Below are 54,975 nucleotides of genomic sequence, written 5' to 3'. Positions count from 1 at the left end.
TCCTTTTGATTGAAGGTCAGGCACGGTGCCATGGCAAGGCTGCTTTTGGTTACACCGTCCCGGAACCATTTATGCATAAAACCTGGGCTGGCCGTTGGAATATACCTGAAATCCCCAAGTGGATGGGCATCGCAGCCAGAGACCGGTTGCCCTCCGGTGGTAAGAGCCGCGCTGACCTCACCGCGGCGCAACCAATCGGCCGAATGGTCCTGATCATCAATTACCAGATCGAACAGCAACTCATCTGTTTGGGCCATCGCAGCGATGAACCATGTGGCCAAACTGTCTGCAGGAATTGCAATGCGCACCTGGGTGGGGCCAGAGGTTCCCTCCAACGCAAGTTCACGGGCCAGCTGTGCCTCAAGCAGCCCGATATCCTCGGCGTATCTGGCAATGCGCAAGCCGGCGGGTGTCGCTGTGCAGGGCGCACCACGAGTGATCAGAGCGGCGCCTATCCGATCCTCTAATGACTTGATCCGCTGCGATATCGCCGAAGGCGTCACCGACAGCTCTGTGGCGGCGGCGTCAAAGCTTCCGTGGCGTAGAATGGCCGAAAGTGCGGCAAGGTGATTGGGATCCAGCAACATTAGCAGAGCTTAACCAGGTGTAACTTCTTTAATTTGATAAATCGACTGACTGGCTCTAGTCAATCAAATCGAACACAGGAGGTTTCATGTCCGCATCTCTGATTTCCGGATTCGCTCTAGGCTTTAGTCTGATTTTGGCCATTGGTGCGCAGAACGCCTTTGTCCTGCGTCAAGGGCTGCGCCGCGAACATGTTTTTGCCCTATGCCTGACCTGCGCCGTATCGGATGCCATTCTGATTGCGGCAGGGGTTGCCGGGTTCGGAACGCTTGCTCAGACTGCTCCTTGGTTCGAGCCGGTCATGCGCTATGGCGGGGCTGTGTTTCTGACCTGGTACGGGTTGCGCAGCCTGCTATCGGCCTGGCACGGCGGGTCTTCCATGGATGTCAGTGAAGGGACACGTTCAAGTCTGAGGTCTGTCCTGCTGACCGTGCTGGCATTCACCTGGTTGAATCCGCATGTCTATCTGGACACGGTGGTTCTGATCGGGTCGATATCTGCACAATATGATGACCGGTTGGCCTTTGCTATTGGAGCGATGCTGTCCAGCTTTGTCTTCTTCTTCTCGTTGGGCTACGGGGCAAGGATTCTGTCGCCGGTCTTTGCCCGCCCAAGGGCATGGCAGGTGCTGGATGTTGTTATCGGTTTTGTCATGCTGGCGATTGCGGCCAAGCTGGTGGCGATCTGAGGTCTTGTTCCCACCTGTGTTTCGGTGTTGAACCGTTAACATGACAACTCAACCTAACACCTATCGGCCATTGGCGGGAATGTTCTGGATGTTTTCCGCCGGTCTGTCCTTTGTTGTCATGACTGCGCTCGTCAAATCTCTGGGCACCTCCATGGACCCGATACAGGCCGCATTTCTGCGCTTTGTCTTTGGGTTGGTGTTCCTACTGCCAGCGTTACGGCTGATCGTTAGGACACCTCTGACACGTAGGCATCTGACACTGTTCGGCATCCGCGGGGTGGTTCACGCCATTGCCGTGATGCTGTGGTTCTTTTCCATGACCCGAATTCCGTTGGCCGAAGTCACGGCCATGAACTACATGACGCCGGTCTATGTCACATTGGGTGCTGTGCTGTTTCTAGGCGAGAAGCTAGCCTTCCGCCGGATTGCCGCCATTGGTGTCGCATTGATCGGTGTAGCAATTATTCTCCGACCTGGGTTTCGGGATATCTCGGTTGGTCACGTGACCATGTTGGGGACTTCGTTGACGCTTGGTGCGTCCTACCTGCTGGCCAAGATGCTGGTGCGAGATCTGCCGCCCTCGGTCGTGGTTGCACATATGTCCATATGGGTGACGATGGCGCTGATACCTTTCGCCATTGCCGTGTGGTCCCCTCCAAGTCTCCATGATTTGGGTGTGCTGTTTCTGGTTGCCTGTTTTGCCACACTTGGACACTATCTGATGACCTTGGCCCTGCAGGCCGCCCCCGTAGCAGTGACGCAGCCCGTCACATTCTTACAGCTGATCTGGGCCACGCTGGTTGGGGCGTTGGTTTTCCACGAAAGCGTAGATTTGTGGGTGGTCGCCGGGGGCACGCTGATTCTGTTGGCAGTCAGTTTTATTGCCTGGCGCGAGGCTGTGTTGAACCGCAGCAGCCTGACGACCCCCAGTATTGCACCTAAACTTTAGCCGATTTCTGCCGGAAAAACGTTATTAATTGACGAGTCAATAAAAATCTCCTAGCGTTTTTCTATCAAAAGCAGTTGAGGGGTACGGATGCCGAAACTCGGAATGGAGCCAATCCGCCGTGATGCGATCGTTAAGGCAACGATTGCTGAGCTCGGGTCGAAAAAATCCCTCGATGTAACCGTCAGCCAGATCGCTAAGCGGGCTGGCATGTCCAGCGCGCTGGCACATCACTATTTCGGCGGTAAAGATCAGATTTTTCTGGCAGCGATGCGCCGCATCCTGTCGGATTTCGGGGCAGAGGTCCGGTCAGAACTGAAAGCAGCCACGCCAAGTGGACGCGCACAGGCGATCATCCGGGCATGCTTTGCCCCATCCTGTTTCACGCCGGATGTGACGGCAGCGTGGATGACATTCTACGTTCTTGCGCAGACCAATGACGACGCCCTGCGATTGTGGCAGATTTATCAGGCCCGTATCCGGTCGAACCTAGTTTATGCGCTGCGCCCGCATTTGGCCGATCCGGTTGAGGCGGCCGGGAACATGATCGCCTTGATCGACGGACTTTATATCCACGCCGCGCTGAGCGCCCCGGAAGAACCGCAACTGGCTGTAAACCACGCGATGCGCGTGCTCAGCACCTTGCTCGAGGCCGAGAAATGACAAAACCTAATATTCTGATCCTGATGGTGGATCAGTTGAACGGGACCCTTTTTCCTGACGGTCCTGTCGACTGGCTGCATGCGCCAAACCTGAAAAAGCTGGCCGAACGATCCACGCGATTTGCGAATGCCTATACGGCGTCGCCCCTGTGTGCGCCGGGTCGGGCCAGTTTTATGTCCGGTCAGTTGCCGTCGCGCACTGGTGTCTATGACAATGCCGCCGAGTTTGGCAGTGATATTCCGACATATGCCCACCATCTGCGCCGTGCAGGGTACTATACCTGTCTGTCGGGCAAGATGCATTTCGTCGGGCCTGATCAGTTGCACGGGTTTGAAGATCGCCTAACCACCGACATCTACCCCGCCGATTTCGGCTGGACCCCGGACTACCGTAAACCAGGCGAGCGGATTGACTGGTGGTATCACAATATGGGTTCGGTCACGGGCGCAGGTGTAGCCGAGATTTCCAACCAAATGGAATATGACGACGAGGTGGCCTATAACGCCAAGTCCAAGCTATACGATCTGGCCCGTGGCAAGGACGACCGTCCATGGTGCCTGACTGTAAGCTTTACCCACCCGCATGATCCCTATGTTGCACGTCGCAAATACTGGGACCTGTACGAAGATTGCGAGCACCTTCTGCCCGAGATTGCCGACCTTGGTTATGATAATCAGGACCCGCATTCGAAACGGATTTTTGACGCCAATGACTGGCGCAGCTTTGACATCACTCAAGAAGATACCCGCAAATCACGCCGCGCCTATTTCGCCAATATCTCTTATCTGGACGACAAGGTCGGAGAAATCCTCGAGGTGTTAGAGACCACGCGGCAAGAGGCGATCATCCTGTTCGTTTCGGATCATGGCGATATGCTTGGTGAACGCGGATTGTGGTTCAAGATGACCTTCTATGAAGGGTCATCCCGCGTCCCGCTGATGATCTGTGCGCCCGATCTGCCAGCGGGCCGGATCGACGCTCCGGTTTCGACCATAGATGTGACGCCGACCTTGGGTGCTCTTGCCGGTGTCGATATGGCAGAGATCGCGCCGTGGACAGATGGCGAAAACCTTGTGCCGCTGGCCATGGGGCACGAGCGCAGTGCGCCGGTCGCGATGGAATATGCAGCCGAGGCCTCTTATGCGCCACTGGTGTCCTTGCGCTATGGCAAATGGAAATACAACCGATGTGCGCTAGACCCTGATCAACTGTTCGACCTCGAGGCGGACCCTTCCGAGTTGGAGAACCTTGCAGACAGGCCAGAGCATGCAGGAACGTTACAGACCTTGCGTGCCAAGTCCGATGCTCGCTGGGATCTGGATCGGTTCGACGCCGAAGTTCGCGCCAGCCAGGCGCGTCGCTGGGTCGTGTACGAGGCGTTGCGCCAGGGCGGGTATTATCCTTGGGACTACCAGCCCCTGCAGAAAGCATCTGAGCGGTACATGCGTAACCACATGGATCTGAATATCGTCGAGGAAAGCCAACGCTTTCCACGCGGAGAGTAACAACCCGAATTAACAAGACCCTCTCCGGTCAGGCAGAGATTTTTCGATGAAAAATCTTGGCTCCGGTTGAGAATGGAGACCCGAAAATGGAAGCAGATTTCGTCATCGTCGGCGCAGGTTCCGCAGGCTGCGCGATGGCTTATCGTTTGAGTGAGGCCGGTGCCTCGGTTCTGGTGATCGAGCATGGCGGTACCGACATGGGCCCGTTTATCCAGATGCCCGCCGCGCTAAGCTATCCGATGAACATGTCGCGCTATGACTGGGGCTATCAATCCGAGCCTGAGCCGCATCTGAATAACCGTCGTCTGGCCTGCCCGCGAGGGAAGGTGATTGGTGGGTCCTCTTCGATCAACGGAATGGTTTATGTGCGCGGCCACGCCCGGGACTTCGATACCTGGGCCGAGATGGGCGCGGATGGCTGGTCTTATGCGGATGTGCTGCCGTATTACAAACGGATGGAGACCTGGCATGACGGCGGTCATGGTGGTGATTCCGCGTGGCGGGGCACTGACGGGCCGCTGCATGTGTCGCGGGGCCCGCGTGCGAACCCGCTGTTCCAGGCCTTTGTCGATGCGGGCCAGCAAGCCGGGTATGAAGTCACGGGCGACTATAACGGTGAAAAGCAAGAAGGCTTCGGCCCGATGGAGCAGACCGTCTGGAAAGGGCGGCGCTGGTCGGCGGCAAATGCCTATCTGCGGCCTGCGCTCAAGCGCGAGAACTGTGATATCGTGCGCGGTCTGGCGACCCGGATTGTTCTGGAAAACGGAAGTGCTGTTGGTGTTGAACTGATCCGTGGCGGCAAGACAGAGGTCATCCGCGCCCGCCGCGAAGTGGTCATCGCAGCCTCGTCCATCAATTCGCCGAAACTTTTGATGCTGTCTGGAATCGGCCCGGCTGCGCATTTGGCTGAGCAGGGGATCGGAGTTGTTGCAGACCGTCCGGGAGTTGGCGCAAATCTACAGGACCATTTGGAGCTGTATATCCAGCAGGCCTCGCTTCAGCCGATCACACTCTACAAACACTGGAACCTGGTCAGCAAAGGCCTGATCGGGGCGCAATGGCTGTTCACCAAGACCGGCCTTGGTGCCTCGAACCAGTTCGAAAGCGCGGCCTTTATCCGATCAAGGCCGGGTGTCGAATACCCCGACATCCAGTACCACTTCCTGCCGATGGCGGTGCGCTATGACGGGCAGGCTGCGGCCGAGGGGCACGGGTTCCAAGCACATGTGGGTCCGATGCGATCGGAATCACGGGGTGCTGTGACATTGCGCTCGGATCGACCCGAGGACGCACCTGTCATCCGGTTCAATTACATGAGCCAGGAAAAAGATTGGGAGGAGTTCCGCACCTGTATCCGCCTGACGCGAGAGATTTTCGGGCAAGAGGCGTTCAGACCCTTTGCCGGGAAAGAGATTCAGCCCGGTGCTGCGGTACAAACAGATGAAGAGTTGAACGCCTTTATCGCTGAGCATGCCGAAAGTGCCTATCATCCCTGCGGCACCTGCAGGATGGGACGGGCGGATGACCAGAACGCGGTTGTCGACTCCGAAGGCCGGGTGATCGGCGTGGATCGGCTGCGTGTGGCGGACAGTTCGATCTTTCCGCAAATCACCAACGGCAACCTTAATGCGCCGTCGATCATGGTGGGCGAGAAAGTCTCGGATCATCTGCTGGGCAAAGATCCGTTGCCCAAAGCCAATGATCAGCCTTGGATTCATCCGCAATGGGCCTCGGCGCAGCGCTGATTTGATCCGCGTCAAAGCGGGGGGAGTGGGACCAATATAGACCTGAATCGCAACGCATTTTCTAAGGAGCGAACAGGAATGTCCCACACCCCGCACGAATTGGCCGAAGAGTTTCCCGACAAGGTCGAATTGATCAGTCAGCTTAAACAGTCCGATGCGCATTTTTCTCGGCTGGCCGAAGAGTATCACGAGGTCAATCGTATCGTGCACCGCGCGGAAACTAACGTCGAGCCGATGGAGGACCTTGCCGAAGGCGAGCTGCGCAAGAAACGCGCCGCACTGAAGGATGAGATCTGGGCGATTTTGTCGAACGCTTAAGGGTTGGGTGGGGGCATTGCCCCCGTTTCGGCTGGCCGCGGTTTTAGGCCGGGTAAAGCTCAGGTGACTTCATAGGGTAAGGTTCCGCGGGTATGAGTGTCGATGGACAGGCGACGTTCCAGCGGAGGAACTGACCGTTGGTGGCAGTTCTGGCGTTCGCAGATCCGGCACGAGATACCTATGGGCTCGTAGGCACTGGCGTTTGAGATATCCAGATTGTCGGCATAAACCAACGCTTCGGCGTGGCGGACCTCGCATCCCAGCGCAATCGCATAGCGCCGGACAGGCGCTCCGTACGAACCGCCCGATTTCGAAACATCCCGCGCCAGCGAGATATAGCGGACCCCGTCCGGGGTTTCGGCAAGCTGCCGCAGGAAGTGACCCGGAGTTTCAAAGGCGCGGTGTACATTCCACAACGGGCAGGCACCGCCAAAGCGCGCAAATTGCAGGCGCGTGGCGGAGTGGCGTTTTGTGATCGTTCCGGCCTGATCCACCCGAACAAAGAAGAATGGTATCCCCTTTGCGCCGGGGCGCTGCAGCGTCGAAAGCCTGTGGGCCACCTGTTCGATGGATGCTCCAAAACGATTGCTGAGCAATTCCAAATCATGGCGGTAAAGCTGGGCTGCACTGAGAAATTCGCCATAGGGCATCAGAGAGGCGCCAGCGAAATAATTCGCCAAGCCGATCTTCGCAATCGCGCGCGCCTCATCACTGTGAAATTTGGCGAAATCCAGTGTCGCTTCAAGCAGCTTGTCCTGATTGATTAGGGATACCTGCAAGAGCAGTTGAAACACTTGTGTTTGCGGTGCAATCCGTGATGACAGCAGCAATGTTTTGCTATCCGCATCGTATTTCCGGGTTTCTTCGATATCCGGGAACTGAACGCGAATACCATTTTCACCCAAGCTTTCGATTGCGGCGGCGCGAATTCCGCCTTTGTCCTGAGCGCGGCCAGAAAATCGTTCTGCGGCCCGGTCAACCGCGTCTATGTAGTTGTCGCAATAATGGAAAAAGTCTCGCACTTCTTCCCAGGGGCTGGCCTGAATCTGTGCGTCTTCACGTCCCAGGGCTTCGTCCAGCGAGGCCAGCCTTTCATGCGTCTGGCGATACGTGCGGTGCAGGGCGATAAACGCTCGGGCCATTGCGGGGGCGTTTGAAGCTGTTAGGCGCAGATCAGCGAGCGGTGGCATGGCGTCATCAAACACGGGGTCCGCCAGCGCCTCGCGCAGGTCTGAGACCAGACGTTCGCTGTCGCCAGTGCTAAGTTCGGTCACATCCATGCCGAATTCCTGCGCCAGAGCCAGAACAACCGTGGTCGAGATCGGGCGGTTGTTATTCTCCATCTGGTTCAGATAGGGAAGCGAAACCCCCAGTTTGGCTGCGAATTCCTTTTGTGTCAGCGTCAGGCGCGTGCGCATTTCACGCAGTTTTGCACCAGCATAGAGCTTTTGGGTCGCCATGGCGTGCCTTTGCAACTTTTCTAATCTTGAACGCTAGCTTTGCAAACCGTCCTGCGCAAGGCGTGTTACAGGCCCAAATACCGTTCGCGCCGGATCACGATGGCAATAGCAACGATGGCAAATGTTGCAGAGGCCAACATCAGCCACAGCAGCGGCATCGCGCCTGTTTCATGGGTTAGTATTGCGCCCGTGAGCGCGCTCAGGCCAGCTCCGCCGCCCAGCATGATGGCCCCGCTCAGCCCAGATGCTGTCGCGGCCAGGTGCGGGCGGACGGACAGTGCGCCTGAAGTTGCGTTTGGAATGGTCATACCATTGCCCACACCAACAATGGTCATGAACCCAAAGAAGCTGAGAACCGAGCCGAAGCCCGTAAGGAACACGATAGTCGACAGTGCAACGCCGGTTGCGTTCATCCAGCACCCCCAAAGAACCATCCGGTTCACACCAAAGCGGACAGAGAACCTGCCGCTGAAGAAGTTGCCGAAGAAATAACCCACCGCAGGGGCGCCGAAGTAAATGCCAAGTTCTGACGCTGTTAGGCCGAACAGTTCAGTCCCGACGAAAGGCGCGCCGCCCAGATAAGCGAAGAAAGCGCCCGACGACAGGGCTGAGGCCATGGAATAGCCCCAGAACCGAGGGGATCTGAGCAATTCCGGGTATTCACGAAATTGCTGCAGCAAAGTTAGCCCGCTTTTGCGGGATGTTTCTCCGAAGTCGGAATAGGTCAGCATTAGAGCCAGTAGGCCCAGCCCGAAAGGAAGCCAGAAATTTGCCTTCCAGCCAAAGCTCTCTTCCAGAAAGCCGCCGATGGCAGGGCCGATCATTGGAACAATGGCCATTCCCATGGTGACATAGCCGATCATCGAAGCGGCTTGATCCGCTTCGTAAAGGTCTCGCACCGCTGCGCGGCTAAGGACCATTCCAACAGCTACGACCGCTTGAAACATCCTGAAGGCCAGAAATACTTCGGCGTTCGGGGAGTAGATGCAACCCAGTGTCGCAATCAGAAACAGAACCAATCCCCATAGAATAACCGGCCTGCGGCCAACCTTATCTGCGATGGGGCCGATCAGAATTTGGATTACTGCGCTGATCATCAGATACAGAGCGATCGACAGCTGCATGACTTTGTAGTCTGCGTCAAAATACGCGGCCATATTGGGCAGGCTGGGAAGGAAAAGATTCAAGCTCAGTGCTGACAGCCCGGATAGCATCACAAGTGTGGCAATGGTAGGGGGCGAACGACGCGCTGGCGAAAAAGTAAACTGCATGGTTCACATGTATAGTGACGGTTTTTGGGATTGCCATCCGTGACCGTGTCTCAGTGCGAAACTTTGCATGTTTACAATTACCCGAAACTGTATTTTCAAAGATTTGCAAATTTGCCGAATGAGGCTTTGGTCTGAACGAAACTAAGTATAGTGTCGCGCCAAATTTCAAAGGGGATCATCGTTATGAAAGACATCCTTTCCGAGCTTGAAGGCCGCCGCAACGATGCACGGCTGGGGGGTGGGCAAAAACGTATTGATGCGCAGCATGCGCGGGGAAAGCTGACCGCACGCGAACGCATAGAGCTGTTAGTGGATGAAGGCAGTTTCGAAGAATTCGACATGTTTGTCAGCCATCGCTGCACGGATTTCGGGATGGAAAATCAAAAGCCTGCAGGCGATGGTGTCGTCACCGGATGGGGCACAATCAATGGTCGTATGGTCTATGTCTTCAGCCAGGATTTCACCGTTTTCGGCGGGTCTCTGTCGGAAACCCACGCGCAGAAAATCTGCAAGATCATGGACATGGCAATCCAGAATGGTGCTCCGGTGATCGGCATCAACGATTCGGGTGGTGCGCGAATCCAGGAAGGTGTGGCCTCGCTTGCGGGTTATGCCGAGGTGTTCCAGCGTAACATCATGGCCTCGGGCGTGGTTCCGCAGATCAGTGTGATCATGGGCCCCTGCGCCGGTGGCGCTGTCTACAGTCCGGCGATGACCGACTTTATCTTTATGGTCAAAGACACCTCGTACATGTTTGTGACAGGCCCCGATGTCGTCAAGACCGTCACCAATGAGGTTGTAACCGCCGAAGAGCTGGGTGGTGCATCGACCCATACCAAGAAATCCTCGGTTGCCGACGGTGCATTCGAAAACGATGTCGAAGCACTGGCCGAAGTGCGCCGTCTTGTCGATTTCCTACCGTTGAACAACAAGGAAAAACCGCCCGTTCGTCCCTTCTTTGACGAACCGGGCCGGATTGAGGCTTCGCTGGATACATTGATTCCGGACAACCCGAACACGCCTTATGACATGAAAGAACTCATTGCCAAAGTGGCGGACGAGGGTGATTTTTACGAGATTCAAGAAGATTACGCCAAGAACATCATCACGGGCTTTATCCGTCTGGAAGGTCAGACCGTAGGTGTTGTAGCCAACCAGCCGATGGTGCTGGCCGGCTGTCTGGATATCGACAGCAGCCGCAAAGCCGCGCGCTTCGTCCGGTTCTGTGATTGCTTTGAAATTCCGATTTTGACACTGGTCGACGTGCCGGGCTTTTTGCCGGGAACCTCGCAGGAATATGGCGGTGTGATCAAACATGGCGCAAAACTGCTGTTTGCCTATGGCGAGGCGACCGTTCCGAAGGTCACAGTGATCACCCGAAAGGCCTATGGCGGTGCCTATGACGTGATGGCATCCAAACATCTGCGTGGCGATTTCAACTATGCTTGGCCAACCGCCGAGATCGCGGTGATGGGGGCCAAGGGCGCGACCGAAATCATCCACCGTGCGGATCTGGGCGATGCCGAGAAAATCGCACAGCACGCTCAGGACTATGAGGACCGGTTTGCCAACCCGTTTGTGGCTGCGGAACGTGGATTCATTGATGAGGTGATCATGCCGCATTCGACCCGCCGCCGCGTATCGCGAGCTTTTGCCAGCTTGCGTAACAAGCAACTGAAAAACCCCTGGAAAAAGCACGATAACATTCCGCTGTAAGCTGACGGTCGCGGGGCAGGCGCTCTGGTTTGCCTGCCTCTGGGCACGTTGGTGAAAGACCCCCAAACGGCGAATTTGACTTTGAGAGCAAAGCTGCTAAATGAAATGCCTTATTGGACATAGAAAAGCGCGGGCCAGTAGGCATGCGCGCGCGATCCCGGAGAGAGGAGCTCGCCTTTGGTGGGTCTGGGATCGCGCCTTATGTCTGGCAATTCTCTGTCTTGGTTCGCCTACATTCGCAGAAGCATTGGTGCCGGTGCCCTCTGGGCAGCCTGTACATCTGAACGATGTCCTGCTGGACAACAATCCGGGCGAGTTATGGCTGCGCTTTCGCTTCATCGCGCCAAAGATAGGCTCGGATGTGGGACGCATTGGATATGATGTCGCCACGATCGACATGGAGCACCTGTGTCAGACGCTGGCCGTGGCCTATGTCGCGCACCACAAGCTGGAACCAGCCAGGGTTGTGATTTCCCTTTCGAACAAGCCGATAGATTTTGGCCATACCGCGCCGGATGCCACGCAGTTCTTCGAAGCGTATCTTCTGCAGGATTCCCAATGTATCTGGGACGGAGGGATTTGAGAATGGTTGTCAATTACCACAATTTCTGTGCATTCCCCTTCGCCTCAAAGGACCTTAGCGAAGAGGCGCTGAAATGTTGAAACATCGCGGATTTCCCGGCCGTCTGACCGGGACGGATTATCAATTCACTATCAGACGGGCCAACCCAAAGGGTGTTACCCCACTGACAACGCGTGAACGGTTCCGGGATCGTAAACCTGCTGATCGTCGCGCGGATGCAGCCTTTATCGAGGCCCTGTGGGAGCATTTCGGCGACCAGCCATTCGAACGTGGCAATCTGGATGCCGGTCGCCTGAGCTGGTTTTTCGGGCGTGAGGTCATTCCGGCGGAGGATCCGTTTGACCCCGCCAGCTATGATGCCTTGCTGGTCATTGATCCGAGCGTGGCCAGAGCCTCGTTTCCGGACATTTTCGGCGGGGATAGCTGAAGGTGATCGACGTCGTCGCACATAAACGCCTTGGAAATTCCAACAGGGTTTCTTTGCCCCGGTTGGGTCAAGAAGGATATGTGCGCTGTGCAGATCGGGCGCGTGACAATCGCGCAAAATACCTGAGGGAAAGGGCGCAAACCACTGATACTATGGCCTGTATAACCCGTGGCTTGGTGGCGGGAAAACCATCAAGGCTCGGACAGGAAAAAGGCCGGTCGGCGGGGGTTGGCCGCGGCGACTTAGGATCGAATTCTTCAGGTCATGTGATCTCAGGTAGCGTTGATAAAACAAAGGTTTGCGTGACTGTCGGGGTGCGAATTTCGCCCTGCCCAACCAAAGTTCACGCGAGCGGAATCGGCGCGTTTCTGCGCGATATTTCGCTGAATGGGCAGATTCTGGCCGGAAATTTCACCACTGGCCAATCCCGGTTTGCAGGTGCAACCGGGCCGTGCATGGTGAGCGGGTCGTGCGGCTCTACTTTGCCTGCGCCGCACGCGCACCTACTATTCCGTACCCCTTCCTTCCGCGGGCAGGCTTGTGGTTCTCACAATGTCCTGCCCGCGTTTTTCTTTGTGCAAACTTCAGTCATTGGATGGCATAAAACTGCGCAAATGGGCATTTCGGTAGGCTCGTTATTGAATAACAGTGGCGATTTCCCGCATCTGGCTCTGAAATTGTTAAAAAACCAAAAAGGGCAGACATCATGCGAATCTCGAAAGTCATTCTTGCAATGGCGACCTGTGCAGGGCTCGCGGCGTGCGGAGACTCGACCGGCGAGCAGGCGTTGCTTGGCGGCGGAGCCGGCGCCGTTGGCGCGGCAGTCGTCAGTGCCGACCCGCTGTTGGGTGCCGTGGTCGGCGCGGCAGGCAACGTGCTTTACTGCAAGACCCAGAACAACTGTAGATAACGAAATCTTCGGGGCCCCCGTCGCCCCGACCGTCATCGCGCGACACGCCGTCGTGGGGCCATTGCCCCGCGGCGGCGTTTTGCGTTTCCAGAACTTCAAGACAGAGGACGTTCCATGTTCAACAAGATCCTGATCGCCAACCGGGGCGAGATCGCCTGCCGGGTTATCAAAACCGCCCGCAAGATGGGCATCGGCACGGTCGCCATCTATTCTGACGCGGACAAGAACGCCCTGCATGTATCGATGGCGGATGAGGCGGTGCATATTGGCCCACCGCCTGCAAACCAGTCCTATATCGTCATCGACCGCGTGATGGAGGCAATCCGTCAGAGCGGTGCACAGGCGGTTCACCCGGGGTATGGTTTTCTGTCGGAAAACTCGAGATTCGCCCAAGCGCTGGATGCCGAAGGCGTGGCCTTTATCGGCCCTCCGGTCGGTGCGATTGAAAGCATGGGTGACAAGATCACCTCTAAAAAGATCGCGCAAGAGGCCGGCGTCTCTACGGTTCCGGGCTATATGGGCCTGATCGAAGACGCCGACGAGGCCGTCAAGATTTCGAATGAGATCGGATATCCGGTCATGATCAAGGCCAGTGCTGGTGGCGGTGGTAAGGGTATGCGGATCGCATGGACCGACGACGAGGCGCGCGAAGGGTTCCAGTCCTCCAAGAACGAAGCCGCGAATTCCTTTGGCGATGACCGGATTTTCATTGAGAGGTTCGTGACCCAACCCCGTCACATCGAGATTCAGGTTCTGTGCGACAGCCATGGTAATGGCATCTATCTGGGCGAACGCGAATGCTCGATTCAGCGCCGAAACCAGAAGGTTGTGGAAGAGGCGCCATCGCCTTTCCTGGACGAGGCGACACGCAAGGCGATGGGCGAACAGGCGGTGGCCTTGGCCAAGGCTGTGGATTATGCCAGCGCTGGCACGGTCGAGTTTATCGTTGATGGTGACAAGAACTTCTATTTTCTGGAAATGAACACACGCCTGCAGGTGGAACACCCGGTGACCGAACTGATCACCGGTGTCGATCTGGTTGAACAGATGATCCGCGTCGCAGCCGGTGAGAAACTGTCGATCTCCCAGGACGATGTCACACTGACCGGCTGGGCGATTGAAAACCGTTTGTATGCCGAAGATCCTTATCGTGGCTTCTTGCCGTCCATTGGTCGTTTGACGCGCTACCGCCCGCCTCAGGAAACTGCCGCTGGTCCGCTGTTGGTAAATGACAAATGGCAGGGTGAGGCCCCCAGCGGAGAGGCCGCCGTTCGCAACGATACCGGCGTCTATGAAGGCGGTGAGATCAGTATGTATTACGATCCGATGATCGCCAAATTGTGCACCTGGGCCCCGACCCGTGATCAAGCGATTGAGGCGATGCGAGTGGCGCTGGACAGTTTCGAGGTCGAAGGCATCGGGCACAATCTGCCGTTCCTGTCGGCAGTGATGGATCATCCGATCTTCATCAAGGGCGAGATGACTACCGCGTTCATCGAAGAACAGTACCCCGATGGGTTCCAGGGCGTAGAGCTGCCCGAGGCTGACCTGCGCCAGATCGCAGCCTCCTGCGCCGCCATGCACCGGGTGGCTGAGATTCGCCGCACCCGTGTATCGGGCCGGATGGACAACCATGAACGCAAGGTCGGCAAACGCTGGGTCGTGACCCTGCAGGGCCAGGAATACGCAGTTCAGGTGAATGCCGATAAAGAGGGTGCGACGGTCAAATTCGAAGACGGCGCGACATTGCGCGTGGCCTCGGAGTGGACGCCGGGCGATCAGCTGGCGGTGCTGGACATAGACGGTAGCCCGCTGGTTCTGAAGGCCGACAAAATCTCGGGCGGGTTCCGGATCCGCAACCGGGGCGCGGATATGAAGGTGCATGTGCGCCGTCCGCGACAGGCGGAACTGGCCAAGCTGATGCCCGAGAAACTGCCGCCGGATACGTCGAAACTGCTGCTCTGCCCGATGCCTGGCCTGATCGTAAAGGTCGATGTCGAAGTGGGCCAAGAAGTGCAGGAAGGTCAGGCGCTGTGCACCATCGAGGCGATGAAGATGGAAAACATTCTGCGCGCCGAGAAAAAAGGCACCGTTGCCAAGATCAACGCAGGCCCCGGCGACAGCCTCGCCGTGGATGATGTGATCATCGAGTTTGAATGATCATGACCGTGCGTTTGACATATCCTGCAAGGGAACCGGCGGTCGCCGCCGGGGCCGTCGGGTATGGGAAACGCGTTCAGCCGCCCTCGCGCCGTTCACGGATTTCGCGTTGGCGCAGGGGGGTCTTGTCGATGGAGCGACCGATTTCACGCACGCTCCAAGGGGAAGGTTTGCGCAGTTTGACCACGCCGTCCTTGTCGACAAACACCATCTGGAACCCGCGCGGGCGCAGTTTTGACCGGATGGGCGAGCGGGCGTCAGGGTCAGTGTCGATCAGAACGACCACATCGCGGTCGCGCATGACGTCCTCCCCTTCCAAAAGCATGTCGACCTGCTGCTGGAATCGCGGGTCAGCAGGTGTATCGGCGAAGACAACAATGGGCCGCTTGATCCACAGATATTCGCTGAGCTCGCTATCCCCCACAGGGCGGACAAATTCATCGTCAGCCGGGGCTACCCCGTCAGCTGCAAGCGCCGCCAGTGGAAATAGCGCCGAAAAAACAAAGGCTAGCGTTCGTATCATTGGGCCTCCTGTTGGATTGAATATAGTCCCTGCGCGCACGAATGCGACCAGCGAAATGCACGCAGCCCATAAAATATTGCGTCCCACCCAATTCGAATGGGCGCAACCACGGATGATAACGCGCAGGCCACGCCCTTGCGCGACCCGAATTGAGAAAAGGATATCGCAATGACCAATAGGAAAGACTGGCAGGCGCTGGCCGAGAAAGAGCTGCGCGGTCGCCCGTTGGACGACCTGACTAGAGAGACGCTCGAAGGCATCGCCGTCAAGCCACTCTATACGCAGGAAGATACGGCTGATCTGCCGCATATGGGCTCCATGCCCGGGTTTGGGCCGTTCACGCGCGGGGTAAAGGCGACAATGTATGCCGGTCGTCCCTGGACGATCCGCCAATATGCGGGGTTTTCCACCGCCGAAGAATCGAATGCCTTCTACCGTCGCAATCTGGCGGCGGGTCAGCAGGGGGTCTCGGTGGCTTTCGATCTGGCCACGCACCGCGGATATGACAGCGACCACCCACGCGTTGTCGGCGATGTGGGCAAGGCCGGTGTGGCCATCGACAGCGTAGAGGACATGAAGATTCTGTTCGACGGCATCCCGTTGGACAAGGTCTCGGTCTCGATGACCATGAACGGTGCCGTGGTTCCTATCCTGGCAAGTTTCATTGTAGCGGGTGAGGAACAGGGCCACGACAAATCCGTCCTGTCCGGCACTATTCAGAATGACATTCTGAAAGAATTCATGGTGCGTAACACCTATATCTACCCGCCTGAGCCTTCGATGAAGATCATCTCGGACATCATCGAATATACGTCGAATGATATGCCCAAATTCAACTCGATCTCAATCTCGGGCTATCACATGCAAGAGGCCGGCGCGAACCTGGTGCAGGAGCTGGCCTATACGCTTGCTGACGGGCGCGAATACGTTCGTGCAGCGACGCAGGCCGGAATGGATGTCGACAAATTCGCTGGTCGCTTGTCGTTCTTTTTTGCCATTGGCATGAATTTCTTCATGGAAATTGCCAAGCTGCGTGCGGCCCGTACCCTTTGGCATCGGGTGATGACCGATTTCGGCGCGAAATCCGAGCGCTCTAAGATGCTGCGGACCCATTGCCAGACCTCAGGCGTGTCGCTGCAAGAACAAGACCCCTATAACAACGTGATCCGCACCGCCTATGAGGCGATGAGCGCGGTTCTGGGCGGCACCCAATCGCTGCATACTAACGCCTTGGACGAGGCGATTGCGCTGCCCACCGATTTCTCTGCTCGCATTGCACGGAACACTCAGTTGGTGCTGCAAGAGGAAACCGGGGTGACCGATGTGGTCGATCCGCTGGCCGGGTCTTACTACGTCGAAAGCCTGACTAATGAGTTGGTCGAAAAAGCCTGGGCTCTTATGGAAGAGGTCGAGGAAATGGGCGGCATGACCAAGGCCGTTGCATCCGGCATGCCAAAGCTTCGGATAGAAGAAAGCGCCGCCCGACGGCAGGCGATGATCGACCGGGGTGACGAGGTAATCGTCGGCGTCAACAAGTACCGCAAGGAACGGGAAGACCCGATAGACATTCTGGATGTCGACAACGTGGCTGTCCGCGAGGCGCAGGTGGCACGTCTGGAACGCATCCGTACCACGCGCGATGAGGCTGCCTGCCAAAAGGCGCTGGACACCCTGACGACCACCGCCCGCGATGGCGGCAACCTGCTGGCCGCTGCTGTCGAAGCCGCCCGTGCCCGCGCATCCGTAGGAGAGATCAGCATGGCAATGGAAAAGGAATTTGGTCGCCACCGCGCCGAGGTCAAAACGCTGGCCGGTGTTTATGGGGCCGCCTATGAGGGCGACGAAGGCTTTGCCGCCATCCAGAAGTCCATTGAGGATTTTGCTGAGGCCGAAGGCCGTCGCCCGCGCCTGCTGGTCGTCAAGATGGGGCAGGACGGGCATGACCGGGGAGCCAAGGTGATCGCCACAGCCTTTGCCGATATCGGCTTTGACGTGGACGTTGGCCCGCTGTTCCAAACGCCGGCCGAGGCAGCACAAGACGCGGTGGACAATGACGTCCATGTCGTCGGCATTTCGTCTCAGGCAGCCGGGCACAAGACGCTGGCCCCGCAGCTGGTCGAAGAACTGAAAAAGGCCGGGGCTGAGGATATCATCGTCATCTGCGGAGGTGTCATCCCACAACAGGATTATAAGTTCCTCTATGATCACGGGGTTAAGGCGATCTTTGGTCCGGGTACGAATATTCCCGAGGCGGCACAAGATATCCTGCGTTTGATCGGCGATTCCAAAGATTGAACCGGCGCCAAGTTTTTTCGTCGAAAAATCTTGTGATCCAGCGCCTTTGAGGAAAACATACGGCCAGACCCTTGCGGTCTGGCCGTATGTCATCTGGGGGGCTCATCCGTGTTACTTGATCACTTGGCGGTTGCTGGCGAAACGCTTGAACAGGCTTCGGCTCATGTCGAACAGGCGCTGGGCGTATCCTTGCAGGACGGCGGCAAGCACGAGAAATTCGGAACTCATAACCGGTTGTTGGGCCTGCGGGACGGTTTGTATCTGGAAGCCATCGCGATTGACCCCGATGCACCCAATCCGCAAAGAACCCGCTGGTTCGATCTAGATCGGTTTCAGGGCGCTCCCCGCCTGACCAACTGGATTTGCCAGGTTCCGGATATCGAGGCCTCGCTGACGGTCTTTCCTGACGGAGTCGGTCAACCGATCGACCTAAACCGTGGCGCGCTGCGTTGGCGCATGGCGGTGCCTCCCAATGGGCGCCTGCCGTTTGATAATCTTTTCCCAGCGCTCATCCAGTGGCAGGGTGACCTTCACCCGGCAAACATGCTGAACGACAGTGGCTGCCAGCTGCGCCGCCTAGTCGTCTATCACCCTGATGCGCTGGATCTCGCCAAAGTGGTTGGGCCGTTGGGGCAAGTTGAGTTCGACAGCGGTCCGGCGGCGTTGCGCGCGGAAATTGACACACCGCACGGGGTACGGGTATTGGAATGAACATCCGGCAAGCCCAGCCAGAAGATGCACCCGCTGTTGCGGCAATCTGGAATGCGATAATCCGCGATACGCTGATCACATTCACCACTGAATTGCGCAACGATGACGCCGTTGCATTGGATATCAAATCCAGAGGGGCGGCGTTTCTGGTGGCCGAGCGTGACGGCGTTGTTCTGGGCTTCGCAACCTATGGTGCGTTTCGGTCAGGGCCGGGCTATGCCCATACGCGTGAACACTCGATCCTGTTGGCACCGCAGGCGCGGGGCCAGGGGATAGGCCGCGCATTGTTGCAGGCCTTGGAAGCCCGCGCACAGATGGACAATGTTCATGTTCTGATTGCGGGCATTTCCTCGGCCAATCCTACGGCCATCGCTTTCCATACAGCTGCCGGATTTACACAAGTGGGCCTGATGCCCGAGGTGGGGTTTAAATGCGGTCAGTGGTTGGATCTTGTGCTGATGCAGAAAATTCTTGCCCCGCAGTGATCTGTCGCACCTGACAGTCGCGAAGGAGCGGGTTAGGGTGCACTCATGTCGATTTGGACCCGTATATCCGATGCGCTAAGCGCGCTTGCACAGGGCGAAAGCCTGACGGCCGTGTTCGAGAAACTGCGCACGCCGCCGGAACGCTCGGTCGCCTTTGCGATTGCGGTCATCGCCCTGGGGGCCAAGATGGCCAAGGCCGACGGGCAGGTCACGCGAGACGAGGTTACTGCCTTTCGGGATGTATTTCAGATCGCACGCGAAGATGAGGCCGGTGCAGCTCGAGTCTTTGACATGGCGCGCACCGATGTCGCCGGGTATCAGGAATATGCCAGCAAAATTGCCTATATGTTCGCAGAAGACAGCACCACCTTGTGCGACCTGATGGAGGGGCTGTTCCATATCGCAATGGCCGACGGGTTTTATCATCCTAACGAAAATAAGTTTCTGGAAGATGTCAGCCGGATATTCGGTCAGACCGATGCTCAGTTTCTGGCCTTACGCGCACGGTTTGTACCGGATGCACCAAAGGATCCTTATACGGTGCTGGGTGTGCCGCGGAATATGCCTCTGCCCGACATTCGTAAGGTCTGGCGGCAACTTGTACGCGACACTCATCCCGACGCCATGATGTCACGAGGCGTTCCGGAAGAGGCCATTCGTCTGGCCGAAAAAAAGATGATCGACATCAATCGCGCCTGGGATGAAATCAAAGGCGCGCAGGCCTGAACCGATGCGATTGGCAACCTACAATATTGAATGGTTCGCCAATCTCTTCGACCGGCAAGACCGTTTGATCGTAGATGACAGCTGGTCCGGCAGATACAATGTCACCAAAGCTGAACAGATCGAGGCCATCGCAAAAGTGCTGACGGCAATCGACGCGGATGCCGTACTGATTGTTGAAGCTCCGAATACTGGTAAGACGCAGAACACCGTGCGTGCGCTGCAAGGGTTTGCCGAAGCGTTCGATCTCCGCATAGGAAACGCGATCATGGGGTTTCCGAACGATACCCATCAGGAACTTGCGTTTCTTTTCGATCCTCAGATCCTGTCATTGCGCCATGATCCCAAAGGAAACAAGGAGGGAAAAGGGGCTGCCCCTCGTTTTGATGGCGTGTTCAAGATCGACCTGGATATTGATGCAACCGAGGATCATGTGCGCTTTTCCAAGCCGCCAATGGAGTTGTCAGCGCAGACGTCAGGCGGGGCGACGTTTCGACTGATCGGAGCGCATCTGAAATCCAAAGCCCCGCATGGGGCAGAAAGCCGCGATGAGGCGATCCGGATATCCATCGCCAATCGACGCAAACAGCTTGCACAGGCTGTCTGGTTAGGGCGGCGAGTACAGGCACATATTGCGGCTGACGAGCATGTCATCCTTTTAGGCGATCTCAACGACGGGCCGGGCTTGGATGAGTTTGAAAACCTGTTCGGACGCTCATCTGTCGAAATCCTGTTGCAGACCGGTCTGTTCGATCCGCATGCGGTGATGGCAAACGAGGCTGAACCCGAAATCTTACCCTCGTCCGCGCGCTTTGTTCGCCGCGACAGGGCTGATCATCTTGAGGCGCTGTTGGACTATGTCATGATCAGCGAAGGGCTGCGTGTTAAGCGCCCGAAATGGCGCATATGGCATCCTTTCCAGGACCCTGCATGCTATGCCTCGCGGGACCTGCACGAGGCGCTGCTGACAGCCTCGGATCATTTCCCTGTCACGCTGGATATTGATCTGTGACCTTTCATCACCGGCGTGGGCGACTTATATCTGAAGCATGAAAAAGTTCATTTCAATATGCGTGGTCACAGCGGCCATGGGCGTTCCGGCACAGGCAGAGGACGACACAGGCAAATCCTTGATGGAACAAGGGGCTGAGTTGTTCTTTGAAGGGCTGCGTCAGGAAATGGAGCCCGCGCTTGAAGATTTGTTGGGGCTGGCAGATCAATTCGGCCCCGCGATGCAGTCGTTTTTTGAGGAAATGGGACCGGCCCTGGCGGAACTGGCCGCCGAAGTACAGGACTGGAGTGTTTATGAGGCTCCGGAAATCCTGCCGAACGGGGATATCATTATCCGCAAAAAGCCGCCCGAGCCCGAGCTTGAGCCGGAAAAACCCGAAAATGAACCCGAAGGCGAGATTGATATCTGAGGGTCAGCCTTTGATGATCAAGCGGGGTTCGGATTTCAGCGTGCTTGCCAATGAGTTCAGTCGTGCTTCGGCCACTTCGCTAAAGAGAGGGGCTGCGGCTTCTGGCAAAATCAGCTCTAGCTGACGTTTTTTAGGGTACAGCCGAAGCGTGCCCATCGTGGCTTCGTTCTGCATCCACAGCATTGCACCAAAGCGCATGGCTTTGCCCAGAATCTCGGCCTGTTCCTGATCTTTTTCGCCCAACAAGTCATAGAGAGGGGTAAACCGGTTGCCTTCACGCTTGTTGCGATACCTGTGCTGCAGGGCCAGCCCGATATAAACCCGTTCGGAATGCTTTAAACCGCCCAAGTTGGCGCGAGTTACGTAATCAAAGCAGGTTTCAGCCCGGTAATCCGGATGGGCGCGCCAACTGACATCGTGCAAAAGACACGCAGCCTTGATCAGCCTGACCCGCGCGGGCGGCGCGGATTTGAACAGAGGCATGACGAATTCGAACAGATGTTTGCCAAACCCGGGCAGGCGGGCATCTTTGGCTTCGGAAAAATAGCTGGCTTCGATCAGAGGGTCACGATCGCGCAGGATTTGTGGCATCTGTTCGTAAAGCAGGCCTTCGCGGATGCCATAGCTGGAAACGGCAATGTCCTTGGGTTTGAACGTTCGCACCAGTCGCGCAAGCACATCCATCGCATAAGGGATCAGCGCCATCCGAGAACCCGAGACGCCTGCCAGACTGCGCAGTTTTTCCGGGTCACCCTTTTCGATGAATTTGATGGTCTGATGCACCTGCTTTGTCGTCATCCGATATTCATGCAGCACGTTCAGGGGATATCCCCGGCGCAGCATGTCGAGCCTTGCAAAGGCCCGCCAGCTTCCGCCCACCAGAAACAGACGATCGCGCTGAGGGCCCATCTGGTCGCGCAGGTTTTCCATCGTCTCCTTGATTTGCGCCTTGCGCGCGCGACGACCGCCCTTGATATCCCGCAGCTTCAGCGGACCTAGGGCCGACGACAGGCGACGACCAACGTCTCCGCCACCGATCTCGGCCAGCTCCATCGAGGACCCGCCGATATCACAGATCAGACCATATGCACCGGGCCAGCCCAGTAAAACGCCCTGAGCGGACAGGCGTGCCTCTTCCCCGCCGTCGATGACCGAGACCGTCAACCCGGTTAGCGCGTGAACTTCGGCGCAGAAATCCGGGCCATCCTTGGCCTCTCGCACGGCGGCGGTGGCCACGACGTGCAGCCCCGGCAGACCCAGATCGTCTGACAGCCGGGAAAAACGCTTCAACGCAGCCAGGGCACGTATCCTGCCAAGCGGGTTCAGGCGGCCGGTCTCGGACAGGCCCGCGCCAAGCTCGCACATGACTTTTTCATTGTAGAAATAGGCAGGCGATCGCGCCGCACCATCAAAGATCACCATCCTGACCGAGTTTGACCCTACATCAACAACGCCGACGCGCGACAGGGCGCGGGCCTCGGGGTTGTCAAACAACGGCTTTCCGAAAGGTCCCCAGTCGGGAATGTTGGTATCTACGGCTTGATCCATATCTCGTCCAGATATTCCAGGCTTAAGATGCGAAATCACCGGGGACGGGTCAATCGCTGGTTTCGGCATCTTCCAGTTCCGCACTCAGTACTCGTACGGCCAGAGCCCGCGTGATGTCTCGTTTCTCAGACAGCGCCAGTTGATCCAGCAGCGCCACAGTGCTGGCGGCGGTTTCGAAACGGCGATCCATATGTTTGACGAGGTAAGCGATGACCTCGGGTCCGGGGTTCAGCTGTCGGTCTACGAACAGTTTGGCCAGCACGGCGCCTAGCAGCGCGTCATCGGGCGGGTCCAGCGCAACGTGATGTGCGCCTTCGATCCTGCTTTGCAGGTCAGGCAAGGGCAACTGCCAGAAATTTGGCGCAAGGCGCCCGGTCATCAACAGGGCGTGGCCTTCTGCCAACACAAGATTGTGCAAATGGAATAGGGTTTTCTGCTGGTCGATATCGCCAGCAATCATGGGGACATCTTCCACTGCGATCGGTGTTTGGGCGAGGTCAGGAACCTCGTCGTGCTTAATCTGCGAGGCTTGCACAATGCGACCACCGGTCTCGGCCGCCCACACATGGGCCAGATGTGTCTTGCCCGCGCCTGCAGGACCGCTGAGCACCAGTTTATTCCCCGGCCATGAGGTAGCCGAGATCATGGCCACGGCCAGCGCATTTGCGGGCGAGACGAAAAAATCCTCGCGCCCCAGCGCAGTCTTGGCCGGTAGATCAAAGCTCAGCTGTAGGGCCATTCAATCGTCTTCCTGGTCCAAACCCACAAGGCCAGTATACAGACGGCTATCCAAATAGATCGACGTGGCAAAGCGCGCCAGAACGCCAAGTGCTGCGGCGACCGGGACGGCGATCAGCATCCCGACAAATCCGAACAGGGCGCCAAAGACCGACAATGCCAGCAACAGCCAGACCGGGTGCAACCCGACCGAGCTGCCGACGAGCTTTGGCGTCAGAAAATTGCCCTCGGCCACCTGACCCAATGCAAAGACCGCTGCGACCAGCCCAATTTGCGTCCAGTCTCCCCAGAACTGGAAAAGTGCCAAACCAATGGCCAGTGAGCCCCCGATCAGGGCGCCCAGATAAGGGATAAACGTGACCAAGCCGGCGATGAACCCAACGACCAGCCCGAACTGCAGTCCGACGGCCATCAGCGCGACGGCGTAATAGGTGCCCAGGATCAGGCAGACCGTGCCCATTCCACGTACAAATGAGGCCAGAACGCTGTCAATCTCACCAGCCAGTCGCTTGATGGTGGGGGCGTGGTCGCGGGGCAAAAGCTCTGCGATACGAGCAATCATGCGGTCCCAGTCCAACAGCATGTAGACGGTGACTACTGGGACAATCACCAGCAAAACCACCACGTTGATGGCTGATCCAAGCGACGCAGCGACAGATTGCAGGACATCACCAGTTTTGGACTGAAGCGTCTCACCCAAGGACACCAGAAACTGGTGCGTGTTGGATTCGCGGTCCAAAAGCGATGGGAATTGCTGTTCGATAAACCCTCTTAGCTGCTTGAGAAGGCTGGGCATAACCTCGACCAGGTCGATCAACTGGGTGATCAGCGCCGGAACGACCATCAGGATAAGCAGTACGAAACCCAAAACGCCGACAACCGTGATTACCCCGGTAGCGGCCATGCGGGACAGGCCCAGCTTTTCAAGCCTATCCGCAACAGGATCAAGGAAATAGGCAATCGCGCCACCGATTACAAAGGGCAGCAATACATCGCCAAGTGCCCACAACAGCAGTACAATAACCACTGCGGCGATGCCCCAGTACCTGAGTTGATCTCTTACCGGCAAAGCCATGGCTGTCCCCTTGTTTCGGCACGTCCAAATGTTCTTGGCGTATGCGGCCCTACGATGCAAGCGCTTCATGACCCGCCAGAATCGCGCGGGGCTAGTCGCTTAACGTGCCCAGTTCAGGGGTGGCGTCATGCGCTGTTTCATCGGGCCAGTTGGTGCGCCAGATTTCAGCCGACCAATGGCCGCAATGCACGGATGGCCTGTCAAAGCCGGGCAGGGGCGGTAAAAGCGGTTCGACAACCACATCATGACGCGGCACCGCGAAATACGGGAAGGAATAGCGTTCTTTTCCCGACCGGTTGACCACCCGGTGCGGCGTGGATTTCAAGCGCCCACCTGACCAAAGCTCCAGCATGTCACCGATATTGACGACGAACCCACCCGGCGGGCAGTCGGGGGTTATCCAGCCTCCGTCACGGGTCTGAACCTCAAGCCCGCCGACTGGGTCCGGGGCGATGATGGTCAGCGCATCCGTGTCTTTATGCGGGTGGATGCCGTACCCGGCCTCGTCCGGGGCCTGAGGGGGGTAGTGCAACAAGGTCATATTGGTCATGGGGTCGCGGAACGCAGCGCGCAGCTGGTTCGCAGGTAGCTTCAATCCCATCTCCAGCGCGCCCAGCAGCATATGCGCGACACCGTCCAGCTTTGACCAGTAATCCAGAATCACTGCCTGTGCCCGTGGAACATGGCGGGGCCAGATATTGGGGCCATAGAGGGCACAATCTCGGCGGATGGGCGCATCCAGGTCCACCTGATAATGCAGCTTGTAGCCTTCGTATTTATCCGCTTTGCCCGACCCGTCATTCGGGGTGAAAAACCCCATCGGGATAAAACCGCGATAATTCTCGCGTGTGATCGCCTGATCCCATTTCGCATCATCGTCGATGTCGAAAATCGCCCGGACGCAAGTGCGCATGTTGTTGACGGTGTCCCGCGAAACGCCGGTGCCGGTAATCGACAGGAACCCAATCCGGGTGCAGGCATCCATGACTGCCTGAACGGTTGCGTTGAAATCGGTGTGGCTGGCATCACCCAGCGGAGCAATGTCGATTGTTGGGATGTGGTCCATCAGCGTATCCTCACGCCTTGCCGTGCCAGTTCTTTATGCACCGGGGCAAGGTTCAATTTATCGAGGTCTTGGTTGCTTTTGAGTGAAAGCGCCGCAGCAATCCCCGCGCCCTGACCCATGACCGCACAGCAAGCCATGTTGCGCGTCGCCGCATGGGCAACCCGGTCCGCCCCATGTGACCGGCCCGCGACCAGCAGGCCCTTGATCCCTTTGGGCAGCATCGACCGATAGGGGATATGCATGTACCGACCAGTCGTGGGCAGGATCAAAATGCCATAGCCGTCGATGAATTCGGGGTAGATGCCGATTGTGTCTTCGAACCGGCCCTGATGGCGGGCATCATCCTCGGTCATGTTGTACACCGCGTCGATCTTGCGGGTGTCGCGAATGCCGATGGTCATCCCGAAATTCCGCAGCCGGGCGTTCTCACACCCGGGCATGAACCGGCGCAGCGCCTCGATGGCGAGCATTGACTGACGCCGCCCTTCGATCTCACCGCGGGTCATGCTGTCGGGATCGGTGCCATCGATCTCGGCCAGATGAATAAGGTTCATATAGGTCAGTTCACCGGTGTCATGCATCGCGCCCCAAGTGCCCGCGATGGTGTTCAGATGTGCTGGGATCAGCCCCTGATCAATCGCCTGCTGGAACGGTTTGTGCACAAAGGGCGAGTACATGTCGTCCTCTTTACCGCTGGTCTCAATGTTCCATTCGCCACCACCGCCCCAGTCCTTATAGGTCTGGGGGTCGGCCTTTACGCCTTCGATAAAGGCGCGCTTGTCGACGCCCGCCAGATGGAACATGACCGAGGCCGCCATCATGTCTTCGCGTGCGGTCTTGTGCGTGGGCGCACCGACGCGATGGGCGACATCTGCGTCCCCGGTAGCGTCAATGACAACCTTCGCCAGTATCGCCTCGCGCCCGGCTTTGGATTCGGTGATGATGCCGGTGATCCGGTCGCCGTCCATGATCGGAGCCACGAATTGCCGGTGCAGCATCGGATACACACCGGCCTCTTCGATCAGTTTGTCGGCGACCAATTTGAACCCTTCGCTGTCCAGCTCATAACTCAGCGACTGGCTTTCTGGCACCGCCGCACCCATTTCTTTGGCGCGGGTTTCGAACTCCATGCCGATGCCGCCAGCCTCAACCGTTTGTTCGTGGCGATACCAGGCAAAGCCTTCAACGCCGACAGCGGTGATATTGCCGCCCATGCAGCCGAAGCGGTCGACCAGCGACACTTCGGCTCCGGCCCGTGCGGCCGCCAGCGCTGCGGCCAGACCTGCAGGCCCGGAGCCAACGACCAGAACGTCCGTGGAATGGACAACGGGGATCTGACGGGCGGGTTCTTGAATGGTCTGCATGGGCGCCTCGGTGACTTTACATTGCCGCCACATTTGACGCAGCTAACTGGCGGGTCAATCAAAAAACCGACAGGCCTGTGGTCGTAAAACCCCAATGCGTGATTGCCCCCGGCGGGGCTTTGGCATAATCACCTTTGAAGTCGAATTTTACCTCTAAAGGTCAAGCCATGCGCCTCAGCCGTTACTTTCTGCCCGTTCTCAAGGAAAACCCCTCCGAGGCTCAGATCGTCAGCCACCGGCTGATGCTGCGCGCGGGCATGATCAAGCAGGCCGCTGCTGGGATTTATTCCTGGCTCCCGCTGGGGTTCAAAGTTCTGCGCAAGCTGGAAAACATCGTGCACGAAGAACAGGCGCGGGCGGGTCACATTGCCATTCAGATGCCTGTCATGCAATCGGCAGATCTGTGGCGCGAATCCGGACGCTATGACGACTACGGCCAGGAAATGTTGCGCATGAAAGACCGGCATGACCGGGACATGCTTTTTACCCCGACTGCCGAGGAACTGGTGACCGACATTTTTCGGGGTCATGTCAGTAGTTACAAGGACCTGCCGCTGACGCTCTATCAGATCCAGTGGAAATTCCGCGATGAAATCCGTCCGCGTTTCGGCGTGATGCGGGGCCGCGAGTTCTATATGAAGGACGGTTATAATTTCGACTTGACCAAAGAGGATGCGCTGCACGCCTATAATCGCCACCTGGTTACATATCTGCGCACCTATGAGCGCATGGGTTTGCAGGCGATCCCAATGCGCGCCGATTCAGGCCCAATCGGTGGCGATGATACGCATGAATTCCTGGTTTTGGCTGAAACTGGCGAGTCTGAGGTATTCTATGACAGCGCCGTCACCGACCTGACTTTTGGCGACCGTCAGATTGACTATGACGACCGTGGTCAATGTCAGTCTATTCTGGAAGAGTTCACTTCAAAATACGCCCGCACCGACGAGACGCATGACGAGGCGCTGTTCAATCAGGTGCCGGAAGATCGGCGCCGCGTGGCGCGCGGGATCGAAGTTGGCCAGATCTTTTATTTCGGCACAAAATATTCCGAACCTCTTGGGGCAACCGTACAAGGCCCCGATGGCAAACCGGTCCCGGTCCATATGGGTAGCCACGGCATCGGTGTCAGCCGCTTGGTTGGCGCGATCATTGAAGCCAGCCATGACGACAAGGGCATCATCTGGCCCGAGGGCGTGACCCCGTTCCATTGCGGTATCGTGAACCTGAAGCAAGGCGATGACGAAGCGGACGCAGCCTGTGAAAAACTCTATGCCGCGCTGACCGTGCTGGGGTTGGAGCCACTTTATGATGACCGTAACGAACGGGCAGGCGGTAAATTCGCCACGATGGATTTGATCGGCCTGCCTTGGCGGATCACGGTCGGCCCGCGCGGCCTGAAGAACGGTGTGGTGGAACTGACTTGCCGCCGCACAGGCGAAAGCGAAGAGTTGAACCCCGAAGCCGCCGTCACCAAGATCGCCGAGATCTATGAGCGCATCGCCTGAAACCGACGCGCCGCTGATCTCGGTCATCACGGCGACATATAACCTACTGTCCCAAGGGCGGCAGGACAGTTTCCGCGAAGTCATAGCCTGTATGGCCCGGCAGAGTTGCGACCGGGTCGAACATATCATTCAGGATGGCGCATCGGATGACGGCACGGTGGCGTTTCTGGAAGAGCTGACGGCAGGTGCACCACGAACGCGCGTGATCAGCGCGCCTGATACTGGCCTGTATGATGCCATGAACAAAGGCGCCGAGGCTGCACTGGGTGATTATCTGCTGTTCCTGAACTCGGATGACTCGCTGGCATCGGATGACATTTTGAACACCCTTGCCGACCGGCTTGCGGAATCTCGACCGGATTTCCTGTATGGCTCGACCCTGCGCAAATACGAGGACGGTTCCGAAAGTCGGGAAAAGCGCATGTCGCTCAAAGCGATCCTGCAGCGGATGCCGTTCTGCCATAATTCGGTGTTGCTGCGGCGGGATGTGTTTCAGGCGCTTGGCGGGCATGACACGCAGTTTCGGGTGGCTGCGGATTATGACCTGATGCTGAGGCTTGTCGCTGCCGGATATCAGGGAGAGCGCACGGATGAGCCTGTTTCCATGTTCTGGGGCAGGGGCGTAACCAGCGACATTGTCAAAACCGCCGAGGATTATGCCCGCGTCTGGGTTCAATTCTATTCAGGTTTCAATGCAGCGCGGACCCTGACCCAACAGGATTTCTTCCGGTTCTACCGCCGCGGACATATGCCCGCCAATCTGATGATCGAATTACTGCGGCGCCCAGATACTCCGGTCGGGATCAAACTGGCGGCACGCCATAGCCTATGGAAAACGGCCCGCCGATCCGTGCAGTTTTGGCGGCGCTATTAGTGGCCTGCCGCAGTCGGTCGGACGGATAGCAGATCACCATCAGCCTCGGATCCGCGTGGAACAACGATCGGACGGCCCAAGCGATTGACCAGGTCCTTAAATTCGAACCCCAAAAAGCGTATTCCGCAAACACGGTCGCCAGTCATGCGATCGGTGATACATAACCGCCCCTGTCGAAACGCCAAATGGTACCCTTTATCTTTCAGGATATCCGACAGATTGCCCCAGCTTGCGGCACCGGAAAATATCGGGCGTATCGCCGCGCGCAGCAGTGCTGCGGTCTCGCAATCAATTTCTGTAGATAGTTTCCGGGCCGAAATTGCGCCCGGTTGTTCTGTTTCAGTACGAATATTCATGAGCGACCCCCGCTCTGGAAATGAATTCCCCCACAAAGTAGGGTGACAAAGTTTCCTTAAATAATCAAAAAGCGAAATAATATTGCGCCTAAAATGTTGCATTTTGAGTGCAGTTTCACCCTGAATGCTCACATTGACTTCATAGCTGAAACAATGCGGTGCTGTCTGTGAAGGGCTTCACAACCAAGGGTATAATGCGGCATGTGGAAATCATCCGTATTTTGAAAAACCCCGACCTGATTCGCCGATGGTTGAATTTCTTGCGGAATTGGATCACCTGGAATTTGCTGATACACGGGCCGAAAATCACAAAAGGATCCACGGTTTGCTGAGCTTCACAACCGTCGTCTATTCCAAAGATTTCCCCTTGCTTGAATTGCAGGCATTGTCTTTCGCCCGATTTGTTGACCCTGATCAGGTCGGCTCGATCCGGGTGATCATGAACGATGTGGACGAACCGGCACTGCGCGCGATGGTGGAACCGATTTTGGCTTCTTACGGTCCATTGCGACCCAAAGTTGAAGTCCTGAGCGGCGATGACGTTTTGCTGGCTCCTGGGCAATGCGCGCGCCGGTCGATCTCGGACAGGATATTGGTCGAAAACCGATACCGCATTCCGGGCGCGCGCAAGGGTGGATGGCGTGGCAACAACGGATACCGGACACAGCAAGTTTTGAAATTGGGATCTGCTCGGGCTGCCTCGACAGAAAACATTGTAATACTGGACACCAAGAACCTGTTTCTGCGCCCCTTTCAGGAGGCCGAGTTTTTCTCGGACAGTGGTGCGGCGCGGATTCCGTTTATCGGTGTGAACAGCGATTATCATAGACGCTGGCTGGAACAGAGCTTTGATGCGCTGGGCGCGTCGATCCCGGAAACGGACGGCCTGCAGACAACAAATTTCGCAACGCCGTATCCTGTGCGCCGGTCGCTGATCCTGAATCTGCTGCAAGAGATAAATGCGCGCCACGGATCGGTTCAGTCGCTATTTGCCTCTCGCAGGCGCCCGTCTGAGTTTATGTTGTTGAATGCATTTTGTCTGAAATCCGAAGCCGGTTTTGCGCCTTGGTTCGAACCCTCGGGAAACACCAGCATAGGGCTGTGGCCATCCTTTTCGGCGCAGAAACTGACCGATGAGCTTTCCCGGCTGGACGATCCGGAAACTCTGACCCTAGGCTTGCATAACAGAGCGCTTTACAAGCTGCCCGCCGACATTCGAAACCGGGTGTTTCACGAGCTGGAAAGCCGCGGTATCTGCGATCGTTCCATCGCCGAGGCAGCCTTGAACAGAACCGCTGCTTTGACGGGGCAAGTCGAAGTGGGCGGATAACCGGCTTGACCCCCGGTCGAATTGCCGAGAGGGTCGCCACAAAACAAAACAAGCGGAGCAGACATGGCCAAGACACCACCGCCATTTGCGCTTTTTGAGTGGAAAATCGCTTGGCGATACCTGCGCGCGCGCCGTGCTGAAGGCGGCGTCAGCGTGATGACATGGATTTCGCTGATCGGGATTACCCTGGCAGTGTTTGCGCTGATCGCCACATTGGCCGTCAGGTCCGGTTTCCGGTCCGAATTTGTTGGAACCATTCTGGGGGCTAACGCCCATTTGACCGTGTATTCATCGGGTGAGTTCACTGCGCAGGGGCAGGTCGATCGCACTATTGCGGATTATACGGACATGGCCGACCGGATCGCTCAGGTTCCGGGCGTTCAGCGTGCAGCACCTTTGGTGAAAGGTCAGGTTCTGATCACCAATCGCGACCGCAGCAGCGGGGTTGAGGTATTTGGCATCCAGCCCGAAGATTTGCTGGAACTGCCCGGTGTCGCCGAAAGCGAACAGGCGGTTGGTGATCTGTCGATGTTTCAGAACGGCCAGGACGTCATTGCCATAGGTTCAGGCGTCGCGCGCAGCATCGGGGCGACGGTGGGCGATACCATCAAGCTGACCTCGCCCAATGGGGTGAAGACCGCGTTTGGCACCTCTCCCCGGGTGAATGCCTATCAGGTGGTCTATGTGTTTTCTGCTGGGCGTTATGACATCGACCGGACGCGGGTCTATATGCCCTTCGAACAGGCGCAGGGTTTTTTCAACCGCGAGGGTGTGGCTGATGAGATCGAAGTTATGGTTGACCGCCCCGAAGAACTGACGCCGATCCTGATCCCGATCCTTGAAGCCGCAGGCGAGCGCAGTCAGATCTGGACATGGCAGGATGCCTCGGGCGGGTTCCTCCGCGCGCTTGAAGTGGAAGACAACGTCATGTTCATCATCTTGTCGATCCTGGTTCTGATCGCGGCGATGAACATCGTCTCGGGTCTGATCATGCTGGTGAAAAACAAGGGCCGAGACATCGGCATCCTACGCACCATCGGGCTGAGCGAAGGCTCGATCCTGCGCGTGTTCTTTATCTGCGGCGCGTTTACCGGGATCATCGGCACTGCGTTGGGCGTGGTGCTGGGCTGTCTCTTTGCAATCTATATCGACCCAATCTTCAGTTTTGTGAACTTTGTGATGGGGGGCGGGGTTTGGGATCCGTCCATCCGCGGCATCTATGCGCTGCCTGCCGAGCTGCATCTTTCGGATGTGCTCAAGGCCGTTGGCCTATCTCTGGGCTTGTCCTTCCTGGTCACCTATTTCCCCGCCCGTCGCGCGGCGCGGCTGAACCCTGTTGAGGCGCTGCGCTATGAGTGATGTAATGATGCGATTGGCCGGTCTGACCAAGACTTACCTCAAAGGCACGCCGGGCGAAGTTCAGGTGTTGCGCGGTGTCGATTTGGACCTGCGTGCGGGCGAGGCCGTGGCTCTTGTGGCGCCCTCTGGTGCCGGTAAGTCGACGCTGTTGCATATTGCCGGATTGTTGGACACACCCGACACAGGATCGGTTGAGATTGCAGGCCAGAACGTGACCGGGAAAGGTGATCGCACGCGAACTGCGTTGCGGCGGCAGGATGTCGGCTTTGTCTACCAGTTTCACCATCTGTTGCCAGAATTCACCGCGTTGGAGAATATTACCCTCCCGCAGCTGGCCAATGGCGTGTCCGAGAGAGCGGCCCAGGACCGGGCGATGTCCCTTCTGGATCATGTCGGCGTCGCTGCGCGCGCCGATCACCGGCCGGCCGCCCTGTCTGGTGGTGAGCAGCAACGCGTGGCCTTCTGCCGCGCATTGGCCAACAAACCTCGGGTTCTTCTTGCGGATGAGCCGACCGGCAATTTGGACCCTGAAACCTCGGATCAGGTTTTTGACGCATTGATGGCTTTGGTGCGGGACGAGGGGCTCTCGGCTCTGATCGCCACACATAACATGCAGCTTGCCGCCCGGATGGACCGAACACTGAGGCTGGACGGAGGCGCGCTTAGGCCAGTTGAGTGATTGCAACGCCTGCAGCCATCACTGCGATACCGCTTGCGCGAACCCATGTCAGCGGGGTGACCTGCGCGCCAAACAAGCCGAAGTGGTCGATGGCTGCAGTGCTGACGAGTTGCCCAAGAAGGACAAAGAACACCGCGTTGCCGACCCCGAAATGTGGTGCAACATGGGTGATCGACAGAACATAAAAGGCGACAAGCACACCGGCCAGAAGCAGGTGCCTGGGGGCATCGGCAATTTTTGAAAGGGCGCCAAAGCCGGGAAAAACCACCATCAAGGCTGCACTTGATGCAAAGGCTATCGCAAACAGGACCACAGCCGCTGTTGTTGGCGACCCGATCAATTTGCCCAATGCGGCATTCAACGCGGCAAGGATCGGAACCCCAATTCCAGCCACAAGCATAATAGCAGCATATTGTGTCATGCGGTTTTCCTATTGCCTCGTTGATCTGGATCATTGCGCCAAGCCCAGGCACGGGCAAGCCTGAAAATGTCAAATCTGACAGGAGGATGTGATGATCAGACAGGCAATGGGGGCGCTATCGATAGCGGCGATTGTGACGGCGTCTCAGGTCAGCGCGCAGGATGCAGATACCGGCGCCGAGCTGTACCAGCATTATTGTGCAACCTGCCACGGGATCGACGCGACGGGCTATGGTCCAATGGCAGGCGTCCTTGTTATTCAGCCAACTGACCTGACGCGGCTTGCAAGCAGCGAAGGGGTATTCCCGACCGCTCGTGTTGTGGCGCGCATCGATGGACGAGACCCGCTGGTCAGCCATGGCAGCCCGATGCCAGTCTATGGACCGTATTTCGAAGGGCAGGATACGGCGATGAAAACACCAGATGGGCAGCCGATCCTGACCAGCCAGCCGATCGTGGATCTGGTGGCTTATCTGCAGACGCTGCAGGCCAACTGAACGTCACCGACAGATTCCTTCGATCTCGGCATCGGCCCAGGGGATGACCACTGCGCTTTCACGCTTGTCACCACGTAGCGGAGCCAGATCGAAATGTGCGCCCAGCATCTCGTGCAGACGTCTGGTGCGGGGTGCCGAAGGATCCAGCGCCCGGCAACAAATGTATTCTTCGACAATGGCGCCCTGCTGTTCGAACCCATAGGACAGGAAATCAGGCGAGCTCTCCAGATCGAATTGGTAGGGGTCGCTGTTGCCGCCATGCTCGGCTGCGGCGCGCAGCGGGTGATATCCGGTTTTCTTGCGGTTTTGCCATTGCCAGACATGGGTCAGTTCATGACCCAACAGCATCGCCGCGATCAGGCTCATCCGATCCGGGAATTCGGACATGTAGTCGTCCAGATACCAGTCCCGCGTGAAATAGACTTTGTTGAATAGGGCCACCGCTGCGGGTTTTGCGGTCACGATACCTTCCTGCGGGGCGGGCAAAATGCGTTCGCGGCAAGCAAGGCGTGACCGATCTTTACGATAGAAAGTTATTGGCGCAACTGGTGCGCCTTCGACCAACCGCACTTTGTTGAGTTTCAGCGTATCCCCCTGAAGTGTGCGGGTAAAAGCAGCCTCCTGATCAGTCAGGGGGCGACCGCAAGCGGTGAATACCAAAAGGGACGTCATCAAAATGAGGCGCAACATGACAAAAAATCTATTCTGGCAGCACTCGTGTGCAAATGGTTTTTTTACAGGCTCATTGCCAGGACGCGGCTGATTTCCGTCAGAGATCGCCCGGACTGTTCCATCCATGTGTTGAATGCCGCTTGAACCGAGGCCATGGCCTTTTTCGATGTCGGCGGCTTATCGACCACGCCCTCGGCCACCAGCCGTGCGGTCACATCCTGTGACAGGATGAAACTGTCACGCCCCGCAAATCGCATTGCATATTGCGCCGATGCGCCACCCAGACGCGACCCTCGCTTGCTCAGCATGTTCAGCAAACCGACATAGTCATCCGAAGGCCACCCTCCCAGAATCTTTCCGACGCCACCTTCTTGGCGCAGTTCCAGCAAAAAGGCGGCATTGTCGCGGACCGTGGCGATCTTGGTGCCATTGCGCACGATCCGAGTGTCCTGCAACAGAGCATCGAATTTTTCGTCGTCCATAAAGACGCAGCGTCCAATGTCGAACCCGTCAAAAGCGGTTTCGAACCCATCCCATTTGTTTTCGATGACCTTCCAGTTAAACCCGGCCTGAAAGATGCATTTCGTGATAATCGACAGCCAGCGATCTTCGGGCATTTCAGCCAGTTCCGCAGGGCTTTTGGGTTTGGAAAGCTTGTTGCTCAGGGCATCTGTCCCGCCGTGACGGCTGGCGGCTATGGCGAAAATCTCGTCGAAATGGCGCATTTGCAGAATCCTCCAAACCTAGCGTCGCGTTTTGCGGTCGGTGTTGCAAGGTGGCCCGGGACACATGCCTGCCAAGGTAAAAAAACATCCCAAGCCCAAAAGAAATGCTCGACAAAGTGGGTGATTCTGGTTTGTGATTGACTCGTCAATCAATATCCGCACCGCAATGCTGGGGAAATGCAGTGGGCGCGGGCGCCTAGCATGATGCTGAAAGAGGGGAAACACTTGGGCAAAGGGGCGAGTTATTCAGTGCCGCGCCGAACTGTCTGCTTCCCTTCTTCGCCAGTTTTTGTGCATGTTGCGACATGGATTTGTCACATGACAAGCCGACTGGCGCGTAACAGCGCGCCGGACCGGGCAAAACGAATATTGCAGGGAGAAAATCAATGAAAAAACTGAGTGTAAGCCTGATGGCGCTGACCGTTGCAGGCTCTGCCTATGCCGCCGAGATGGGGGCCGTGGATCAGCCGATCAAACTGGCGATCAACGAATGGACTGGCCAGCACGTGACCACCCATGTCGCGGGTGAGATGCTGAAAGCTGCCGGGTACAATGTGGAATATGTGACCGCAGGCATGATGAATCAGTTCCAGGCGCTGGCCGATGGTGACATCGACGCGACCCTGGAAATCTGGTCGTCCAACGTATCGGATGAATATTCCAAGAAGATCGACGAAGGCACCGTCGTTGAAATCGGCGATCTGGGCCTCGACGCCAAAGAAGGCATCGCCTATCCCGCGCATGTGGCTGATCTGTGTCCCGGCCTGCCCGCATGGGAAGCGCTGAAGGACTGCGCGCAGGTATTTGCGACGGCCGAAACGCTGCCCGGGGGCCGTCTGGTCGATTACCCGGCTGATTGGGGTACGCCCGGCGCTGACCGTATGGTGGGCCTGGATCTGCCGTTCAAAGCGGTTCCCGCAGGTTCCGAGGGGGCTTTGATAGCCGAGCTTCGGGCCTCGACCGAGCGCAACTCGCCGCTGCTGATCACCTTCTGGCAGCCGCATTGGGCTATGTCGGCCTATGATGTGCAATTCGTCGAACTGCCAGCCGGGGAAGACGCCTGTTTCACCGATCCCGCTTGGGGCCCGAACCCGAACGCTGTGAACGATTGCGATTTCTCGCCGTCGCGCATCTTCAAGGCGGGTTGGAGCGGCATGGAAGACAAATGGCCCGCAGCCTATGAAATCCTGACCAACTATCAGCTGGCGGTCGAAGATCAGCAGCCGATGATGGGTGCGATCGACGTTGATGGTGGTTCCGTCGAAGAGGTCGTCGCCGCTTGGATGGCTGAAAACGAAGGCAAATGGCGCCCTGTTGTTGACGCGGCAACGCAGTGAGCTGACATCAGTGACTGACGCAAATTCGCCAGCCATCGCCTGCCAGAATCTCTGGCAGGTGTTTGGCCCCGGCGCTGACAAAGCCCTGACCGACGCGCTGTCTCGGTCAGGGAATGACGCTGACAAAGCCGCAGCCGATCTGCGGGAAAACGGGTTCATCCCCGCCGTTCAGGATGCCAATTTCGAGGTCAAGGAGGGCGAGCTGTTTGTGATCATGGGCCTGTCCGGTTCGGGCAAGTCCACTTTGATCCGCTGTATCTCGCAGCTTTTGCCGGGCACGGGTGGCGAAATCCGTGTGGATGGCGAGAACGTCATCGGCGCGTCAAAGAAAGCCATGACCGAGCTGCGCCGCAAAAAGCTGGGCATGGTATTTCAGCATTTCGGCCTGTTCCCGCATATGACCGTTGCCGAAAACGTCGCCTATCCGCTGCGTGTTCAGGGTGTTAGCCGCAAAGAGCGGATGGCCCGTGCGCAGGAGGTAATCTCGTTGGTCGGTCTGGAGGGGCGCGAAGACAGCTTCCCGCGTCAGCTTTCGGGTGGTCAGCGACAGCGTGTCGGGATTGCCCGGTCTCTGGCCGTGAACCCCGATATCTGGTTTTTGGACGAACCGTTCTCGGCCCTCGATCCCTTGATCCGCCGTCAGTTGCAGGATGAATTCCTGCGCATTCAGGCGACGCTGCAGAAATCCATCGTCTTCATCACCCACGATATTCAAGAGGCGCTGAAACTGGCCGACCGGATTGCCATCATGCGCGACGGCAAGATAGTCCAGATCGGTACACCCACCGATATCGTACTGCGCCCGGTGGATGATTACGTGCGAGAGTTTTCAAAGGATGTCGCCAAGGGTCAGCATGCCAAGGTCGCATCGGTCATGCGCCAAGACGGAGAGCGGGGACCAGATGACCCTGGCCTGACAACCTCGATGACATTGGACGCTGCATTGGCGCATTGCATGGAGTTATATGAACCGGTGCCCGTCAGGGATGCCGATGGTAACATCGTCGGAACGGTTCATCCGTCCGATCTGGCCGCCGCCCTGCAGGTTGATGAAACATGACTGTAGCGACGGAAGTTTCTGTGCCGCAGGCGCGCCTGAGCATTGGCGCGCGCGCCGCACTGATCACAGTGATCGTCGGTGCGTTGTGTCTGGCGCTGGAAGGCGTCGCGCCCTGGCTGGTCAAATGGCCCGCAGGCTGGGAACTGCCTGCAACGCAATGGGTCGGCACGTTTCTGGACTGGTTCCTGAACGGGATCAAACCGGTGGCGCGGCTGTTTTCCGATCTCATGGCCTATCCCATGAACTGGGCCAACTTTGTTCTCGGCAATACGCCATGGCCCATCCTGATCGGTCTGGTGACTGCGCTGGGTTGGTATCTGGGCGGCTTGCCGATGGCGGCGCTGGGCTTTGTGGGCCTTAGCTTTGTGTTGGCATCGGGCTATTGGGCCGAAAGTATGAACACCCTGGCGTTAGTGGCCGTTTCCGTGCCGGTTGCGCTGATCATGGGCGGAGCTATCGGTATCCTTGCCAACGAAGTTCCGCGCGTGAAGTCATTTGTGCAGGCCGTGCTGGACGTGATGCAGACCGTGCCGACATTCGCTTATCTGACGCCGCTGCTGCTGCTGTTTGGTTTCGGTCCTGTGGTTGGGCTGATCGCCTCGGCCATCTATGCGGCCCCTCCGATGGCGCGCAACGTGATGTTGGGGCTGGAGCGGGTCGAACCGGAAATCAAAGAGGCTGCCATCATGTCCGGCGGCACGCGGTTTCAACAGCTGTTTCAGGTCGAGATCCCGGCTGCAGCCACGCAGATCATGGTCGGTGTGAACCAGTGCCTAATGGCTGCGCTGTCGATGGTTATCATCGCAGCCGTCATTGGCGGCTTCAACGATATCGGTTGGGAGGTTCTTCTGACCATGCGCAAGGCACAGTTCGGCGAAGCCTTGATGGCCGGTCTGGTGATCGTGGTCTTTGCCGTCGTCATCGACCGGATGAGCGGGACGCTGGCGACCGAACGTAAACGCTATGACCAGCGTGTCGCCTGGGCAGTAATTGGCGTTGCCGTGCTGTTCACCGCTGCCTTTTGGACCAGGCTGCCGAACCCGTCCGAACTGACCATTCTCGACCCGCTGGCCGGGGTGATTGACGGCGGGCTGACGGCGTTTACCCAGGCTAATGGGCCGTGGCTTGACGCGCTCAAGAACAACTCTTTGTTCTATGTGCTGCTGCCGCTTCGGATTGGTTTGGACCAGGCCGTGCTGCCGTTCACATGGGGTTTTCAGTGGACGCCCGTGATGAGCTATGGCCTGTTCGCCGCCGCCGCAGCGATTGCTGTGCTAATGGCATGGCGCGGACACCTGACCGGCGGGCTTGTGATGCTGATCCTGATCGGGATGCTCGAAACCGGCATTGCCAATCTGCCCTGGCCTTTCGTTCTGACTGCCGCCGCCGCGTTGGGGTGGGTGGCAGGGGGCTGGCGATTGGCGGCGCTTTCGGTCGGATTGCTCTGTACCATTCTTGTCTCGGGCCTGTGGGAACGCGCGCTGTTATCGCTGTATCTGAGCGGTGCTGCGGTGTTTTCTTGTGCCGTAGTCGGTGGTGTGATTGGTCTTGCCAGTGCAGTCTGGTTGCCTGTTTGGAAGGTGGTCCGCCCCGTCTGTGACATGTTGCAGACGATCCCACTGTTCGTGTTCCTGATTCCTGTGCTGATGGTGTTTCAGATCGGCGAGTTTTCGGCCTTTCTGGCAATCTGCGCCTATGCCGTTGTTCCGATGATCCGCTACACTCGGCACGGGCTGGTCAATACACCGGATGAGATGATGGAGGCCGCCATCTCTAGTGGCGCGACCGAGTGGCAGATCATGCGTGACGTGCGCGCGCCTTATGCTGCGCCGACTATCTTACTGGGTCTGAACCAGACCATCCTTTACGCCTTTGCCATGCTGGTGATCGCTGCGCTGATCGGAACCACCGGTCTGGGCCAGTCGATCTACCTTGCGCTGGGCCAGGCGGATGTGGGGTTGGGGATTTCAGCAGGGGCGGCGATGGCTATCCTTGCGCTGATAGCTGACCGCATCGTGCAGGGCTTTGCCGAGGAACGTCGCAAGGCGCTGGGCCTGTAAACATCGGCAGAAAGGCGGAACAACCGCCTCTCTGCCTCATTTGATTTCGGGCAAGGACGTTCCGGCGCCGGTAATTAAACCTGGCGCAAATGATCGGAGACTACCATGGCAGGCTGGCCCCTATTCTTTGCTGCACTGATAGCGTTTCTGGCGACCCATGCGATACCAGCGCGCCCCGCTGTGCGCGATCGTCTGATCACTACGTTCGGACGGCGCGGGTATTTCGTGGCTTATTCCATCTTGTCTCTGCTGGTTCTGGGTTGGTTGATCATCGCTGCAGCGCAAGCCCCGTATGTCGAGGTGATCCCACCCATTTGGATATTCCGCTGGATTCCCGTTCTGATGATGCCCGTTGTGTGCTGGCTCGCGGTTGCGGGCTTGACGATCCAGAACCCGTTTTCATTTGGTGGTTTAGGCCAGCGCCCGTTCGATCCGGAAAAGCCCGGCATTCTGCGCACCACGCGCCACCCGGTTTTGGTGGCGCTGTTGGTGTGGGCCGTCGCTCATCTGCTGGCCAATGGCAGCCTGTCCCACGTGATTTTGTTCGGTTTGTTTGCGGTATTTGCTGCGATGGGGCTGCCGCTGATTGATCGACGCAAATCCCGTCAGATGGGTGCTGAATGGGGTCGGCTGTCGCGCAACACTGCAAGGTTTTCTTTGCGTGCGCCACGCCCTTGGCCGCCTGTTTGGATCGGGTTTGTAGCGCTGGCGGCATTTGCAATCCTGCTTCACCTACACGAACCGGTGATCGGATTGTCTCCGCTGCCATAAGCTGAGTGGTGGTCGGGGCGGGTCGTGCGTGCTATTTGATGTTTCGAACTGTTGCGACAAGGGGATTTGCATGTACCTCGCCTATGTTACGACCACCGACCGCGGTGCAACCGACCGTCTGCTGAGCGCGGCTGCGGATCGCCTTTTGGCGGTAGATGCGCAGTTGGCGGGTGTGGTGCAAACCAACACCGAATGCGCCGACAGCAGCAAGTGCGACATGGACGTCCGTGTCCTGCCCGAGGGCGAGACCATCCGGATTTCGCAGTCTTTGGGTACTCAGTCGCGCGGCTGCCGTCTCGACCCTGCGGCACTTGAGCGGGCAGTTGGATATGTGACGGCATCGCTGGCAGAGAATCCCCAATTGCTGATCGTTAACAAGTTCGGCAAGCACGAGGCGGATGGGCGCGGTTTTCGCCCGGTCATCGCTGAAGCACTGGCGCAGGACATTCCGGTTCTTGTCGGGGTGAACGGTTTGAACACGGCCAAATTCGAAGAATTTACGGGCGGCGGTGCCGAGCAGATTGAGCCCGACCTTGAGGCGATCTTGGCCTGGTTTGACCGGGTCACTGCGCAACGTGAAGCTGCCGCCTGACAGAACGGTCATAAGGCGGGGCCATTGGTCCTGCCAATTTCTGCATGGTGCGGTGTGATCAGCCATCCATCACCCGCGCTGGCAAAGCTTGCTGGATGTCTGGAAGAAAATGGTGGGCGACCCTGGAATCGAACCAGGCGTGCGTCTCCGCGAGGGAGTTACAGTCCCCTGCCACACCTTGCGGCCTGTCGCCCACTGTCAGGCGTTGCACCTGACGTGGAGGCGTGATTACTAGCGCTCTAAAGGAGCGTCAACAGGAAAATACTGCTTTGACGCAGGAAACCGAATTCGCGGCCCGGAGGCCAAAGAAATGAAGAAACCCAAGTGGGTCGTCGAAAAAGAACAGGCGCGCAAAGCTGCCGCATCCGAAACTGTTTGGCTGTTTGGTCTGCATGCGGTGCGGGATGCGCTGATGAACCCAAACCGCACAAAATTGCACCTGATTGTGACACGGAATGCGCGGGACAAGCTGGTGGAAGCCATTGAATTTGCAGGTATTGAGCCCGAGATGGTTGATCCACGCAAATTTACCGCTCCGATCGACCCGGGGTCGGTTCATCAGGGCGCGGCCCTTGAGGTTAAGCCTTTGGAATGGGGTGGTCTGGCGGAAAACTGCATCGGGCGCGAACACCCGCGCGTCATTTTGTTAGACCGCGTGACCGACCCCCATAATGTCGGAGCGATTCTACGATCAGCTGAGGTTCTTGGAGCCAGCGCTGTAGTCGGTATGCGCCATCACGCGGCGCCGGAAACTGGCGCGCTGGCCAAGACCGCCAGCGGCGCACTGGAACGTCAACCCTATCTGCGGGTGCGTAACCTGGCTGATGCCATTGTCGAGTTGCAGGGAATGGGGTTTCTGGTCCTAGGACTGGACGGCGAGGCGGACGACACGATCGAGGCCGCCTTGAGAGGTAACCCGGACCAGCCAGTGGCATTGGTGTTAGGCGCAGAGGGACCGGGCCTGAGGCAAAAAACCAAAGAAACCGTCGACAAGTTGGTCAAAATTGACGCTGTGGGCGGGTTTGGTTCTCTCAATGTCTCAAATGCGGCGGCGATTGCCCTATATGCTTCTAGGCAAAGATAACGACAGGAGAACGCCATTTCCACGCCATCCAAAATTGCGACCTGCTGTTACTGTGGGACCCGGGCAGCGCTTGTTCTAAAAGGCACGCAGCGCCAAGAGCTCAGTTGTTCAAGCTGCGGTGCCCCGCTGCATAACCTCAAGATGATGCCAAAGCGCAAACTGGACGATGCCAAGGCGAACCGTCAAACAGCCAAGCAGGATCGTCCCTACAAGAGCAAAAAGAAGAAAAAAGGCGTTTTCTCACGGGTGCTGGATGAAGCCTGGGATGTGATCGAGGACATTTTCGACTAAAGGCTGGCGTTGACGGTTCGAATGTTCACAAGCGCGTTAAAAGGGGTTTCAGTCGCGATAATAAATTGCATCTTGATACCCTGAGTTTCTATTTGTGATCCGATGACCATGAACAGACGTTTCCTTTTTGGCGCGATTGCCGCCTGTGTGATTGCTCTTCCTGCGTTTGCGCAGGATCTGCCCGTCTTCTATCGGACGGACGGTGCAGCCATGGCCGGATATGATGCGGTGTCCTATTTCAATGGCGAAACACCTGTTCGGGGTCAGCCTGAATACGCGGTTATGTGGAAAGGCGCCGAATGGCACTTTGCCACCGCTGAGAATCGGGATGCGTTTGAGATGAATCCGCGTGCCTATGCACCTCAGTTCGGCGGGTACTGCGCCTTTGCAATGGCGCAAGGAGAGCTTGTCAGCACCGATCCGACTATTTGGCAGGTGATTGACGGTCGGCTATATCTAACCCACTCGCCAGAAATCGAGCGCATCTGGCAACGCGATACCGCAGCTTATATCCGCGAGGCCGAGGCGCATTGGCCAAGCGTTCTGTATGAATAACAGGGCGGCGGTCGTTTTTTTCTGATCTGTCATCACAAAATTGCGCGCTACCTCTTTTTTTCTCTGAACTCATGCTTAAATGTCACAGTGACCGCGGAACGGAACTGCCGCGGGTCATTTCACTGTCCCTCGTTCCAACAACTGGCGCTCAGGTATTCCTGGGCGCTTTTTTCTTTTGGAAAGGGCGACTAGGGTGCGCAAATGACTGAATATTCCGATGATTTCCTGACCCAGATTCTAAAGCGTACCAAAACCATTGCGGTGGCGGGCGTGTCGATGAATCCGGTGCGACCCAGCTATTATGTGGCGCGGTATTTGTCACTCAGGGGATACAAAGTGATCCCTGTTAACCCCGGCCATGCGGGCAAGATGCTGTTTGGCCAGACAATCCGTGCGTCGCTATCCGAGATTTCCGAACCGGTAGACATGGTCGATATCTTTCGCCGATCCGAAGCTGTACCACCCATAGTGGACGAGGCGCTTGAGGCGTTTCCCAATCTGCGCACAATCTGGATGCAGATTGGAATAGAACATGCCACGGCTGCGGCCACAGCGCAGGCGCGCGGGGTGGATGTCGTGATGAACCGCTGCCCGAAGATCGAATATCAGCGTTTGTTTGGCGAATTGCGCATGGGTGGTTTTGCCACCGGAATGATTTCGTCGAAACTCTGAGCGGTTATTCACCGAGATATGGTTGCAGTTCGCCGAATTGTTCCAAACGCCGCTTTTCCAGAACCACTTCGCGCGGAACCCAGTCATAGCGCGTGTCTTGTGGTAAGGGCGTCCAGTACAGCACGCCGCCATAGCGCCAGGGGTCCAGCACAACACCGTCATACATTGTCTCGCCTTTGCGACTGATGATTGCCGTGCTGTGGTCGATCCGGAACGGGTTGTCGGCATTAGCGATGGCGCGGTGCATTTCCAGCGTCTGGAAGTTTTCCTGATCCAGCCGCCGTTCGATATCCTCGGCCCAGTGCCAACACAGTCCTCGCGGCTTCAGGCCCTTGTTGACTTTGGCATTGTGGATCAGTGGCGGGTCGGTGATCTGATATTCCTGAGCCAGTTGATCGGTGTAGGCATAGGCAATGCGCGCGGCGCGGTTGGCCTCTTCAGGGTCGATGTCAGGCCCGAGGTTGCGGATTTCAGACGCCAGGCGCTGAACTTCATCACTGGTGGACGGCGGGGCAATTGCGCAGGACCCCAGAACGGCTAGCGCCAGTCCAAATACCAAAGCTCTGATCATCTGCGCGCCCTTTGACCTGCGAACCTGTCAGGATCAGAATAAAGGATCGACAACACCTGCGTCACCCCTTGGGTCGCGCGGCCTTTTCCGCGATGCCGCTGGTGCCCTGACGCCGGACCAGTTCGGCCAACACATCATCCAGCGCCACATCGCGCGCGGCCAGCATGACCAGCAGGTGATACAGTACATCCGCCGCCTCTGAGGTCAGCTTGGCCTGGTCGCCCTTGACCGCCTCAATGATGGCCTCAACCGCTTCTTCGCCGAATTTCTCGGCACATTTCTCGGGGCCATTGGCCAACAGCTTGGCGGTCCAGCTGCCTTCAGGATCCGTCCCTTTGCGGGCCTCAATCGTTTGGGCCAGGTCGTGCAGAATGCTCATGTCAGCCTCATCGGGATGCCAGCGGCAGCCATGTGTTCCTTGGCCTCGCGGATGGTGAATTCGCCGAAGTGAAAGATCGATGCGGCAAGGACAGCGCTGGCACCGCCTTCGGTGACGCCTTCGACCAGATGATCCAGAGTTCCAACCCCGCCCGAGGCGATCACTGGAACATTCACAGCATCCGAAATGGCGCGTGTCAGCGGCAAGTTGAACCCGGCTTTGGTACCATCGCGATCCATCGAAGTCAGCAGAATCTCACCCGCGCCCTTGGCGACGACAGTTTTGGCGAACTCAACCGCGTCGATGCCGGTGGGCTTGCGTCCGCCATGAGTGAAAATTTCCCACTTGCCGGGGCTGACGGTCTTGGCGTCGATGGCACAGACGATGCACTGGCTGCCGAATTGATCGGCGGCGTGGGCGATCACATCCGGGTTTGCCACTGCCGCCGAGTTGAAGCTGACCTTGTCTGCACCGGCCAGCAACAGAGCGCGCACGTCTTCCTTGGTCCGCACGCCGCCGCCAACGGTCAGGGGTACAAAGCACTGTTCCGCTGTGCGCTGCACCACATCGAACATGGTCCCGCGGTTTTCATGGGTGGCATGGATGTCCAGAAAGCAAATCTCGTCAGCGCCTGCCGCGTCATAGGCCTTGGCGGATTCCACCGGGTCACCCGCATCGCGCAGGCCAACAAAGTTAACACCTTTGACAACGCGGCCATCGGCGACATCCAGACAGGGTATGATACGGGTTTTCAGCATCTCTCGTCCTTTGTTGGCGCACCTCTAACGGCAAAGCCCCGCCGATGCCAGACTTGTGATTGTCACAACTCTGGAACCTGTGAAAACTGTCCCCAATTCATCAGGAGATCAATGAGATGCGTAGACTCTTTTTAGCAACCACTTTCATTTTCGCAGGAGCAGCTGCCGCAATGGCTGACGATATCATCAAGATGAAGACCGACAAATCGGTGACCCAGGCGCTGGACGCGCTTGAGACGGCGATTGGCAACGCTGGTGCAACGGTTTTTGCGCGGGTTGACCACGCGGCCGGGGCCGAAAAGATCGGAACGCCAATACCACCCAATCAGGTGCTGATCTTCGGCAATCCTGCGCTGGGTACGCCTGCAATGCAGATCGACCCGCGTGCCGGACTGTTCCTGCCGCTCAAGGTGCAAGCGTATGAAGATGCCGACGGTCAGGTTTGGCTGCTCTATGAAGATCCAAAAGAGACGATGGATGAGTTCGACGCGGTCGAAAACTCTCCCATCATCGAGAAAATGCGCGGGGCGCTTGCAAAGCTGACTGCGGCTGCAGCGCAGTAAATCAGGACAGGGCGCGAATGGCCTCTGCCAGGTCAATCGCGCCGTCATACAGCGCCCGGCCGGAAATCGCGCCGTTCAATTCCACACCGCAATCACGCAGAGCGATCAGATCATCCAATGAGCTGACGCCGCCTGAAGCGATCACCGGGATCGATACGGCACGGGCCAAGTCCGCGGTGGCCTCAATGTTAGGGCCCTGCATCGCGCCATCGCGGTTGATATCGGTATAGATGATTGCAGCAACGCCGGCATCCTCGAAGCTGCGCGCCAGATCAGTGACCTGCACATTCGTCTCTTCAGCCCAGCCTTTGGTCGCGACCATGCCGTTGCGGGCATCAATGCCAACGGCAACTTTGCCGGGAAAGGCTTTGGCCGCCTTGCGCACCAGATCCGGGTTCTCGACCGCGATTGTGCCCAGAATCACTCGGGCCAGACCTTTGTCGATCCAGGTTTCAATGGTGGCCATGTCGCGGATACCGCCGCCAAGCTGGGCGGGAACGTTGCATTCCTTCAGAATTGCCTCGACTGGGGCGGCGTTGACCGGCTCACCGGCAAAGGCACCGTTCAGGTCAACCAGATGTAGCCATTCGCACCCCGCGTCGACAAAGGCACGGGCCTGGGCGGCGGGGTCTTCATTGAACACGGTCGCTTTGTCCATTTCTCCGCGCAGCAGGCGCACGGCCTGTCCGTCTTTGAGGTCGATGGCAGGATAGAGGATCATGTTGTCAGGCCTTGAATCGCTGTTTTCCCGGCGGGATATCGCACAGGCAGGGCAGGGGATGCAACGCGACGCAAAGTCAATCTTGCCCCACGTCCACCAGCGCGCCAGACTGCTGGTCAAATAGGGAGGATTTTATGAAGAAAACAACTTTTGCAGCAGCCTTGGGGCTGGCATCTCTGATTTCGGGAGCGGCGATGGCCGACCCGGTTGACGGTCTTTGGAAAACCCAGCCCGGAGACACCGGCGGGTATCTGCATGTTTCGATCGCCGAATGCGGCAGCGCGATTTGCGGTACCATCGATACCGCTTTTGACAAAGACGGGAATGAACAGTTGGAATATGAAAACCTCGGCAAGCAGATCATCTGGGATATGGTGTCCGATGGCGACGGCACCTATGGCGGAGGCAAGATCTGGGCTCCGGACAGAGACAAGACCTACAGCTCGAAAATGACCTTGGACAGCCAGAACAAGCTGACCGTCAAAGGTTGTGTTGCGGGTGGATTGGTGTGTCGCGGGCAGGACTGGACACGGGTTCAGTAACCGCTCAGGGCGTCCAGGTCAGGAAATTCCCGATCATGCGCAGGCCCACATCCTGGCTTTTCTCAGGATGGAACTGCATCCCGACCATAGTGTCACGGCCAATTACGGCCGTGACGTCCTGACCGTAATCCACATAGGCCAGACGCTGTGCCGGATCGCTGACCCGGAAATGGTATGAGTGGACGAAATAGGCGTGATCGCCTGACTTGACCCCGGCAAAAACCGGGTGGTCGCTTTCCAACACCAGATCGTTCCAGCCCATATGGGGCACTTTCAGCGATCGGTCTGACGGCGCGATCTGCACCACATCCCCAGCAATCCAGTCCAACCCATCGGTGTCAGTGTACTCATGACCTTTCGAGGCCATCAGCTGCATACCCACGCAGATACCCAGAAATGGGCGAGCTTTCTGCTCGACCGCTTCGACCATCGCGTCATAGATACCCTTGTGCCCGCGCAGCTCGGCCGCGCAGGCAGGGAAAGCGCCGTCACCGGGCAGCACCAGCCGGTCGGCGCGCGCCACGACATCCGCGTCTGAAGTTACTACGACCTCGCCGGCGTCCAGTTCCCGCGCCATGCGCTGAAACGCCTTTTCAGCGGAATGCAGATTGCCGCTTTCATAGTCGATAATGGCGGTGAGCATTTACAACGCGCCCTTGGTCGAAGGAATCGCATCTGCTTTGCGCGCATCGGTCTCAACCGCGTCGCGCAATGCGCGCGCGACAGCTTTGAACGCCGCTTCTGCGATGTGGTGGCTGTTGAACCCGTGCAACTGGTCGATATGCAGCGTGATGCCGCCATGAGTGGCCAGCGCCTGAAAGAACTCGCGCACCAGTTCAGTGTCGAAGGTGCCAATCTTGGGAGTCGGCAGGTCTACGTTCCAGATCAGAAACGGTCGCCCTGACAGATCCAGCGCACAGCGCACCTGTGCATCGTCCATCGGCAGGTGACATTCGCCATACCGCCGGATGCCCTTTTTGTCGCCCAAGGCCTGTGTCAACGCTTGCCCCAGTGCGATTCCGGTATCCTCGACCGTGTGGTGGTCGTCGATGTGGTAATCGCCCTTGGCGCGGATCGTCATGTCGATCAGAGAATGGCGCGCTAACTGATCCAGCATGTGGTCAAAGAAACCGACGCCGGTCTGATTGTCATACTGGCCAGTCCCATCCAGATTGACCTCGACCGTGATCTCGGTTTCGGCGGTCTGACGGCTGATCTTTGCGCTGCGCATGGGCGAATTCCTTTTACTACAGGCGTGCTTATAGACGGGGTAGGGCGGGTTGATCCAGACCATCCGTCGCAATCGCCGCAAACTGTTGCAGGGGATTGCGCCCGGGCGCAGCCCATGTCAGCCTGCGGCCAACTCAACCAACAAGGCCCGGCCCATGTCCACCTGTGTTTTCATCCAGATCCGCTGCAAACCCGGCACCACTTACAAGGTGGCTGAAGAGATCGCGTTGCGCGAAATCCACTCGGAGCTCTACTCTACCAGCGGCGAATATGACCTGCTGCTGAAGCTTTACATCCCCGAGGCCGAGGATGTGGGACATTTCATCAATGAAAATCTGCTGGTGATCTCGGGTATAGAACGCTCGCTGACCACAATGACGTTCAAGGCCTTCTAGCCCTGCTCAAACGTTGTCACGCGGAAGATTCGGTCCGGGTCGTGATCGGAGTACTTCGGCGCGGTGTCAAAGACGTTCTTATGCGCCGTCCGCGCGGCCAATGTGAAGGTGGCTTTGTTCGGTTGCGGCATATGAACATATACGCGGGTCATGCTTTTTCAGCAGGCCGCGCCATAAGAAAACAGCGTTGAGTGAGAGGGTTTGTATCTGGAGCGGGCGAGGCGATTCGAACGCCCGACCCTAACCTTGGCAAGGTTATGCTCTACCCCTGAGCTACGCCCGCATCAGATACATATTTGGTCCGGAGACCTCTCAATGGAGCGGGCGAGGCGATTCGAACGCCCGACCCTAACCTTGGCAAGGTTATGCTCTACCCCTGAGCTACGCCCGCGCCGTTGAGTGAGGCGTGAAGTATTAATTCTGGCGGAAAGCTGCAAGGGGAAAAACGCGACTTTTGCAAAAAATCTTCTCGTGCGGAGGAAATCCAGACAGACTTGACCTCGCGTAGCAGCAGCCCGGTTCAACTGGACCGGTCGAGATTCCGCGTTAAGCTTTGCCCAGAGCTTAGGAATATTAATAGACGGAGCCACCCATGCTGACAATAACACCGGTTTATGCGGCATTAGCCGCCTTTTTGTATCTGGCGCTGAGCCTTCGGGTCATTGGCCACCGACGGGGCGAAAAGGTTTCCTACGGGGATGGTGGCAAGGGGCAAATGATCAAGGCGATCCGAACTCATGGAAATTTCGCGGAATACGCGCCGTTTGCGCTGTTATTGATGGCGATGGTTGAATTGCAGGGCGCCAGCGGGTTGCTGTTGAACCTGTTGGGATTGGCCTTGCTGGGTGGTCGCCTGCTTCATGCATATGGGTTTGGCAGGTCTCCGCAGATCGTTATCCTCAGGCAAATCGGAATGCTGCTGACATTTGGTTCAATCTTCGTAGCTGCAATAGCCAATATTGTGCTGGCGGTGTGAGCGCGGTGGGTCGCACACGCCGAAAAAAGCCACCATTTTACCCAAATTCAATTATTAACTAACTGTCAACGTTAACTCAGGTGCTTGATTTTGTGGTATCTGCTGCCACTGCTCAAGAAGGACAGGTGAATAATATGAAACGGTTCTTGTTACTTTCGCGTGTAGTTGCGACCTCATTTCTGCTGCTTGGCGCTGTAAGCTTTGTGGCAGTTGTTGCCGTACCTGATATGGCCATCGCCAAAAATGGTGGCGGCAAAGGTAATGGCGGTGGCAAAGGCAATGGTGGTGGAAATGGGAACGGCGCGGATAAGTCTGGCGACAAGTCCTCACAGGTGAAAGGTGGCAAGTCCTTGGGTAAAAAGGGGACTGGCAAAGGGTTGCTCGCCAGTCTTGGCCTGAAAAAGCAAAAAACTGCCAAAACGGGCGCTACGACTCAAAAGAAAAACGGGCTGGTCGCTTCGATTGGTAATCTGGTCAAGGGCAATAAGAAACCTGCCAAGATGACCAAAGTTACCACTGCTGTCGTTGATGAGGAGCCGGTTCACCCCAACAAGCACGGCAAAATTGCATCGGAGCTTAAAGGTCTGAACGCAGCCCATGCCAGCCAAACGGCTCTTATGAATGCGTCCCCGAACAGTATGCCAGGAAAACTGTACTCTTATCAGCAGAGCATTCTTGGTCATACCGATGCGGCGACAGATCTGCAGGATAAGACGGATGAACTGGAAGACCTGCAGGAACTGACCGCAGAAGAGATCGAAGAGGCCTATGAGCCGACCGAGGACGAGCTTACCGAGGGCATCACCGCTCAGGACAAGTACGACGACGCGGTCGAAGAGGCTGCGCTGGCCGTAGAGGAGGCCGAGACAAACCTGGCCGGATCTTCTGACCCGCAAGAGGCTCTGGATATTCTGACCGGCGGTCGCGAGTTGTCTGACGACGCCCTGAACGAGCTGCACGACCTGCTGGGTCTGCCGGCGCTTGCGGATTATGATGTTTCTGATGATGAAACAGAAAAGGCATTGGTCGAAGATGAGGTTGAAGAAGAAACCGTAGACGGCTGAACCTTAACCCGATGAAATGGAAAAGGCGCGCCCCAGAGGCGCGCCTTATTTTTTTGCTATTCCAGCTCGATCAGCAGGTCCTTGGCGTCAATTTGGCCGCCTGGCTGAACGTGGATGGCTTTGACTACGGCGTCCCTTTCGGCGTGAATGCCAGTTTCCATCTTCATGGCCTCGATGGTCAAAAGCATATCGCCTTCTTTGACCTCTTGTCCCGCAGTAACCGCAACGGTTGCCACGACACCCGGCATCGGTGCGCCGATATGTGCGAGGTTGCCGATTTCCGCTTTGGGTCGGGCCTGCGTGGTTGACGTCACCAGACGGTTTGGCACCCGGATCACACGGGGTTGACCGTTCAGTTCAAAGAACACTTTGACCTCACCATTTTCATCGGTTTCACCGATGGCCTGACAGCGAATCTCAAGAGTCTTGCCGGGATCGATTTCCGCGGCGATCTCTTCGCCGGGCTCCATTCCATAGAAGAATGTGCGCGTGGGCAGGGTGCGGACGGGGCCATAGATCCGATGGCGACCCATGTAATCAAGGAACACCTTGGGATACATCAGGTATCCGTTCAGATCCTCGTCGTCGACCTCTTTGCCGTCCAGTTGTTTGGATAGCTCGGCGCGCGTTTCCTCCAGATCGACCGGGGGTACGTCTTTGCCGGGGCGGTCAGTGTTGGGGCTTTCGCCCTTAAGCGCCTTGCTGATGATCGCATCAGGGAACCCGCCCGGAGGCTGCCCCAGATTGCCGCGCATCATGTCGATGACCGAATCCGGGAAGGCCACGTCCGAGTCCGGGTTTTCGACATCGGCGCGCGTCAGCCCCTGGCTGACCATCATCAGCGCCATATCGCCAACCACTTTTGACGAAGGCGTGACTTTGACGATATCGCCGAACATCTGGTTCACGTCCGCATACATCTGCGCCACTTCATGCCAACGCTCTTCCAGGCCAAGGCTGCGCGCCTGAGCCTTGAGGTTGGTGAACTGGCCACCGGGCATCTCGTGCAGATATACCTCGGATGCAGGGGCCTGCAGGCTAGATTCAAAGGCCGCATACTGGCCTCGGACCACCTCGAAATAGTCGCTGATTTCGCGGATGGCCTTGATGTCCAGACCGGTGTCGCGTTCCGTATGGCGCAGCGCTTCGACCACAGTGCCCAATGTCGCCTGAGAAGTGTTGCCACTGAAGCTGTCCATCGCGCAGTCCACTGCGTCCACACCCGCCTCGGAGGCGGCCAGAATGGTGGCGCTGGCGATACCGGCAGTGTCGTGCGTGTGGAAGTGGATTGGCAACCCGACCTCTTCTTTCAGCGCACGGATCAAAATCTTGGCCGAGGCTGGTTTCAGCAGGCCGGCCATGTCTTTCAGGCCCAGAATATGAGCCCCGGCATCGCGGAGCTCTTTCGCCATGCCGACATAGTATTTTAGGTCATATTTGGCACGGTTCGGGTCCAGAATATCGCCAGTATAGCAAACGGTGCCTTCACAGATTTTACCGTTCTCGACCACCGCATCCATCGCGACACGCATATTTTCGACCCAGTTGAGAGAGTCGAAGACGCGGAACACGTCGATATTTTCTGACGCCTGACGAACGAATTCCTGCACCACGTTGTCGGGGTAATTGGTGTATCCAACCCCGTTTGCACCGCGCAAAAGCATCTGGGTCATCAGGTTCGGCATCACCTCGCGCAGGTCACGCAGACGTTGCCACGGACATTCCTGCAAGAACCGATAAGCCACATCGAAAGTGGCGCCGCCCCAGCATTCGACGCTGAACAGCTGCGGCAGGTTGGCCGCATAGCTCGGGGCCACTTTGATCATGTCGATCGACCGCATCCGCGTCGCCAGCAGCGACTGGTGCCCGTCGCGCATCGTGGTGTCGGTGATCAGCAACTGGCGCTGAGCCTTCATCCAATCGGCCACCGCCTGCGGGCCCTTTTGTTCTAGCAGATTGCGGGTGCCCATCTGCGGTTCACTTTTCAGAGCCGGGGCCTTGGCCTCTTTCAGATCGGTACGCGGTTCGGGACGATCCTTGGTTTCGGGATGCCCATTCACGGTGATATCCGCAATATAGGTCAGAACCTTGGTGCCCCTGTCACGGCGTCGTTTAAAGGTGAACAGCTCGGGCGTCGTGTCGATGAACTTGGTGGTGTATTCATTCGACAGGAAGGTCGGGTGTTTCAGCAGGTTGATGACAAAGTCGATATTGGTGCTGACGCCACGAATACGGAACTCGCGCAGCGCTCGGTCCATTCGCGAAATCGCGGCCTGTGGCGTCGGGGCCCAGGCCGTGACCTTGGTCAGCAGCGAGTCGTAGTACCGCGTGATTACACCACCCGCATAGGCCGTGCCGCCATCTAGGCGAATACCCATGCCAGTAGCCGAGCGGTATGCGGTGATGCGACCGTAGTCGGGAATAAAGTTGTTCTGTGGGTCTTCGGTTGTGATCCGGGTCTGAAGGGCATGACCGTTCAGGTGCACATCCGCTTGGCTGGCGGCGCCGGTGGCTTCGGCCAACGATTTGCCCTCGGCGATCAGGATCTGTGCCTGCACAATGTCGATACCTGTGACTTCCTCGGTGACGGTATGTTCCACCTGAACGCGCGGGTTCACCTCGATGAAGTAGAACTTGCTGGTTTCCATATCCATCAGGAACTCGACGGTGCCTGCGCATTCATAATTTACATGGGCGCAAATCTTGCGGCCCAGTTCGCAGATTTCCGCGCGTTGTTCTTCACTGAGATACGGGGCAGGCGCGCGTTCCACGACTTTCTGATTACGGCGCTGGACCGAGCAGTCGCGCTCATACAGGTGGTAAATTTCGCCATGTTTGTCGCCCAGAATCTGCACCTCGACATGGCGGGCGCGGATAATCATCTTTTCCAGATAGCCCTCGCCATTGCCAAAGGCAGCCTCGGCTTCGCGGCGGCCTTCCAGGACTTTTTCTTCCATTTCGTCCTCGGATTCGATTGGGCGCATGCCGCGGCCACCTCCGCCCCAGGATGCTTTGAGCATCAGGGGATATCCGATCTCTTTGGCTTGTGACCGGATCGCGTCCATATCGTCGCCCAGCACTTCGGTCGCTGGGATCACCGGAACTCCGGCGGCGATGGCCACGCGGCGGGCGCTGGCCTTGTCGCCCAAGGCGCGCATGGTTTCGGCCTTTGGTCCAATGAAGGTGATCCCGTTCTGGACGCAGGCATCCACGAAATCTGGGTTTTCCGACAACAAGCCATAGCCCGGGTGGATGGCATCCGCACCACATTCCTTGGCCACGCGAATAATCTCGTCAATGCTGAGGTAAGCCGCAACCGGCCCCATCCCCTCGCCGATGCGATAGGCCTCGTCCGCCTTGAAACGGTGCAAGCCAAGCTTGTCCTCTTCCGCATATACGGCGACTGTGCGTTTGCCCATCTCATTCGCTGCGCGCATCACGCGAATGGCAATCTCGCCGCGGTTGGCGATCAGGATCTTGTCGAAATGTGTCATATCAGGTCCCGGTCCTGTTTGTTTGGCGAACTTCTAGGCGAACAATACGCGCAGGTATATCGGTGATTTGGGTAGAACCGGCATGTTAACGCTCGCAAACGCCTCCTGTTGGTGAATGTTTGATAGCCTTGCTGCGCTGCGGCATCAAGACTGGTGAATTGCGGCGTGATTTGGTGTGTTCATTAAGGACTTTTTGGCCACGGTCGGCAGATGCTTTGCCAAGTTTCGACTTAGCCGGCAAGTTGCGCGCATGGTCGTGCCGGGTGCCGAGCCGATTGATTTCAAGCACGTTGGGAATGAAAGGCCTGACCGCGCCCGGTTTTCGTGGATGTGCAGCCCCGAGAGGTTTTGGGCAGATCGTTTGCGTTCCGCTTGCCTCAAATCATTGCGTTACTTCTTTATCCGATCCTCTGAAAGATCACCGACCGTTTAAGAGTCTAGGCTCCAGACTCATTGATTTACAGCCAGAATAGGACTGTAGCAGCGAGAGCGATGGCCGAGAGGAATACCTTTG

At 57.4% G+C, this 54,975-nt stretch carries 58 protein-coding genes and 3 tRNA genes (1 of these 61 only partly in view); 37 read left to right on the top strand and 24 right to left on the bottom strand.

The genetic code is table 11. From position 1 onward, the window contains the following. Window positions 1–587 carry the 5' portion of a LysR family transcriptional regulator ArgP gene (locus tag AC2FHW_RS10410; RefSeq protein WP_271949438.1) on the bottom strand. The gene continues 298 nt to the left of window position 1, outside the view, so 587 of the gene's 885 nt are visible here — the first part of the coding sequence; its start codon is at window positions 585–587; its stop codon lies off the left edge, out of view. 86 nt (window positions 588–673) lie between these two features. Between AC2FHW_RS10410 and AC2FHW_RS10405 the strand changes: the two genes are divergently transcribed. The 6 genes from AC2FHW_RS10405 to AC2FHW_RS10380 all read left to right on the top strand — a co-directional run bounded on the left by AC2FHW_RS10405 (window position 674) and on the right by AC2FHW_RS10380 (window position 6,450). Further along, the gene (locus tag AC2FHW_RS10405; RefSeq protein WP_271949439.1) at window positions 674–1,273 is read left to right on the top strand and encodes a LysE/ArgO family amino acid transporter; all 600 of its coding nucleotides are present in this window, start codon (window positions 674–676) and stop codon (window positions 1,271–1,273) included. A 40-nt stretch (window positions 1,274–1,313) separates the two neighbouring features. Next, on the top strand, window positions 1,314–2,222 hold the full coding sequence (locus AC2FHW_RS10400; RefSeq protein ID WP_271949441.1) for a DMT family transporter: 909 nt from the start codon (window positions 1,314–1,316) through the stop codon (window positions 2,220–2,222). Window positions 2,223–2,309: 87 nt separating this feature from the next. Continuing rightward, window positions 2,310–2,882: a choline-binding transcriptional repressor BetI gene (gene betI, locus AC2FHW_RS10395; protein WP_271949443.1), complete on the top strand. Its 573-nt coding sequence runs from the start codon at window positions 2,310–2,312 to the stop codon at window positions 2,880–2,882. Then, window positions 2,879–4,387 carry a choline-sulfatase gene (gene betC / locus AC2FHW_RS10390; RefSeq protein WP_142636786.1) on the top strand — a complete coding sequence of 503 codons (1,509 nt, stop codon included), beginning with the start codon at window positions 2,879–2,881 and terminating at the stop codon, window positions 4,385–4,387. Before betI ends, betC begins: the two co-directional genes overlap by 4 nt. 86 nt (window positions 4,388–4,473) lie before the next feature. After that, window positions 4,474–6,132, top strand: coding sequence for a choline dehydrogenase (gene betA, locus AC2FHW_RS10385; RefSeq protein ID WP_142636788.1), 1,659 nt, complete (start codon window positions 4,474–4,476; stop codon window positions 6,130–6,132). Between the two features lie 78 nt (window positions 6,133–6,210). Then, on the top strand, window positions 6,211–6,450 hold the full coding sequence (locus tag AC2FHW_RS10380; RefSeq protein WP_142636790.1) for an HP1242/YdcH family protein: 240 nt from the start codon (window positions 6,211–6,213) through the stop codon (window positions 6,448–6,450). Window positions 6,451–6,509: 59 nt separating this feature from the next. Here AC2FHW_RS10380 and AC2FHW_RS10375 read toward each other — a convergent pair whose 3' ends face one another. Both AC2FHW_RS10375 and AC2FHW_RS10370 read right to left on the bottom strand, forming a co-directional pair. Next, the gene (locus AC2FHW_RS10375; RefSeq protein WP_142636792.1) at window positions 6,510–7,910 is read right to left on the bottom strand and encodes a helix-turn-helix domain-containing protein; all 1,401 of its coding nucleotides are present in this window, start codon (window positions 7,908–7,910) and stop codon (window positions 6,510–6,512) included. Between the two features lie 65 nt (window positions 7,911–7,975). Beyond that, window positions 7,976–9,181 (bottom strand): multidrug effflux MFS transporter, encoded by a 1,206-nt coding sequence (locus tag AC2FHW_RS10370; protein WP_281972733.1) that lies wholly within the window; start codon window positions 9,179–9,181, stop codon window positions 7,976–7,978. A 183-nt stretch (window positions 9,182–9,364) separates the two neighbouring features. On the opposite strand from AC2FHW_RS10370, the gene AC2FHW_RS10365 reads away from it, so the two are divergent. From AC2FHW_RS10365 to AC2FHW_RS10345, 5 genes are all read left to right on the top strand, one after another. Continuing rightward, window positions 9,365–10,897, top strand: a complete 1,533-nt coding sequence (locus AC2FHW_RS10365) for an acyl-CoA carboxylase subunit beta (RefSeq protein ID WP_142636795.1) — start codon at window positions 9,365–9,367, stop codon at window positions 10,895–10,897. A gap of 256 nt (window positions 10,898–11,153) precedes the next feature. Continuing rightward, window positions 11,154–11,480 carry a DUF6497 family protein gene (locus AC2FHW_RS10360; RefSeq protein ID WP_496689677.1) on the top strand — a complete coding sequence of 109 codons (327 nt, stop codon included), beginning with the start codon at window positions 11,154–11,156 and terminating at the stop codon, window positions 11,478–11,480. 73 nt (window positions 11,481–11,553) lie between these two features. Then, complete coding sequence (locus AC2FHW_RS10355) at window positions 11,554–11,907, top strand: hypothetical protein (RefSeq protein WP_142636799.1); 354 nt, start codon at window positions 11,554–11,556, stop codon at window positions 11,905–11,907. Window positions 11,908–12,613: 706 nt separating this feature from the next. Beyond that, window positions 12,614–12,817: a hypothetical protein gene (locus AC2FHW_RS10350; RefSeq protein ID WP_142636801.1), complete on the top strand. Its 204-nt coding sequence runs from the start codon at window positions 12,614–12,616 to the stop codon at window positions 12,815–12,817. 114 nt (window positions 12,818–12,931) lie between these two features. Next, complete coding sequence (locus AC2FHW_RS10345) at window positions 12,932–14,977, top strand: acetyl-CoA carboxylase biotin carboxylase subunit (RefSeq protein ID WP_271949454.1); 2,046 nt, start codon at window positions 12,932–12,934, stop codon at window positions 14,975–14,977. Between the two features lie 76 nt (window positions 14,978–15,053). Here AC2FHW_RS10345 and AC2FHW_RS10340 read toward each other — a convergent pair whose 3' ends face one another. After that, complete coding sequence (locus AC2FHW_RS10340) at window positions 15,054–15,500, bottom strand: DUF4174 domain-containing protein (RefSeq protein WP_142636805.1); 447 nt, start codon at window positions 15,498–15,500, stop codon at window positions 15,054–15,056. Between the two features lie 168 nt (window positions 15,501–15,668). On the opposite strand from AC2FHW_RS10340, the gene scpA reads away from it, so the two are divergent. The 6 genes from scpA (at window position 15,669) to AC2FHW_RS10310 (ending at window position 21,135) form a co-directional block, all read left to right on the top strand. Next, entirely contained in the window at window positions 15,669–17,795 is a 2,127-nt protein-coding gene (gene scpA, locus AC2FHW_RS10335) for a methylmalonyl-CoA mutase (RefSeq protein ID WP_142636807.1), read from the top strand. A gap of 108 nt (window positions 17,796–17,903) precedes the next feature. Continuing rightward, window positions 17,904–18,506 carry a VOC family protein gene (locus AC2FHW_RS10330; RefSeq protein ID WP_142636809.1) on the top strand — a complete coding sequence of 201 codons (603 nt, stop codon included), beginning with the start codon at window positions 17,904–17,906 and terminating at the stop codon, window positions 18,504–18,506. Next, complete coding sequence (locus AC2FHW_RS10325) at window positions 18,503–18,991, top strand: GNAT family N-acetyltransferase (protein ID WP_496728974.1); 489 nt, start codon at window positions 18,503–18,505, stop codon at window positions 18,989–18,991. Before AC2FHW_RS10330 ends, AC2FHW_RS10325 begins: the two co-directional genes overlap by 4 nt. A 45-nt stretch (window positions 18,992–19,036) precedes the next feature. Continuing rightward, window positions 19,037–19,717 (top strand): molecular chaperone DjiA, encoded by a 681-nt coding sequence (locus tag AC2FHW_RS10320; protein ID WP_142636813.1) that lies wholly within the window; start codon window positions 19,037–19,039, stop codon window positions 19,715–19,717. A gap of 4 nt (window positions 19,718–19,721) precedes the next feature. Then, window positions 19,722–20,726 (top strand): endonuclease/exonuclease/phosphatase family protein, encoded by a 1,005-nt coding sequence (locus tag AC2FHW_RS10315; RefSeq protein WP_142636815.1) that lies wholly within the window; start codon window positions 19,722–19,724, stop codon window positions 20,724–20,726. 37 nt (window positions 20,727–20,763) lie between these two features. Beyond that, the gene (locus AC2FHW_RS10310) at window positions 20,764–21,135 is read left to right on the top strand and encodes a hypothetical protein (RefSeq protein WP_271949466.1); all 372 of its coding nucleotides are present in this window, start codon (window positions 20,764–20,766) and stop codon (window positions 21,133–21,135) included. 3 nt (window positions 21,136–21,138) lie between these two features. Here AC2FHW_RS10310 and AC2FHW_RS10305 read toward each other — a convergent pair whose 3' ends face one another. The 5 genes from AC2FHW_RS10305 to AC2FHW_RS10285 all read right to left on the bottom strand — a co-directional run bounded on the left by AC2FHW_RS10305 (window position 21,139) and on the right by AC2FHW_RS10285 (window position 26,926). Further along, entirely contained in the window at window positions 21,139–22,683 is a 1,545-nt protein-coding gene (locus AC2FHW_RS10305) for a Ppx/GppA family phosphatase (protein ID WP_271949467.1), read from the bottom strand. 49 nt (window positions 22,684–22,732) lie between these two features. Further along, complete coding sequence (locus tag AC2FHW_RS10300) at window positions 22,733–23,422, bottom strand: P-loop NTPase family protein (RefSeq protein ID WP_281972741.1); 690 nt, start codon at window positions 23,420–23,422, stop codon at window positions 22,733–22,735. Beyond that, a complete protein-coding gene (locus AC2FHW_RS10295; protein ID WP_142636822.1) occupies window positions 23,423–24,496 on the bottom strand; it encodes an AI-2E family transporter in 1,074 nt (357 codons plus the stop codon). A 91-nt stretch (window positions 24,497–24,587) separates the two neighbouring features. Continuing rightward, a complete protein-coding gene (locus AC2FHW_RS10290) occupies window positions 24,588–25,562 on the bottom strand; it encodes an isopenicillin N synthase family dioxygenase (protein WP_281972742.1) in 975 nt (324 codons plus the stop codon). Next, window positions 25,562–26,926, bottom strand: coding sequence for an FAD-dependent oxidoreductase (locus AC2FHW_RS10285; protein ID WP_496821867.1), 1,365 nt, complete (start codon window positions 26,924–26,926; stop codon window positions 25,562–25,564). The genes AC2FHW_RS10290 and AC2FHW_RS10285 overlap by 1 nt, the downstream gene beginning before the upstream one ends. Window positions 26,927–27,093: 167 nt before the next feature. On the opposite strand from AC2FHW_RS10285, the gene proS reads away from it, so the two are divergent. After that, window positions 27,094–28,434 carry a proline--tRNA ligase gene (proS, locus tag AC2FHW_RS10280; protein WP_496821865.1) on the top strand — a complete coding sequence of 447 codons (1,341 nt, stop codon included), beginning with the start codon at window positions 27,094–27,096 and terminating at the stop codon, window positions 28,432–28,434. After that, window positions 28,418–29,308, top strand: a complete 891-nt coding sequence (locus AC2FHW_RS10275; protein WP_496821863.1) for a glycosyltransferase family 2 protein — start codon at window positions 28,418–28,420, stop codon at window positions 29,306–29,308. The genes proS and AC2FHW_RS10275 overlap by 17 nt, the downstream gene beginning before the upstream one ends. Here the strand turns inward: AC2FHW_RS10275 and AC2FHW_RS10270 are convergent. Beyond that, window positions 29,305–29,664, bottom strand: a complete 360-nt coding sequence (locus tag AC2FHW_RS10270; RefSeq protein WP_496821861.1) for a hypothetical protein — start codon at window positions 29,662–29,664, stop codon at window positions 29,305–29,307. The two genes, AC2FHW_RS10275 and AC2FHW_RS10270, sit on opposite strands and share 4 nt — an antisense overlap. 247 nt (window positions 29,665–29,911) lie before the next feature. On the opposite strand from AC2FHW_RS10270, the gene AC2FHW_RS10265 reads away from it, so the two are divergent. From AC2FHW_RS10265 to AC2FHW_RS10255, 3 genes are all read left to right on the top strand, one after another. Beyond that, window positions 29,912–30,994 (top strand): DUF6492 family protein, encoded by a 1,083-nt coding sequence (locus AC2FHW_RS10265; RefSeq protein ID WP_496701622.1) that lies wholly within the window; start codon window positions 29,912–29,914, stop codon window positions 30,992–30,994. Window positions 30,995–31,057: 63 nt separating this feature from the next. Further along, on the top strand, window positions 31,058–32,353 hold the full coding sequence (locus AC2FHW_RS10260) for a lipoprotein-releasing ABC transporter permease subunit (protein WP_496690928.1): 1,296 nt from the start codon (window positions 31,058–31,060) through the stop codon (window positions 32,351–32,353). Beyond that, window positions 32,346–33,032, top strand: coding sequence for an ABC transporter ATP-binding protein (locus AC2FHW_RS10255; protein WP_496701624.1), 687 nt, complete (start codon window positions 32,346–32,348; stop codon window positions 33,030–33,032). The genes AC2FHW_RS10260 and AC2FHW_RS10255 overlap by 8 nt, the downstream gene beginning before the upstream one ends. On the opposite strand, the gene AC2FHW_RS10250 is transcribed toward AC2FHW_RS10255, so the two are convergent. Further along, window positions 33,016–33,453: a DMT family transporter gene (locus tag AC2FHW_RS10250; RefSeq protein WP_496821858.1), complete on the bottom strand. Its 438-nt coding sequence runs from the start codon at window positions 33,451–33,453 to the stop codon at window positions 33,016–33,018. The two genes, AC2FHW_RS10255 and AC2FHW_RS10250, sit on opposite strands and share 17 nt — an antisense overlap. Window positions 33,454–33,544: 91 nt before the next feature. On the opposite strand from AC2FHW_RS10250, the gene AC2FHW_RS10245 reads away from it, so the two are divergent. Next, window positions 33,545–33,949: a c-type cytochrome gene (locus AC2FHW_RS10245; protein ID WP_271949485.1), complete on the top strand. Its 405-nt coding sequence runs from the start codon at window positions 33,545–33,547 to the stop codon at window positions 33,947–33,949. Between the two features lie 3 nt (window positions 33,950–33,952). Here the strand turns inward: AC2FHW_RS10245 and AC2FHW_RS10240 are convergent, their stop codons facing one another. Together AC2FHW_RS10240 and AC2FHW_RS10235 are read right to left on the bottom strand one after the other, a co-directional pair. After that, a complete protein-coding gene (locus AC2FHW_RS10240) occupies window positions 33,953–34,639 on the bottom strand; it encodes a hypothetical protein (RefSeq protein WP_271949488.1) in 687 nt (228 codons plus the stop codon). 44 nt (window positions 34,640–34,683) lie between these two features. Beyond that, window positions 34,684–35,346, bottom strand: a complete 663-nt coding sequence (locus AC2FHW_RS10235) for a DNA-3-methyladenine glycosylase I (RefSeq protein ID WP_496677736.1) — start codon at window positions 35,344–35,346, stop codon at window positions 34,684–34,686. A gap of 386 nt (window positions 35,347–35,732) precedes the next feature. Between AC2FHW_RS10235 and AC2FHW_RS10230 the strand changes: the two genes are divergently transcribed. The 5 genes from AC2FHW_RS10230 (at window position 35,733) to AC2FHW_RS10210 (ending at window position 41,166) form a co-directional block, all read left to right on the top strand. Beyond that, the gene (locus AC2FHW_RS10230; protein ID WP_496677737.1) at window positions 35,733–36,683 is read left to right on the top strand and encodes an ABC transporter substrate-binding protein; all 951 of its coding nucleotides are present in this window, start codon (window positions 35,733–35,735) and stop codon (window positions 36,681–36,683) included. Between the two features lie 10 nt (window positions 36,684–36,693). Further along, window positions 36,694–37,743, top strand: a complete 1,050-nt coding sequence (locus AC2FHW_RS10225) for a quaternary amine ABC transporter ATP-binding protein (RefSeq protein WP_496677738.1) — start codon at window positions 36,694–36,696, stop codon at window positions 37,741–37,743. Beyond that, window positions 37,740–39,803, top strand: a complete 2,064-nt coding sequence (locus AC2FHW_RS10220) for an ABC transporter permease (protein WP_496677739.1) — start codon at window positions 37,740–37,742, stop codon at window positions 39,801–39,803. The genes AC2FHW_RS10225 and AC2FHW_RS10220 overlap by 4 nt, the downstream gene beginning before the upstream one ends. Window positions 39,804–39,908: 105 nt before the next feature. After that, entirely contained in the window at window positions 39,909–40,574 is a 666-nt protein-coding gene (locus AC2FHW_RS10215; RefSeq protein ID WP_142636854.1) for an NnrU family protein, read from the top strand. A 70-nt stretch (window positions 40,575–40,644) separates the two neighbouring features. Further along, a complete protein-coding gene (locus tag AC2FHW_RS10210) occupies window positions 40,645–41,166 on the top strand; it encodes a DUF2478 domain-containing protein (RefSeq protein ID WP_281972753.1) in 522 nt (173 codons plus the stop codon). Between the two features lie 110 nt (window positions 41,167–41,276). Here AC2FHW_RS10210 and AC2FHW_RS10205 read toward each other — a convergent pair. Continuing rightward, a tRNA-Tyr gene (locus tag AC2FHW_RS10205) sits at window positions 41,277–41,360 on the bottom strand. Window positions 41,361–41,476: 116 nt separating this feature from the next. On the opposite strand from AC2FHW_RS10205, the gene rlmB reads away from it, so the two are divergent. The 4 genes from rlmB (at window position 41,477) to AC2FHW_RS10185 (ending at window position 43,768) form a co-directional block, all read left to right on the top strand. Beyond that, the gene (rlmB, locus tag AC2FHW_RS10200) at window positions 41,477–42,250 is read left to right on the top strand and encodes a 23S rRNA (guanosine(2251)-2'-O)-methyltransferase RlmB (RefSeq protein WP_271949501.1); all 774 of its coding nucleotides are present in this window, start codon (window positions 41,477–41,479) and stop codon (window positions 42,248–42,250) included. A gap of 15 nt (window positions 42,251–42,265) precedes the next feature. After that, window positions 42,266–42,541, top strand: coding sequence for a hypothetical protein (locus tag AC2FHW_RS10195; protein ID WP_271949529.1), 276 nt, complete (start codon window positions 42,266–42,268; stop codon window positions 42,539–42,541). Window positions 42,542–42,649: 108 nt separating this feature from the next. Beyond that, window positions 42,650–43,096: a YHS domain-containing (seleno)protein gene (locus AC2FHW_RS10190; RefSeq protein ID WP_271949503.1), complete on the top strand. Its 447-nt coding sequence runs from the start codon at window positions 42,650–42,652 to the stop codon at window positions 43,094–43,096. Between the two features lie 201 nt (window positions 43,097–43,297). Beyond that, on the top strand, window positions 43,298–43,768 hold the full coding sequence (locus AC2FHW_RS10185) for a CoA-binding protein (protein WP_271949505.1): 471 nt from the start codon (window positions 43,298–43,300) through the stop codon (window positions 43,766–43,768). Window positions 43,769–43,772: 4 nt separating this feature from the next. Here AC2FHW_RS10185 and AC2FHW_RS10180 read toward each other — a convergent pair whose 3' ends face one another. The 3 genes from AC2FHW_RS10180 to hisF form a co-directional block, all read right to left on the bottom strand. After that, entirely contained in the window at window positions 43,773–44,339 is a 567-nt protein-coding gene (locus AC2FHW_RS10180; RefSeq protein WP_142636866.1) for a hypothetical protein, read from the bottom strand. 61 nt (window positions 44,340–44,400) lie between these two features. Further along, window positions 44,401–44,718 (bottom strand): phosphoribosyl-ATP diphosphatase, encoded by a 318-nt coding sequence (locus AC2FHW_RS10175; protein WP_271949507.1) that lies wholly within the window; start codon window positions 44,716–44,718, stop codon window positions 44,401–44,403. Beyond that, complete coding sequence (gene hisF, locus AC2FHW_RS10170) at window positions 44,715–45,476, bottom strand: imidazole glycerol phosphate synthase subunit HisF (RefSeq protein ID WP_281972756.1); 762 nt, start codon at window positions 45,474–45,476, stop codon at window positions 44,715–44,717. Before hisF ends, AC2FHW_RS10175 begins: the two co-directional genes overlap by 4 nt. 170 nt (window positions 45,477–45,646) lie before the next feature. On the opposite strand from hisF, the gene AC2FHW_RS10165 reads away from it, so the two are divergent. After that, window positions 45,647–46,039, top strand: a complete 393-nt coding sequence (locus AC2FHW_RS10165) for a DUF302 domain-containing protein (protein ID WP_282021465.1) — start codon at window positions 45,647–45,649, stop codon at window positions 46,037–46,039. Window position 46,040: 1 nt separating this feature from the next. Here the strand turns inward: AC2FHW_RS10165 and hisA are convergent, their stop codons facing one another. Next, entirely contained in the window at window positions 46,041–46,760 is a 720-nt protein-coding gene (gene hisA, locus AC2FHW_RS10160) for a 1-(5-phosphoribosyl)-5-[(5-phosphoribosylamino)methylideneamino]imidazole-4-carboxamide isomerase (RefSeq protein ID WP_142636874.1), read from the bottom strand. Window positions 46,761–46,894: 134 nt separating this feature from the next. On the opposite strand from hisA, the gene AC2FHW_RS10155 reads away from it, so the two are divergent. Continuing rightward, complete coding sequence (locus tag AC2FHW_RS10155) at window positions 46,895–47,302, top strand: DUF2147 domain-containing protein (RefSeq protein ID WP_496701638.1); 408 nt, start codon at window positions 46,895–46,897, stop codon at window positions 47,300–47,302. A gap of 4 nt (window positions 47,303–47,306) precedes the next feature. Here the strand turns inward: AC2FHW_RS10155 and hisH are convergent, their stop codons facing one another. Together hisH and hisB are read right to left on the bottom strand one after the other, a co-directional pair. After that, window positions 47,307–47,945, bottom strand: coding sequence for an imidazole glycerol phosphate synthase subunit HisH (gene hisH, locus AC2FHW_RS10150; RefSeq protein ID WP_271949515.1), 639 nt, complete (start codon window positions 47,943–47,945; stop codon window positions 47,307–47,309). Continuing rightward, window positions 47,946–48,533 (bottom strand): imidazoleglycerol-phosphate dehydratase HisB, encoded by a 588-nt coding sequence (gene hisB / locus AC2FHW_RS10145; protein WP_142636880.1) that lies wholly within the window; start codon window positions 48,531–48,533, stop codon window positions 47,946–47,948. A 154-nt stretch (window positions 48,534–48,687) separates the two neighbouring features. On the opposite strand from hisB, the gene AC2FHW_RS10140 reads away from it, so the two are divergent. Further along, a complete protein-coding gene (locus AC2FHW_RS10140; RefSeq protein WP_142636899.1) occupies window positions 48,688–48,927 on the top strand; it encodes an Lrp/AsnC family transcriptional regulator in 240 nt (79 codons plus the stop codon). On the opposite strand, the gene AC2FHW_RS10135 is transcribed toward AC2FHW_RS10140, so the two are convergent. The 3 genes from AC2FHW_RS10135 to AC2FHW_RS10125 all read right to left on the bottom strand — a co-directional run bounded on the left by AC2FHW_RS10135 (window position 48,924) and on the right by AC2FHW_RS10125 (window position 49,318). Beyond that, on the bottom strand, window positions 48,924–49,079 hold the full coding sequence (locus AC2FHW_RS10135; protein ID WP_185956685.1) for a hypothetical protein: 156 nt from the start codon (window positions 49,077–49,079) through the stop codon (window positions 48,924–48,926). The genes AC2FHW_RS10140 and AC2FHW_RS10135 overlap by 4 nt on opposite strands. A gap of 56 nt (window positions 49,080–49,135) precedes the next feature. Then, window positions 49,136–49,210 (bottom strand) — tRNA-Gly (locus AC2FHW_RS10130). A 33-nt stretch (window positions 49,211–49,243) separates the two neighbouring features. Continuing rightward, window positions 49,244–49,318, bottom strand: a tRNA-Gly gene (locus AC2FHW_RS10125). Window positions 49,319–49,519: 201 nt separating this feature from the next. Here AC2FHW_RS10125 and AC2FHW_RS10120 point away from each other — a divergent pair. Both AC2FHW_RS10120 and AC2FHW_RS10115 read left to right on the top strand, forming a co-directional pair. Beyond that, window positions 49,520–49,903 (top strand): MAPEG family protein, encoded by a 384-nt coding sequence (locus tag AC2FHW_RS10120; RefSeq protein WP_142636882.1) that lies wholly within the window; start codon window positions 49,520–49,522, stop codon window positions 49,901–49,903. A 134-nt stretch (window positions 49,904–50,037) separates the two neighbouring features. Beyond that, entirely contained in the window at window positions 50,038–50,967 is a 930-nt protein-coding gene (locus AC2FHW_RS10115) for a hypothetical protein (RefSeq protein WP_271949518.1), read from the top strand. 56 nt (window positions 50,968–51,023) lie between these two features. Here the strand turns inward: AC2FHW_RS10115 and AC2FHW_RS10110 are convergent, their stop codons facing one another. After that, a complete protein-coding gene (locus AC2FHW_RS10110) occupies window positions 51,024–54,461 on the bottom strand; it encodes a pyruvate carboxylase (protein ID WP_142636886.1) in 3,438 nt (1,145 codons plus the stop codon). Between the last annotated feature and the right edge of the window lie 514 nt (window positions 54,462–54,975).

It is taken from the genome of Ruegeria sp. YTSA108 (assembly GCF_059610185.1).
This window is presented reverse-complemented; position numbering and strand designations above follow the sequence as displayed.

Excerpts from the sequence above, each read along its gene's own strand:
- AC2FHW_RS10165 (WP_282021465.1), top strand. The coding sequence starts at position 45,647 with ATGGCTGACGATATCATCAAGATGAAGACCGACAAATCGGTGACCCAG.
- AC2FHW_RS10220 (WP_496677739.1), top strand. The coding sequence starts at position 37,740 with ATGACTGTAGCGACGGAAGTTTCTGTGCCGCAGGCGCGCCTGAGCATT.
- AC2FHW_RS10270 (WP_496821861.1), bottom strand. The coding sequence starts at position 29,664 with ATGAATATTCGTACTGAAACAGAACAACCGGGCGCAATTTCGGCCCGG.
- AC2FHW_RS10275 (WP_496821863.1), top strand. The coding sequence starts at position 28,418 with ATGAGCGCATCGCCTGAAACCGACGCGCCGCTGATCTCGGTCATCACG.
- AC2FHW_RS10300 (WP_281972741.1), bottom strand. The coding sequence starts at position 23,422 with ATGGCCCTACAGCTGAGCTTTGATCTACCGGCCAAGACTGCGCTGGGG.
- AC2FHW_RS10340 (WP_142636805.1), bottom strand. The coding sequence starts at position 15,500 with ATGATACGAACGCTAGCCTTTGTTTTTTCGGCGCTATTTCCACTGGCG.
- AC2FHW_RS10365 (WP_142636795.1), top strand. The coding sequence starts at position 9,365 with ATGAAAGACATCCTTTCCGAGCTTGAAGGCCGCCGCAACGATGCACGG.
- scpA (WP_142636807.1), top strand. The coding sequence starts at position 15,669 with ATGACCAATAGGAAAGACTGGCAGGCGCTGGCCGAGAAAGAGCTGCGC.
- hisH (WP_271949515.1), bottom strand. The coding sequence starts at position 47,945 with ATGCTCACCGCCATTATCGACTATGAAAGCGGCAATCTGCATTCCGCT.
- AC2FHW_RS10325 (WP_496728974.1), top strand. The coding sequence starts at position 18,503 with ATGAACATCCGGCAAGCCCAGCCAGAAGATGCACCCGCTGTTGCGGCA.
- AC2FHW_RS10155 (WP_496701638.1), top strand. The coding sequence starts at position 46,895 with ATGAAGAAAACAACTTTTGCAGCAGCCTTGGGGCTGGCATCTCTGATT.
- AC2FHW_RS10120 (WP_142636882.1), top strand. The coding sequence starts at position 49,520 with ATGCTGACAATAACACCGGTTTATGCGGCATTAGCCGCCTTTTTGTAT.
- rlmB (WP_271949501.1), top strand. The coding sequence starts at position 41,477 with ATGAAGAAACCCAAGTGGGTCGTCGAAAAAGAACAGGCGCGCAAAGCT.
- AC2FHW_RS10260 (WP_496690928.1), top strand. The coding sequence starts at position 31,058 with ATGGCCAAGACACCACCGCCATTTGCGCTTTTTGAGTGGAAAATCGCT.
- AC2FHW_RS10210 (WP_281972753.1), top strand. The coding sequence starts at position 40,645 with ATGTACCTCGCCTATGTTACGACCACCGACCGCGGTGCAACCGACCGT.
- AC2FHW_RS10355 (WP_142636799.1), top strand. The coding sequence starts at position 11,554 with ATGTTGAAACATCGCGGATTTCCCGGCCGTCTGACCGGGACGGATTAT.
- AC2FHW_RS10265 (WP_496701622.1), top strand. The coding sequence starts at position 29,912 with ATGGTTGAATTTCTTGCGGAATTGGATCACCTGGAATTTGCTGATACA.
- AC2FHW_RS10315 (WP_142636815.1), top strand. The coding sequence starts at position 19,722 with ATGCGATTGGCAACCTACAATATTGAATGGTTCGCCAATCTCTTCGAC.
- AC2FHW_RS10400 (WP_271949441.1), top strand. The coding sequence starts at position 1,314 with ATGACAACTCAACCTAACACCTATCGGCCATTGGCGGGAATGTTCTGG.
- AC2FHW_RS10175 (WP_271949507.1), bottom strand. The coding sequence starts at position 44,718 with ATGAGCATTCTGCACGACCTGGCCCAAACGATTGAGGCCCGCAAAGGG.
- AC2FHW_RS10310 (WP_271949466.1), top strand. The coding sequence starts at position 20,764 with ATGAAAAAGTTCATTTCAATATGCGTGGTCACAGCGGCCATGGGCGTT.
- AC2FHW_RS10345 (WP_271949454.1), top strand. The coding sequence starts at position 12,932 with ATGTTCAACAAGATCCTGATCGCCAACCGGGGCGAGATCGCCTGCCGG.
- AC2FHW_RS10235 (WP_496677736.1), bottom strand. The coding sequence starts at position 35,346 with ATGCGCCATTTCGACGAGATTTTCGCCATAGCCGCCAGCCGTCACGGC.
- proS (WP_496821865.1), top strand. The coding sequence starts at position 27,094 with ATGCGCCTCAGCCGTTACTTTCTGCCCGTTCTCAAGGAAAACCCCTCC.
- AC2FHW_RS10290 (WP_281972742.1), bottom strand. The coding sequence starts at position 25,562 with ATGGACCACATCCCAACAATCGACATTGCTCCGCTGGGTGATGCCAGC.
- AC2FHW_RS10215 (WP_142636854.1), top strand. The coding sequence starts at position 39,909 with ATGGCAGGCTGGCCCCTATTCTTTGCTGCACTGATAGCGTTTCTGGCG.
- AC2FHW_RS10245 (WP_271949485.1), top strand. The coding sequence starts at position 33,545 with ATGATCAGACAGGCAATGGGGGCGCTATCGATAGCGGCGATTGTGACG.
- AC2FHW_RS10190 (WP_271949503.1), top strand. The coding sequence starts at position 42,650 with ATGAACAGACGTTTCCTTTTTGGCGCGATTGCCGCCTGTGTGATTGCT.
- AC2FHW_RS10375 (WP_142636792.1), bottom strand. The coding sequence starts at position 7,910 with ATGGCGACCCAAAAGCTCTATGCTGGTGCAAAACTGCGTGAAATGCGC.
- AC2FHW_RS10305 (WP_271949467.1), bottom strand. The coding sequence starts at position 22,683 with ATGGATCAAGCCGTAGATACCAACATTCCCGACTGGGGACCTTTCGGA.
- AC2FHW_RS10370 (WP_281972733.1), bottom strand. The coding sequence starts at position 9,181 with ATGCAGTTTACTTTTTCGCCAGCGCGTCGTTCGCCCCCTACCATTGCC.
- AC2FHW_RS10405 (WP_271949439.1), top strand. The coding sequence starts at position 674 with ATGTCCGCATCTCTGATTTCCGGATTCGCTCTAGGCTTTAGTCTGATT.
- betC (WP_142636786.1), top strand. The coding sequence starts at position 2,879 with ATGACAAAACCTAATATTCTGATCCTGATGGTGGATCAGTTGAACGGG.
- AC2FHW_RS10135 (WP_185956685.1), bottom strand. The coding sequence starts at position 49,079 with ATGACCCGCGTATATGTTCATATGCCGCAACCGAACAAAGCCACCTTC.
- hisF (WP_281972756.1), bottom strand. The coding sequence starts at position 45,476 with ATGCTGAAAACCCGTATCATACCCTGTCTGGATGTCGCCGATGGCCGC.
- hisA (WP_142636874.1), bottom strand. The coding sequence starts at position 46,760 with ATGATCCTCTATCCTGCCATCGACCTCAAAGACGGACAGGCCGTGCGC.
- AC2FHW_RS10140 (WP_142636899.1), top strand. The coding sequence starts at position 48,688 with ATGTCCACCTGTGTTTTCATCCAGATCCGCTGCAAACCCGGCACCACT.
- AC2FHW_RS10350 (WP_142636801.1), top strand. The coding sequence starts at position 12,614 with ATGCGAATCTCGAAAGTCATTCTTGCAATGGCGACCTGTGCAGGGCTC.
- betI (WP_271949443.1), top strand. The coding sequence starts at position 2,310 with ATGCCGAAACTCGGAATGGAGCCAATCCGCCGTGATGCGATCGTTAAG.
- AC2FHW_RS10255 (WP_496701624.1), top strand. The coding sequence starts at position 32,346 with ATGAGTGATGTAATGATGCGATTGGCCGGTCTGACCAAGACTTACCTC.
- AC2FHW_RS10180 (WP_142636866.1), bottom strand. The coding sequence starts at position 44,339 with ATGATCAGAGCTTTGGTATTTGGACTGGCGCTAGCCGTTCTGGGGTCC.
- AC2FHW_RS10320 (WP_142636813.1), top strand. The coding sequence starts at position 19,037 with ATGTCGATTTGGACCCGTATATCCGATGCGCTAAGCGCGCTTGCACAG.
- AC2FHW_RS10380 (WP_142636790.1), top strand. The coding sequence starts at position 6,211 with ATGTCCCACACCCCGCACGAATTGGCCGAAGAGTTTCCCGACAAGGTC.
- AC2FHW_RS10115 (WP_271949518.1), top strand. The coding sequence starts at position 50,038 with ATGAAACGGTTCTTGTTACTTTCGCGTGTAGTTGCGACCTCATTTCTG.
- AC2FHW_RS10185 (WP_271949505.1), top strand. The coding sequence starts at position 43,298 with ATGACTGAATATTCCGATGATTTCCTGACCCAGATTCTAAAGCGTACC.
- AC2FHW_RS10110 (WP_142636886.1), bottom strand. The coding sequence starts at position 54,461 with ATGACACATTTCGACAAGATCCTGATCGCCAACCGCGGCGAGATTGCC.
- AC2FHW_RS10250 (WP_496821858.1), bottom strand. The coding sequence starts at position 33,453 with ATGACACAATATGCTGCTATTATGCTTGTGGCTGGAATTGGGGTTCCG.
- betA (WP_142636788.1), top strand. The coding sequence starts at position 4,474 with ATGGAAGCAGATTTCGTCATCGTCGGCGCAGGTTCCGCAGGCTGCGCG.
- AC2FHW_RS10285 (WP_496821867.1), bottom strand. The coding sequence starts at position 26,926 with ATGCAGACCATTCAAGAACCCGCCCGTCAGATCCCCGTTGTCCATTCC.
- AC2FHW_RS10240 (WP_271949488.1), bottom strand. The coding sequence starts at position 34,639 with ATGTTGCGCCTCATTTTGATGACGTCCCTTTTGGTATTCACCGCTTGC.
- hisB (WP_142636880.1), bottom strand. The coding sequence starts at position 48,533 with ATGCGCAGCGCAAAGATCAGCCGTCAGACCGCCGAAACCGAGATCACG.
- AC2FHW_RS10230 (WP_496677737.1), top strand. The coding sequence starts at position 35,733 with ATGAAAAAACTGAGTGTAAGCCTGATGGCGCTGACCGTTGCAGGCTCT.
- AC2FHW_RS10295 (WP_142636822.1), bottom strand. The coding sequence starts at position 24,496 with ATGGCTTTGCCGGTAAGAGATCAACTCAGGTACTGGGGCATCGCCGCA.